61 protein-coding genes (1 of these 61 running past the window's edge) are annotated in these 57,671 nt (G+C 39.9%); 44 read left to right on the top strand and 17 right to left on the bottom strand.

Annotated elements, in window-relative coordinates:
- The 5 genes from PGP85_RS20345 to PGP85_RS20325 form a co-directional block, all read left to right on the top strand.
- A protein-coding gene (locus PGP85_RS20345; RefSeq protein WP_270329066.1) for a hypothetical protein crosses the window boundary here: on the top strand, positions 1 to 63 show its final stretch. Its footprint begins 411 nt before the window's first position; 63 of the gene's 474 nt are visible here — the last part of the coding sequence; the start codon falls outside the window, past its left edge; the stop codon is at positions 61 to 63.
- A 23-nt stretch (positions 64 to 86) separates the two neighbouring features.
- Positions 87 to 3,446 (top strand): WxL domain-containing protein, encoded by a 3,360-nt coding sequence (locus tag PGP85_RS20340; RefSeq protein ID WP_270329065.1) that lies wholly within the window; start codon positions 87 to 89, stop codon positions 3,444 to 3,446.
- 27 nt (positions 3,447 to 3,473) lie between these two features.
- The gene (locus PGP85_RS20335; RefSeq protein ID WP_143068166.1) at positions 3,474 to 3,704 is read left to right on the top strand and encodes a hypothetical protein; all 231 of its coding nucleotides are present in this window, start codon (positions 3,474 to 3,476) and stop codon (positions 3,702 to 3,704) included.
- Positions 3,705 to 3,816: 112 nt separating this feature from the next.
- Positions 3,817 to 4,503: a winged helix-turn-helix domain-containing protein gene (locus PGP85_RS20330; protein WP_270329064.1), complete on the top strand. Its 687-nt coding sequence runs from the start codon at positions 3,817 to 3,819 to the stop codon at positions 4,501 to 4,503.
- 151 nt (positions 4,504 to 4,654) lie between these two features.
- Positions 4,655 to 5,632 carry a D-2-hydroxyacid dehydrogenase gene (locus PGP85_RS20325; protein ID WP_270329063.1) on the top strand — a complete coding sequence of 326 codons (978 nt, stop codon included), beginning with the start codon at positions 4,655 to 4,657 and terminating at the stop codon, positions 5,630 to 5,632.
- Positions 5,633 to 5,649: 17 nt separating this feature from the next.
- Here PGP85_RS20325 and PGP85_RS20320 read toward each other — a convergent pair whose 3' ends face one another.
- On the bottom strand, positions 5,650 to 6,585 hold the full coding sequence (locus PGP85_RS20320; protein ID WP_251866346.1) for an aldo/keto reductase: 936 nt from the start codon (positions 6,583 to 6,585) through the stop codon (positions 5,650 to 5,652).
- 146 nt (positions 6,586 to 6,731) lie between these two features.
- Positions 6,732 to 7,667 (bottom strand): aldo/keto reductase, encoded by a 936-nt coding sequence (locus PGP85_RS20315; RefSeq protein ID WP_270329062.1) that lies wholly within the window; start codon positions 7,665 to 7,667, stop codon positions 6,732 to 6,734.
- A 633-nt stretch (positions 7,668 to 8,300) separates the two neighbouring features.
- On the opposite strand from PGP85_RS20315, the gene hisS reads away from it, so the two are divergent.
- From hisS to PGP85_RS20295, 4 genes are all read left to right on the top strand, one after another.
- Positions 8,301 to 9,599 carry a histidine--tRNA ligase gene (gene hisS / locus PGP85_RS20310; RefSeq protein WP_010739866.1) on the top strand — a complete coding sequence of 433 codons (1,299 nt, stop codon included), beginning with the start codon at positions 8,301 to 8,303 and terminating at the stop codon, positions 9,597 to 9,599.
- A gap of 59 nt (positions 9,600 to 9,658) precedes the next feature.
- Complete coding sequence (gene aspS / locus PGP85_RS20305) at positions 9,659 to 11,431, top strand: aspartate--tRNA ligase (RefSeq protein ID WP_270329061.1); 1,773 nt, start codon at positions 9,659 to 9,661, stop codon at positions 11,429 to 11,431.
- Positions 11,432 to 11,565: 134 nt separating this feature from the next.
- The gene (locus PGP85_RS20300) at positions 11,566 to 12,444 is read left to right on the top strand and encodes a YitT family protein (RefSeq protein WP_034708657.1); all 879 of its coding nucleotides are present in this window, start codon (positions 11,566 to 11,568) and stop codon (positions 12,442 to 12,444) included.
- A gap of 173 nt (positions 12,445 to 12,617) precedes the next feature.
- Entirely contained in the window at positions 12,618 to 14,498 is a 1,881-nt protein-coding gene (locus tag PGP85_RS20295; protein ID WP_010739863.1) for an acyltransferase family protein, read from the top strand.
- A 26-nt stretch (positions 14,499 to 14,524) separates the two neighbouring features.
- On the opposite strand, the gene PGP85_RS20290 is transcribed toward PGP85_RS20295, so the two are convergent.
- Complete coding sequence (locus PGP85_RS20290; protein ID WP_010739862.1) at positions 14,525 to 14,800, bottom strand: GIY-YIG nuclease family protein; 276 nt, start codon at positions 14,798 to 14,800, stop codon at positions 14,525 to 14,527.
- Positions 14,790 to 15,524, bottom strand: a complete 735-nt coding sequence (locus PGP85_RS20285; RefSeq protein WP_010739861.1) for a tRNA1(Val) (adenine(37)-N6)-methyltransferase — start codon at positions 15,522 to 15,524, stop codon at positions 14,790 to 14,792. The genes PGP85_RS20290 and PGP85_RS20285 overlap by 11 nt, the downstream gene beginning before the upstream one ends.
- Before the next feature lie 75 nt (positions 15,525 to 15,599).
- On the opposite strand from PGP85_RS20285, the gene PGP85_RS20280 reads away from it, so the two are divergent.
- On the top strand, positions 15,600 to 16,229 hold the full coding sequence (locus PGP85_RS20280) for a lysophospholipid acyltransferase family protein (RefSeq protein ID WP_270329060.1): 630 nt from the start codon (positions 15,600 to 15,602) through the stop codon (positions 16,227 to 16,229).
- Between the two features lie 14 nt (positions 16,230 to 16,243).
- Here PGP85_RS20280 and PGP85_RS20275 read toward each other — a convergent pair whose 3' ends face one another.
- Entirely contained in the window at positions 16,244 to 16,972 is a 729-nt protein-coding gene (locus PGP85_RS20275; RefSeq protein ID WP_270329059.1) for a DUF554 domain-containing protein, read from the bottom strand.
- A 156-nt stretch (positions 16,973 to 17,128) separates the two neighbouring features.
- Here PGP85_RS20275 and PGP85_RS20270 point away from each other — a divergent pair, with 156 nt between their 5' ends.
- The 3 genes from PGP85_RS20270 to PGP85_RS20260 are packed head-to-tail and all read left to right on the top strand — an operon-like array spanning position 17,129 to position 24,564.
- A complete protein-coding gene (locus PGP85_RS20270; protein ID WP_270329058.1) occupies positions 17,129 to 18,262 on the top strand; it encodes an exonuclease SbcCD subunit D in 1,134 nt (377 codons plus the stop codon).
- Positions 18,262 to 21,384 carry an SbcC/MukB-like Walker B domain-containing protein gene (locus tag PGP85_RS20265; RefSeq protein ID WP_270329057.1) on the top strand — a complete coding sequence of 1,041 codons (3,123 nt, stop codon included), beginning with the start codon at positions 18,262 to 18,264 and terminating at the stop codon, positions 21,382 to 21,384. Before PGP85_RS20270 ends, PGP85_RS20265 begins: the two co-directional genes overlap by 1 nt.
- Entirely contained in the window at positions 21,385 to 24,564 is a 3,180-nt protein-coding gene (locus PGP85_RS20260) for a DEAD/DEAH box helicase (RefSeq protein WP_010739856.1), read from the top strand. It abuts the gene before it with no gap.
- Between the two features lie 15 nt (positions 24,565 to 24,579).
- Here PGP85_RS20260 and PGP85_RS20255 read toward each other — a convergent pair whose 3' ends face one another.
- Positions 24,580 to 25,299 carry an HAD family hydrolase gene (locus PGP85_RS20255; RefSeq protein ID WP_270329056.1) on the bottom strand — a complete coding sequence of 240 codons (720 nt, stop codon included), beginning with the start codon at positions 25,297 to 25,299 and terminating at the stop codon, positions 24,580 to 24,582.
- A gap of 780 nt (positions 25,300 to 26,079) precedes the next feature.
- Between PGP85_RS20255 and spxA the strand changes: the two genes are divergently transcribed.
- The gene (gene spxA, locus PGP85_RS20250) at positions 26,080 to 26,478 is read left to right on the top strand and encodes a transcriptional regulator SpxA (protein ID WP_270329055.1); all 399 of its coding nucleotides are present in this window, start codon (positions 26,080 to 26,082) and stop codon (positions 26,476 to 26,478) included.
- A gap of 54 nt (positions 26,479 to 26,532) precedes the next feature.
- On the opposite strand, the gene PGP85_RS20245 is transcribed toward spxA, so the two are convergent.
- On the bottom strand, positions 26,533 to 27,135 hold the full coding sequence (locus PGP85_RS20245) for an HAD family hydrolase (RefSeq protein WP_270329054.1): 603 nt from the start codon (positions 27,133 to 27,135) through the stop codon (positions 26,533 to 26,535).
- Positions 27,136 to 27,488: 353 nt separating this feature from the next.
- Between PGP85_RS20245 and PGP85_RS20240 the strand changes: the two genes are divergently transcribed.
- From PGP85_RS20240 to PGP85_RS20220, 5 genes are all read left to right on the top strand, one after another.
- The gene (locus PGP85_RS20240; protein ID WP_010739852.1) at positions 27,489 to 28,133 is read left to right on the top strand and encodes an adaptor protein MecA; all 645 of its coding nucleotides are present in this window, start codon (positions 27,489 to 27,491) and stop codon (positions 28,131 to 28,133) included.
- Between the two features lie 98 nt (positions 28,134 to 28,231).
- A complete protein-coding gene (locus PGP85_RS20235; protein WP_270329053.1) occupies positions 28,232 to 29,230 on the top strand; it encodes a competence protein CoiA in 999 nt (332 codons plus the stop codon).
- A gap of 166 nt (positions 29,231 to 29,396) precedes the next feature.
- Positions 29,397 to 31,214 carry an oligoendopeptidase F gene (pepF, locus tag PGP85_RS20230; RefSeq protein ID WP_270329052.1) on the top strand — a complete coding sequence of 606 codons (1,818 nt, stop codon included), beginning with the start codon at positions 29,397 to 29,399 and terminating at the stop codon, positions 31,212 to 31,214.
- A gap of 324 nt (positions 31,215 to 31,538) precedes the next feature.
- Positions 31,539 to 32,717 carry a class C sortase gene (locus PGP85_RS20225; protein ID WP_270329051.1) on the top strand — a complete coding sequence of 393 codons (1,179 nt, stop codon included), beginning with the start codon at positions 31,539 to 31,541 and terminating at the stop codon, positions 32,715 to 32,717.
- A gap of 1 nt (position 32,718) precedes the next feature.
- Positions 32,719 to 33,894: a class C sortase gene (locus tag PGP85_RS20220; protein ID WP_010739847.1), complete on the top strand. Its 1,176-nt coding sequence runs from the start codon at positions 32,719 to 32,721 to the stop codon at positions 33,892 to 33,894.
- Positions 33,895 to 33,928: 34 nt separating this feature from the next.
- Here the strand turns inward: PGP85_RS20220 and PGP85_RS20215 are convergent, their stop codons facing one another.
- The gene (locus PGP85_RS20215; RefSeq protein WP_090408588.1) at positions 33,929 to 34,576 is read right to left on the bottom strand and encodes a DsbA family protein; all 648 of its coding nucleotides are present in this window, start codon (positions 34,574 to 34,576) and stop codon (positions 33,929 to 33,931) included.
- Positions 34,573 to 35,181: a CYTH domain-containing protein gene (locus tag PGP85_RS20210; protein ID WP_090408591.1), complete on the bottom strand. Its 609-nt coding sequence runs from the start codon at positions 35,179 to 35,181 to the stop codon at positions 34,573 to 34,575. Before PGP85_RS20210 ends, PGP85_RS20215 begins: the two co-directional genes overlap by 4 nt.
- A 205-nt stretch (positions 35,182 to 35,386) precedes the next feature.
- Here PGP85_RS20210 and PGP85_RS20205 point away from each other — a divergent pair, with 205 nt between their 5' ends.
- The 5 genes from PGP85_RS20205 (at position 35,387) to PGP85_RS20185 (ending at position 39,845) form a co-directional block, all read left to right on the top strand.
- Positions 35,387 to 36,052 carry a GTP pyrophosphokinase gene (locus tag PGP85_RS20205; protein WP_010739844.1) on the top strand — a complete coding sequence of 222 codons (666 nt, stop codon included), beginning with the start codon at positions 35,387 to 35,389 and terminating at the stop codon, positions 36,050 to 36,052.
- Positions 36,024 to 36,827, top strand: a complete 804-nt coding sequence (locus tag PGP85_RS20200) for an NAD kinase (RefSeq protein ID WP_010739843.1) — start codon at positions 36,024 to 36,026, stop codon at positions 36,825 to 36,827. The genes PGP85_RS20205 and PGP85_RS20200 overlap by 29 nt, the downstream gene beginning before the upstream one ends.
- A 4-nt stretch (positions 36,828 to 36,831) precedes the next feature.
- Entirely contained in the window at positions 36,832 to 37,725 is an 894-nt protein-coding gene (locus tag PGP85_RS20195) for an RluA family pseudouridine synthase (RefSeq protein WP_287035459.1), read from the top strand.
- Positions 37,726 to 37,985: 260 nt separating this feature from the next.
- Positions 37,986 to 39,356: a magnesium transporter gene (gene mgtE / locus PGP85_RS20190; protein ID WP_090408597.1), complete on the top strand. Its 1,371-nt coding sequence runs from the start codon at positions 37,986 to 37,988 to the stop codon at positions 39,354 to 39,356.
- A 3-nt stretch (positions 39,357 to 39,359) separates the two neighbouring features.
- On the top strand, positions 39,360 to 39,845 hold the full coding sequence (locus PGP85_RS20185) for an NUDIX hydrolase (RefSeq protein ID WP_270329048.1): 486 nt from the start codon (positions 39,360 to 39,362) through the stop codon (positions 39,843 to 39,845).
- A 21-nt stretch (positions 39,846 to 39,866) separates the two neighbouring features.
- Here PGP85_RS20185 and PGP85_RS20180 read toward each other — a convergent pair whose 3' ends face one another.
- Positions 39,867 to 40,502 (bottom strand): copper homeostasis protein CutC, encoded by a 636-nt coding sequence (locus PGP85_RS20180; protein ID WP_010739839.1) that lies wholly within the window; start codon positions 40,500 to 40,502, stop codon positions 39,867 to 39,869.
- Between the two features lie 187 nt (positions 40,503 to 40,689).
- On the opposite strand from PGP85_RS20180, the gene PGP85_RS20175 reads away from it, so the two are divergent.
- The 4 genes from PGP85_RS20175 (at position 40,690) to recD2 (ending at position 45,495) form a co-directional block, all read left to right on the top strand.
- A complete protein-coding gene (locus PGP85_RS20175) occupies positions 40,690 to 41,517 on the top strand; it encodes a methyltransferase domain-containing protein (RefSeq protein ID WP_270329047.1) in 828 nt (275 codons plus the stop codon).
- A gap of 350 nt (positions 41,518 to 41,867) precedes the next feature.
- Positions 41,868 to 42,371, top strand: coding sequence for a tRNA (uridine(34)/cytosine(34)/5-carboxymethylaminomethyluridine(34)-2'-O)-methyltransferase TrmL (gene trmL / locus PGP85_RS20170; protein ID WP_010739837.1), 504 nt, complete (start codon positions 41,868 to 41,870; stop codon positions 42,369 to 42,371).
- Between the two features lie 27 nt (positions 42,372 to 42,398).
- The gene (locus PGP85_RS20165; RefSeq protein WP_090408604.1) at positions 42,399 to 43,055 is read left to right on the top strand and encodes a histidine phosphatase family protein; all 657 of its coding nucleotides are present in this window, start codon (positions 42,399 to 42,401) and stop codon (positions 43,053 to 43,055) included.
- Positions 43,056 to 43,092: 37 nt separating this feature from the next.
- Positions 43,093 to 45,495, top strand: a complete 2,403-nt coding sequence (gene recD2 / locus PGP85_RS20160) for an SF1B family DNA helicase RecD2 (RefSeq protein WP_270329046.1) — start codon at positions 43,093 to 43,095, stop codon at positions 45,493 to 45,495.
- A 28-nt stretch (positions 45,496 to 45,523) separates the two neighbouring features.
- Here the strand turns inward: recD2 and PGP85_RS20155 are convergent, their stop codons facing one another.
- From PGP85_RS20155 to PGP85_RS20130, 6 genes are all read right to left on the bottom strand, one after another.
- Complete coding sequence (locus PGP85_RS20155; RefSeq protein WP_010739834.1) at positions 45,524 to 46,513, bottom strand: diacylglycerol/lipid kinase family protein; 990 nt, start codon at positions 46,511 to 46,513, stop codon at positions 45,524 to 45,526.
- 141 nt (positions 46,514 to 46,654) lie between these two features.
- Complete coding sequence (locus PGP85_RS20150; protein ID WP_270329045.1) at positions 46,655 to 46,951, bottom strand: hypothetical protein; 297 nt, start codon at positions 46,949 to 46,951, stop codon at positions 46,655 to 46,657.
- Positions 46,952 to 47,198: 247 nt separating this feature from the next.
- A complete protein-coding gene (locus PGP85_RS20145; RefSeq protein WP_270329044.1) occupies positions 47,199 to 48,326 on the bottom strand; it encodes a site-specific integrase in 1,128 nt (375 codons plus the stop codon).
- A gap of 16 nt (positions 48,327 to 48,342) precedes the next feature.
- Positions 48,343 to 48,657, bottom strand: coding sequence for a hypothetical protein (locus tag PGP85_RS20140; protein ID WP_270329043.1), 315 nt, complete (start codon positions 48,655 to 48,657; stop codon positions 48,343 to 48,345).
- Between the two features lie 66 nt (positions 48,658 to 48,723).
- Positions 48,724 to 49,299, bottom strand: coding sequence for a DUF4352 domain-containing protein (locus PGP85_RS20135; protein ID WP_270329042.1), 576 nt, complete (start codon positions 49,297 to 49,299; stop codon positions 48,724 to 48,726).
- 81 nt (positions 49,300 to 49,380) lie between these two features.
- The gene (locus PGP85_RS20130) at positions 49,381 to 50,115 is read right to left on the bottom strand and encodes a LexA family transcriptional regulator (RefSeq protein WP_270329041.1); all 735 of its coding nucleotides are present in this window, start codon (positions 50,113 to 50,115) and stop codon (positions 49,381 to 49,383) included.
- A 160-nt stretch (positions 50,116 to 50,275) separates the two neighbouring features.
- Here PGP85_RS20130 and PGP85_RS20125 point away from each other — a divergent pair, with 160 nt between their 5' ends.
- From PGP85_RS20125 to PGP85_RS20105, 5 genes are read left to right on the top strand one after another with little or no spacing between them, the layout of a single operon-like run.
- Positions 50,276 to 50,512: a helix-turn-helix domain-containing protein gene (locus tag PGP85_RS20125; RefSeq protein ID WP_270329040.1), complete on the top strand. Its 237-nt coding sequence runs from the start codon at positions 50,276 to 50,278 to the stop codon at positions 50,510 to 50,512.
- Positions 50,513 to 50,523: 11 nt separating this feature from the next.
- Complete coding sequence (locus PGP85_RS20120) at positions 50,524 to 50,832, top strand: DUF771 domain-containing protein (protein WP_270329039.1); 309 nt, start codon at positions 50,524 to 50,526, stop codon at positions 50,830 to 50,832.
- A gap of 22 nt (positions 50,833 to 50,854) precedes the next feature.
- The gene (locus PGP85_RS20115; protein ID WP_270329038.1) at positions 50,855 to 51,601 is read left to right on the top strand and encodes a Rha family transcriptional regulator; all 747 of its coding nucleotides are present in this window, start codon (positions 50,855 to 50,857) and stop codon (positions 51,599 to 51,601) included.
- Positions 51,602 to 51,612: 11 nt separating this feature from the next.
- Positions 51,613 to 51,954, top strand: coding sequence for a hypothetical protein (locus tag PGP85_RS20110; RefSeq protein ID WP_270329037.1), 342 nt, complete (start codon positions 51,613 to 51,615; stop codon positions 51,952 to 51,954).
- Positions 51,955 to 51,967: 13 nt separating this feature from the next.
- On the top strand, positions 51,968 to 52,255 hold the full coding sequence (locus PGP85_RS20105; RefSeq protein WP_270329036.1) for a hypothetical protein: 288 nt from the start codon (positions 51,968 to 51,970) through the stop codon (positions 52,253 to 52,255).
- Here the strand turns inward: PGP85_RS20105 and PGP85_RS20100 are convergent.
- The gene (locus tag PGP85_RS20100; protein WP_270329035.1) at positions 52,226 to 52,441 is read right to left on the bottom strand and encodes a hypothetical protein; all 216 of its coding nucleotides are present in this window, start codon (positions 52,439 to 52,441) and stop codon (positions 52,226 to 52,228) included. The genes PGP85_RS20105 and PGP85_RS20100 overlap by 30 nt on opposite strands.
- Before the next feature lie 81 nt (positions 52,442 to 52,522).
- On the opposite strand from PGP85_RS20100, the gene PGP85_RS20095 reads away from it, so the two are divergent.
- The 11 genes from PGP85_RS20095 to PGP85_RS21370 form a co-directional block, all read left to right on the top strand.
- Entirely contained in the window at positions 52,523 to 52,984 is a 462-nt protein-coding gene (locus PGP85_RS20095) for a hypothetical protein (protein ID WP_270329034.1), read from the top strand.
- 11 nt (positions 52,985 to 52,995) lie between these two features.
- Entirely contained in the window at positions 52,996 to 53,196 is a 201-nt protein-coding gene (locus PGP85_RS20090; protein WP_270329033.1) for a hypothetical protein, read from the top strand.
- 53 nt (positions 53,197 to 53,249) lie between these two features.
- Positions 53,250 to 53,588, top strand: coding sequence for a hypothetical protein (locus PGP85_RS20085; RefSeq protein WP_270329032.1), 339 nt, complete (start codon positions 53,250 to 53,252; stop codon positions 53,586 to 53,588).
- On the top strand, positions 53,581 to 53,697 hold the full coding sequence (locus PGP85_RS21375) for a zinc ribbon domain-containing protein (RefSeq protein ID WP_408639911.1): 117 nt from the start codon (positions 53,581 to 53,583) through the stop codon (positions 53,695 to 53,697). The genes PGP85_RS20085 and PGP85_RS21375 overlap by 8 nt, the downstream gene beginning before the upstream one ends.
- A complete protein-coding gene (locus PGP85_RS20080) occupies positions 53,672 to 54,211 on the top strand; it encodes a host-nuclease inhibitor Gam family protein (protein WP_270329031.1) in 540 nt (179 codons plus the stop codon). The genes PGP85_RS21375 and PGP85_RS20080 overlap by 26 nt, the downstream gene beginning before the upstream one ends.
- A 1-nt stretch (position 54,212) precedes the next feature.
- Positions 54,213 to 55,211: an AAA family ATPase gene (locus PGP85_RS20075; protein ID WP_270329030.1), complete on the top strand. Its 999-nt coding sequence runs from the start codon at positions 54,213 to 54,215 to the stop codon at positions 55,209 to 55,211.
- 5 nt (positions 55,212 to 55,216) lie between these two features.
- A complete protein-coding gene (locus tag PGP85_RS20070; protein ID WP_270329029.1) occupies positions 55,217 to 55,885 on the top strand; it encodes a putative HNHc nuclease in 669 nt (222 codons plus the stop codon).
- A 12-nt stretch (positions 55,886 to 55,897) separates the two neighbouring features.
- Entirely contained in the window at positions 55,898 to 56,074 is a 177-nt protein-coding gene (locus PGP85_RS20065; RefSeq protein ID WP_270329028.1) for a beta clamp domain-containing protein, read from the top strand.
- A gap of 21 nt (positions 56,075 to 56,095) precedes the next feature.
- Entirely contained in the window at positions 56,096 to 56,518 is a 423-nt protein-coding gene (locus PGP85_RS20060; protein ID WP_270329027.1) for a hypothetical protein, read from the top strand.
- Positions 56,519 to 56,533: 15 nt separating this feature from the next.
- Positions 56,534 to 57,397 carry a replisome organizer gene (locus PGP85_RS20055; RefSeq protein WP_270329026.1) on the top strand — a complete coding sequence of 288 codons (864 nt, stop codon included), beginning with the start codon at positions 56,534 to 56,536 and terminating at the stop codon, positions 57,395 to 57,397.
- Between the two features lie 57 nt (positions 57,398 to 57,454).
- The coding region (locus PGP85_RS21370) for a RusA family crossover junction endodeoxyribonuclease (RefSeq protein ID WP_408639912.1) at positions 57,455 to 57,671 on the top strand (217 nt) is incomplete at its 3' end.

Raw genomic sequence — 57,671 nt, 5'->3', positions numbered from 1 at the left:
ATCTATATTGCTTTAGTTTTGATCATCATTTGGCTGCAACGGAAACTCTTAACGCCTCTATAGAGACAGGAAGAAGGTGCGCCCCGTTGAATAAACCTTTAACAAAAATATTCAGTTTTTCAGTGATCGTTTTATTAGCGTTGGGCGAGGGTGTTCAGTTGGCAAATGCAGTCACTGAAGAAACCAATTCTTCAACTACAACGAGCGGGGAAGTTGCACTGGCACTGGAAACAGCAGATTCATCCGAGAAAACGGTCATCTCCTCATCTGAAGCAGCAAAGGAAGAAGCCACTTCAAGCAGTGCCGAAGTAACCGATGAATCTACCACAGAAACAAGTGAAGAAAAAGAGACAAAAAAAGAAAAAGCGATTAAACCTAAAGCCGCAAATGATCCGGTTACTATTCCTGATCCAGTATTGTATCAAGTGATTAGAGAAACCTTGAATAAGTCTTGGGGTCCTAACCTAGGTATTGCTGATGGTACATCTATTACTGAAGCACAAATGGAGATGTTGACAACTCTTTCTAGAAGCTCAACATCATTTGAAAGAGACCCGATCGGTAATTTAGAGGGGATACAGTATGCTACCAATCTTAAAGAACTGGATCTCTTTGGTAAAACTGATGATACATTCAGTTCCTTGCCGACAGGTTTTAGTAAACTTAATAAATTGGAAAAACTAAAGTTTTCACCTGGTGCTCTAAGAGATATAGACGAGCTAGAAAATCATCCGACATTAAAAGTTTTTTCTGCTGTTGAGAACAATTTAAATTCTTTAGAAGGACTCTCTGGATGTAAAGAATTAGAAGTAGTGAATGTTAGTGGTTCACAAAACTCCGGATATGCTCAAAATAGAGATCTCCAAAATTTTAAAGGACTTGAAAAATCAACGAAGTTAAGAGAAATCTATTTCAATAAGTATGATGAACAAAGATCAGCGACGAAAGTAGGAAATCCAGAACCCTCTTATGTAGGTTATGGACTTCAGTCATTAGAAGGGTTGAACTGTGCCGGTTCTTTAGAAACGCTAGAATTGACGGGACATCCCGGACTTCATACGTTAGATGGTTTGGAGAACTACACACAATTAAAAACATTAAAAGCGACAGGTTCAACGAATTTTAACGGTCGTGATACGTATTATGAAGAACCAGGTGGGGTTAGCGAAAAGTATTTTGATCCAGCAGTTCATACACCAACATATCACCAACGAGGACTAAGGGGATCAGGGGCCATTGATGCCTTAAGTACGTGTACTGCTTTAGAGACTGTCGATATATCAAGACAGGCGATTGTAGATCTAACGCCGTTGGCCGGTAAAACATCAATCAAAACGTTAAATATATCTTACAACTTGATTGAAACACTGCAACCTTTAGTAACGACCAATAAATTGGTTAAACTATTGGCCGCACATAATCTGCTGACAAATCTTTCTGGACTTGAAAACACGAGTACTTTAGAAGAGTTAGATGTCGCTTCGCAGTGTGCGGGAGCGAGACAATTCAAGCCAGCTTCATCAGCAGGTATAAATGAAGTAGTAATAAGAGGTATACTAGACGATATTTCACAGCTCAACGTTACAAGTTTGGTCACTTTTTATTGTTCTGACAATCGTTTAGAAGATTTGGGTAGCTTAAAAACCGCCTCTAAACTAATTAAATTAATTGCGTTAAATAATCGTCTTTCTGACATAAAAGGTGATTTATCAGGATGTTCCAGTTTAGAATTTGCCAATTTTAATAACAATCATTTTGTCAATTTTAAAGATATTGGCTTGGAAGGTGCAAAAGATTCGTTAACGGAGTTATACATGAATGAACAGGGGCTCCATGCGTGGAACTTTGCAACTTATCAGAATGATACGACTCTTTTAGTAGATCTGGATGGCTTGAAAAACTTTACTATTATTAAATTGATTTCTATGGAAACTAATAAAATCAAAGATAGTGAAATGAAACATATTCCAGAATGTATAGCCGATTTACGGATTGGTTATAATGAGTTGCAAGATAAGGCCTTTTCTACCTTTACACAGGCTGCCTATCCGCGATTAACGAAGATTTATGCTAGTAACAACCACATTAGTGATATCACTCCTTTAGAGAAATTCACGACATTAACTAAAATAGAATTGCCTAGTCAGCTAATTAGCGTTCCCGAGCAGGGTGGGAAAGTAACGAAAAAAACATCTCCGGTCGGTTTTGAAGTTGACGTCTTAAAGAGTGATTGCGGAATTGGTTTATCTTTTGATAGACATTCTGGGTGGAGTACTACAACGCCAACTGTAAAACCAGGAACAAATATTTTGGATGTAGATGATCCAAACTATGACTTGGAGGGTCGTAGTCCGAGTTCCAATTTTACTTATACAGGAAATAGCGCATTAAGTAATCTAAATTTTTACGGAAAAATTTTCTTCGATGCGGATTATGACATTGCTACTGAAGCTAAAGTTGAGTTAGTTCCTACTGATATTAGTGGGAATGAAATCACTGAAATTGCTCAAGGCGGAATAATCTATTGGCGCGCTAAGGTTAAGAGTAAAGATGCAAAATATTTGATGAAACCAGATTTCAAACATCATTTGCAGTATTCACCACACGCGCTATTGGACCCATATGTGGAATCATTTGATTCCAAAGCAAGCGAATATGTAAAAGGTGCTCGTGTTGAAGTTGATGGCACATATGTAGCTACACCATCAGGAATATGGTCACAAGTCGATGCTTTACACAATCTGATAAATGATAGCAAAGTTGCCAATATAACGGTCGTAACAAAAGTCAATGATACTGCGACACCAGGCGAAACAGCTAACTTGTATTTTAATGTTCAAGGGAAAAACTTTAAGCTAGTCGGAGATACAAAAAAAGTAACCATTAAGGCTAGTATCCCTGAAGAATTGAACCTTTCTGCACCTGAACGGTTTGATTTTGGTAAGAAAAATGAAGCTAGCAAGAAAGCCCAAAACTATGGACTGGATACAAAGAGCCATACGGCAACTGAGCAAACAGATGGGTTCAAAGTCAGAGTAACGGACACTATGCAAGCGACAAATCGTGTGGATTGGAAAGTTGTTGGTCAGTTAAGTGACTTAACAAATTCTAAGGGAAATGTTTTGAAAAATGCTTCTGCTTCACCTAAATTATCAACCAGTGATATTTCCTTAGCGAAAATTACGATCGGTGCGGGCGGCGTTGAGACACCTCAAACAATCACTCACGGTGCAGCAGGCGCTCCTACTTGGCAGCAAGCAATTGACCTGACAGCGGGCGGTTCTTCTGTAACCTTATCAGAGGCACCGAAAGCTGATGGCGCAGGTATTTGGGATTATCAGATTCCATTTGATAAGGTAAAACTGAATGTACCAAGCAATGTGAATGATCAGGCGGGCTATACCTTCAATGGCAAGCTTACTTGGACATTAGATGATACGTTGTAGTAAATAATTATGAATTAGGATGTGCAAATGATGAAACCAATGTATTGGGTATTTATACTCGGAGCTATCGGAGTTTTGTCTTTGATTGCTTTTGTAACGTGCTATATAAAAGACAAAGAATTGAAGAAAGAACGAGGGTTGAAAGAGAATTTTCTAATTCTCGACTGGACACTGCTGTTAGTGACAGTCGCTTCATTTGCCTGTGCAATCTTTGTCTACTTGGATATCCAAAATCAAATTAGCAGTTTTACGTTGTAATTGAATATTGAGGTGCTTTTTAAGTACCTCAATTATTTTTATCAAAAATGAGCTTTACATACTCGAAATATAACTATAGCTATTTAATTAATTTAAAGAAGGTGATTCCCATATGGGACACGTATTAATATTAACTCGCAATATCTTATCCGATGGAGAATTACAAGAAAGGCTGCAGTATTTGAATTATGAAGTATTCTGTTCGTCAAGTTTGTTTGAATACTTGATTCAAAATCAAACCTATCCTGAACTGATGAATCATTTTCAAATTATTATTTTTAGTGAGACGGTTTCAAATGCAGAGATCAATTTTTTATTGCCGCGTTTTGAAAATAAAAAAAATCTGCTTTTTCGTAAAGTCGGCGAAGTCTCAGATTCTGAGGAATTGTTGACGGTCAAAGAAGTAACTACGATTAATCTGACCATGGACTCCTTACGAGAAAAACTAATGAGTTCAAAATTTCTTCGTTCCGAACAAGCAGGCTTTAGAAAGGCAGGAATTGATTCTAGTTTTGGTCAAAAGATCAAGATTCCAGAACAGATGGATCAACTAAACCTTTCTAAACTGGAGGAAAAAGTATTTAATGAATTGTATTATTCGAATGGCGAAGTGATCACGAGAGAGGCTCTTTGCGATAAAATTTGGGGCACCGGAGTCACAAACTCACACTTGTCTCATCTATCATCAATCGTAAAAAAATTGAGAAAGAAAATTGAAAAAATGAATTTGACGGAAGAGGCAATCAAAACGGTTTGGGGAGAAGGTTATCAATTATCACCGGATTTCTATACTGAATAAAATATTCGATAAGTGATTAATAGATGGAGCGACCTGTCTTTTAATCACTTTTTTTGGTCATGGTGGGCCTAACCAAATGAGGGAATCTCCTTTACAGCGAATAAGCAGCAATGCTATTGTTTAATGGAATGATTTACCAAGGAGGCTAATTATGAAAATCGTTGTACTAGATGGCTATGCGCTGAATCCAGGAGATTTAAGCTGGCAAGGTTTTGAAGCATTCGGTGAAGTGACTGTTTATGACCGGACTTCTTTTACGGATAAAGAGGAAATAATCGAACGCATTGGTGAGGCCGAGGCGATCCTTACGAATAAGACGCCGATTGATGAAGAGGTTTTGGCGGCGGTTCCGCAGCTGAAATACATCGGAGTGATCGCCACTGGCTACAATGTAGTCGATCTTGAAGCAGCCAGAAAGCGGAAAATTCCGGTAACGAATATCCCAGCCTATGGAACTGATGCAGTGGCGCAATTTACTTTCGCCCTTTTATTGGAGATCGCTAACCAAGTTGGGGTGCATAATGATTCCGTTCAACAAGGGGAGTGGCAGCGAAGTATTGATTTTACGTATCAAAAGACGCCGCTGATGGAGTTGCAAGGCAAGACGATCGGCTTAGTCGGTTATGGCGAAATTGCTCAGGCAACGGCGATGATCGCCCATGCTTTTAACATGAAGGTCATTTACTGGAACCATCGGCCAAAAGCACCGCAAGCCGAATGGGCTCAACAGGTTTCAATCAATGAACTGTATCAACAATCCGATATCATCAGCCTGCATGTTCCGCAAACGGCGGAAACTCAAGCGATGATCAATCAGGAGTCAATTGCCAAAATGAAAGACGGCGTCATTCTATTGAACACTGCTCGGGGTGGGTTGATCGATGAAGCGGCGGTTGCAGATGCTTTAAATGCCGGAAAGATTTTCGCGGCAGGAGTCGACGTTATTTCCAAAGAACCGATGGCAGAGAACAGTCCGCTATTGAATGCTAAAAATTGTATTATCACACCTCATATTGCGTGGCGTCCGTTAGAAACACGCGAACGTTTGATGGGGATCGCGGTCGATAATTTCGCGGCTTTCTTAGATGGTAAAGAAAAAAATGTCGTAAATAAAGAGCATGACGAATGATGTCATGCTCTTTTCTTCTATTTAAATAGTTGATCAATCTTGTTAAAGTCTTCCGCGGATAATCGAATATCAACAGCTTTTGCATTGGTTTCGACTTGTTTGGGCTGTTTAGCGCCAGGAATGACTACATCAATTTGTGGATGCTTCATGTACCAAGCCAGTACCAATTGAGCCACAGTCGCATCGTAACTATTAGCGATGGGTTTTAATTGATCGACTTTGCCGATGATCTCAGTGAAGCGTTCGCCATTGAAATCTGGCCGTTTGCTTCGCGGATCGGAGTCGTCAAATTGATCCTCTTTGCTATATTTGCCAGTAAGCAAGCCGGAAGCTAAAGGAAAGTAAGGAACAAAGCTGATCCCATGGTCTTTGAAATAAGGAAAGAGATCTTGTTCGTGTTCGCGATGGATCAAACTGTAACGTTCTTCAACGATATCGACATAGCCGTCCTGATTGGCTTCTTTTAGTTGTTCCAATGAAAAGTTCGAGACGCCGATTGCACGGATTTTTCCTTCTTCTTTCAATCGATGCAGCTCAGCGACCGCCTCATTTTTTGGTGTTGTTTCATCTGGAAAATGAATATAAAAAATATCGATATAATCGGTTTGAAGTCTCTGCAGAGCTGCTTCAACAGAGTGGCGCAAAAACTCTGGAGAGTTATTAAATTTATAATTGTTCTCTGGGTCGTGTGCAGCTTTCGTCGCAATAATGATCCGTGAACGATCAAACTCAGGTTCTTGCAGCACCTCGCCGATCAATTCTTCTGAACGGCCATACCCATAGGCAAAGGCTGTGTCTAATAAAGTGATCCCATTTTTGATGGCTGTACGGATCACGTCTTTTCCGGTTTCATCATTCAAGTTTGGGAAAAGGTTGTGCCCGCCGACAGCGTTTGTTCCTAACCCTAGATCACTAGCGTAAACCCGTGATTTTCCGATTCGTACATCTGTCATAAAACATTCACTCCTTTTATTTGCCGGGTTAGAATCAACTCGGCGATTATTTTTCAAGTGTAGTTTAAAGTCTAAAAAAAAGCGACTATTCTAGTTTATAAGAAAAAAACAGACCATGACAGCAAGTCGTCATAGTCTGTTTTCTTCTATTTAAATAGTTGGTCGATCGTATCAAAGTCTTCGGTTGATAAATGAATATCAACTGCTTTCGCATTTGCTTCGACTTGATCCGGACGTTTCGCGCCAGGAATGACCACATCGATTTGCGGACGCTTCATATACCAAGCCAATACTAATTGGGTAACTGAGGCGTCATACTTATTTGCGATCGGTTTTAATTGATCGACCTTTTGGATGATCTCAGCAAAGCGTTCACCCTTGAAGTCAGGATTTTTACTGCGAAGATCACTGTCCTCAAATTGAGTTTCTTCACTATATTTTCCGGTCAACAAGCCGGAATCCAATGGATAGTAGGGGACAAAACTGATATTGTTTGCTTTTAGATATGGAAACAGTTCTTTTTCATGCTCGCGGTGGATCAGGCTGAAGCGCTCTTCAACGATATCGACGTAGCCGTCTTGGTTGGCTTCCTTCAGTTGTTCCAGTGAGAAGTTCGAGACACCGATTGCTCGGATTTTTCCTTCCTCCTTCAACTGATGTAAAGCAGCGACTGCTTCATTTTTTGGTGTCGCTTCATCAGGAAAATGGATGTAAAAAATATCAAGATAATCTGTTTGAAGTCTTTGCAAGGCTGCCTCAACCGCATCACGCAGAAATTCTGGCGAGTTGTTGAATTTGCCATCCTGCTGCATATCATGGGCGGCTTTGGTCGCGACTATCACACGAGAGCGGTCAAATTCAGGCTCTTGCAGGACTTCACCGATCAATTCTTCTGAACGGCCGCGACCGTAAGAAAAAGCCGTATCCAATAAAGTGATGCCGTTATTGATGGCGGTACGAACAACCTCTTTTCCAATGTCATCGGTCAAGTTCGGGTAAAGGTTGTGCCCACCAACTGCGTTTGTTCCTAATCCTAAAGCGCTAGCATAGACTTGTGACTTTCCAATTCGTACATCTGTCATAAAACATTCGCTCCTTGTTTTTTCTTTTCATTTAAAGAAATAGTCATTCTTTTTCAAGTTTAAAATAAAGTGTGAAAAAAAGCGACCACTCTTTTTTATTCTTCATGGATAATCGGGAAATCACTTGACTTTCGAGCTTATTTTTAGTAGCTTAGGAAGAGATAAAAACATCAATGAAATATCTATGAAGGAACCAGTAAATTACGAAAAAACGTACAGAAAAAATTGCCTTGGCTGAAAGCAATTTCGTGAAAAGTAATTGAAAGACAGTCTGGAGATGAGTGCGTGCAAAGCCGCTCCGTTACGCAAGCGTTAATTGCTAGAGAAAAAGAGGATAACTCTTTAAAAAAATAGGTGGTACCGCGACGACTTTCGCCCTTGTTCAATTTGAACAAGGGCTTTTTGCGAGTTCTGCTTTTAGCAGTTTGTTGAGTTTGAAGGGTATTTTTAAGTTTGTAACAATATAGTGAACAAGCTGTTTAGCAGAATCGTATGCGTACGAAGATAGAATTATTTTTCCGTTTTTTTAGAAAAATGATTTCATTAAATCTGAGCTAGCGGTCACTTTACTTCCTGTTTTAGCAAGTTCGAAAAATAGACAAATTAAATACATCAATATGAAGGAGATTAACCATGAGTTATCAGCGACCAAAAGGGACCAATGATATTTTACCGGGAGAAAGCGAAAAATGGCAGTTTGTTGAAGAAACAGCACGCCTAGTATTCAATGACTACCAATATCAAGAGATCCGCACACCGATTTTTGAACACTACGAGGTAATTGCCCGCAGCGTGGGTGATACTACGGACATCGTCTCAAAAGAAATGTACGACTTTTACGACAAAGGCGAGCGCCACGTGACGCTTCGACCTGAAGGCACTGCGCCAATTGTCCGCGCCTATGTTGAAAATAAATTGTTTGGACCAGAATTCAAGAAGCCTTACAAGGTTTACTATACCGGACCGATGTTTCGTTATGAACGTCCGCAAAAAGGCCGTTTGCGTCAATTCCACCAAATCGGTGTGGAGGCCTTTGGCAGCGAAAACCCAAGTCTTGATGTAGAAGTTATGGCGATGGCGATGGATTTCTTTAAACAATTAGGAATCAGTCAATTGCGTTTGGTCATTAATACTTTAGGAGACAAGGAAACGCGGGCAAATTATCGCCAAGCGCTGATTACGTATCTTGAGGCTCATGAGGAAGAATTAAGCGAAGACTCACGGCGTCGTTTACATGAAAATCCTTTACGTGTATTAGATAGTAAAGACCGCAAAGATCAGCCAATCGTTGCTGACGCACCAAGCATTTTGGACTATTTGAGTGATTATGCTAAAGAATACTTCGAAGGTGTTACTAAGACGTTAGAATACCTAGATATCTCTTATGAAATCGATCACCGGATGGTACGCGGATTGGATTATTACAATCACACGATCTTTGAAATCATGAGCGATGCTCCGGGAATGGGTGCTCAAACAACTATTTGCGGCGGCGGACGTTATGATGGTTTGGTCGAAGAACTTGGCGGGCCGGAAACACCAGGAATCGGATTTGCGATGGGGATCGAACGGATTTTATTAACTCTAGAACAAGAGGACGTAATGATTCCAAATGCGGCAAGTTTGGATGCTTATGTAGTTGGTCTTGGCGATGCGACGAATCTGGAAGCATTGAAGGTCGTTCAAGCGATTCGCGGGTTTGGTTTTTCCGCTGACCGTGACTTTATGGGCCGAAAAGCCAAAGCACAGTTCAAAACGGCTGACAAGGAAGGCGCGAAATTAGTCCTTACTTTGGGAGAAGATGAATTGGCTAAAGGCGTGATCAACGTGAAGGATTCTGCAACGCGGGAAGAAAAAGCTTTCCCACTAACCGACGTGTATGAAGATTTTGCGGCAATCTATGATGAAATGACTATGCCGAAGCTTGACTAAACGAAATAAATCTTACTGATAACACGGTAGATTACTTAAATAAATGGAGGAATGAAAAAATGGCTAGACGTACTTTCTATTGCGGACGAGTGTCCGATGAGTATTTGGATCAAAAGGTAACATTAAAAGGGTGGGTGCAAAAACGCCGTGATTTAGGCGGATTGATTTTTATCGACCTGCGTGATCGTGAAGGTGTCGTTCAAGTAGTCTTCAATCCAGAAGAATCAAAAACAGCTTGGGAGATTGCCGATCAATGCCGTAGTGAATATGTTGTTGAAATCACAGGGACAGTGATTCGCCGCGACTCAGGTGCCGTGAATAATAAAATGGCGACAGGTGAGTTCGAAGTTAAAGGGGAAGACATCACTATTTTGAATAGTGCTAAAACACCGCCTTTCTCAATTGAAGATGAACAAAACATCAGCGATGAAGTACGTTTGAAGTATCGCTATATGGATTTGCGTCGTCCAAAAATGACTCAGAACCTGATGATGCGTCATCGTTTAACGCAATCCGTTCGTCGTTACTTAGACAACAATGATTTCTTAGATATTGAAACACCTTACTTGGCAAAATCAACACCAGAAGGAGCGCGGGATTATTTGGTGCCTTCACGTGTCCATGCCGGACATTTCTATGCATTGCCGCAATCACCGCAAATTTTAAAACAATTATTGATGACTGCTGGTTTTGACCGCTATTATCAAATCGTTCGCTGTTTCCGTGATGAAGATTTACGTGGCGACCGTCAACCAGAATTTACTCAAATCGATATTGAAACCAGCTTTTTAACGGCCGAAGAAATTCAAGAATATACCGAAGAACTGATTGCTCAAGTAATGAAGGATGTTCGCGGCGTTGAAGTAACGTTGCCATTCCCACGTATTACATGGGACGAAGCAATGGAACGTTATGGTTCAGACAAACCAGACACACGTTTTGATATGGAATTGATCGATATTACTGAGATTGCTTCTGCGACTGATTTTAAAGTATTCCGGATGGCGTCAGACAACGGCGGCGTAGTCAAAGCATTGAACGCTAAAGGGGCCGCTGATAAATATTCACGTAAAGAATTGGATCGTTTAGGCCAATTCGTTGGACAATTTGGTGCGAAGGGCTTGGCCTGGATCAAAGTGGACGAAAACGGCGAACTAACTGGACCGATCGCGAAATTTATGGGCGGCGTCAGTGAAGAATTGAAGAAAGCAACGAATGCTGAAGCCGGCGATGTTTTGATGTTCGCGGCAGATCAATTCTTAACAGCGGTGACTGCTTTAGGAGCGGTTCGTTCAAAAGTTGGGAAAGAGCTTGGCTTGATCGATGAAGATCGCTTTGATTATCTATGGGTCGTTGACTGGCCGCAATTTGAGTTTGATCAAGAGTTGGGTCGTTATGTATCTGCTCACCATCCATTCACAATGCCGATGGAAAAAGATATTCCAAGCTTGAAGGATCATCCTGAAAAAGTCTATGCCCAGGCCTACGATATCGTCTTGAACGGGTATGAATTAGGCGGCGGTTCACTACGTATCAACACGCGTGAATTGCAAGAACAAGTCTTTGAAACATTAGGCTTTACTCGTGAAAGCGCCAATGAACAATTCGGTTTCTTATTAGAAGCCTTGGATTATGGGTTTCCTCCAATCGGCGGGATCGCTCTTGGGTTGGATCGTTTCGCAATGCTGTTGGCCGGCGAAGATAATATTCGTGAAGTCATTGCCTTTCCTAAGAACGGGAAAGCGGCAGATCCAATGTCTGATGCGCCAAGTACCGTTTCTCCATTGCAGCTTTATGAATTGAGTATTGATGTTACTAAAGTAGAAGAATAAAAAAATCCGCAAACTTTTCAGCAACTCTAAGAATATACTAAGAGAAGTACCTGCCTGCGTGGCAGGTGCTTTCTTTTTTTCATGAAAATACGTATAATGTGAGTGAAATTTTGAAATGAGGCGGACAGGACATGATGAAAAAGAAGATAGAGGAGTGGCCGCACCACGATTATGCCACCCGATTATCTGTCGCAGTAGTTTATGCATTTTTAGCGGCGATTGCCGTGAACTTTTTTTACCAGCCAGGACACATCTATTCTAGTGGGGCGACCGGTTTTGCACAGATTTTAACGACACTGTCGCATCGTGTAGTCGGCTTCACCGTACCAGTATCAATCACCTTGTTCTTGATCAACGTGCCGCTGTTTTTCTTGGCATGGTTCAAGATCGGTCATAAGTTTACGATTTTTACCTTTATCACGGTTTTCTTAACGTCGTTTTTCATCCACATAATTCCACAGACGACGTTAACGAAAGATCCAATCATCTGTGCGATCTTTGGCGGGGCGATCATGGGTGTCGGCATTGGTTTTGCCTTGAAAAATGGTTTATCTTCCGGCGGCTTGGATATTTTGAGTATTACCATCCGCAAAAGAACTGGGAGTTCAGTCGGCTCCATCTCGATCATCTTCAACGTGATGATTATGCTGATGGCCGGAATTTTATTTAGTTGGCAATACATGTTCTATTCTGCCTTGGCGATTTTCATGAGCGGAAAATTGACTGACGCGCTTTATACTAAACAACGGAAGATGCAGGTCATGATCGTAACCAAATGTCCTGATCGAGTAATTGCCGGAATCCAAGATCAAATGCGTCGCGGGATCACGATTATCAATGAAGCAGAAGGGGCCTATAAGCACGACAAACAAACCGTGCTGTTTACGGTTGTCACGCGTTTTGAACTGCCTCTGCTAGAATCAATCATGCGGGAAAATGATCCGGCTGCGTTTGTAAGTATCTCTGAGAATGTCCGGATCATGGGCCGGTTTTATGAAGAATCCATGGATTAAAGTTGGGACGAATGTCTCAACTTTTTTTGAATAAGAGCTTTTTCATCAAAATAACTAAAGATAAAAACTAAAATATTTAGGAAATGCTTTTTTTATTGAGAAAATGTTGCAGTTTGTCAGATTTATACGTATAGTTAATTTGATATTCTATAGTAAAGTTGGAAAGTAAAAATATGGGAAAAAGACTAAAACATAGTCGCTATATTACTGGTTTTGACGGAATTCGTTCCTTAGCAGTAATCGGCGTAATTTTATATCATTTAATGCCCACTCAAATGCGCGGCGGGTATTTAGGAGTTCCTGTTTTTTTTGTGGTCTCTGGTTATTTGATCACGGATCTGCTTTTGCAGGAATGGAAACAGACGGGGCGAATCGATATTAAGCAGTTTTATTATCGCCGGATGAAACGTTTGTATCCAGCATTGGTTACCATGCTAGTCGGAGCTTCGGCGTACATAACATTGTTTCAGCGAAATCTGCTGAATAATCTGCGAGGAAATGTCATCAGCAGTTTGTTCTACGTTAATAACTGGTGGCAGATCAATCACGGCATGTCCTATTTCGACCGCTTTTCTGGTGAGTCGCCATTTACACATATTTGGTCACTTGCAGTAGAAACACAGAATTATATCCTGTGGCCGATCGTTTTTGTTTTATTGATGAAGCTGGTGAAAAATAAAGGCAAAGTATTTTTGGGCATCCTGGGTGCGGCGCTTTTCTCTGCGATTTTAATGGCGGTGCTGTTCAAGCCGGGACAAGATCCGACGCGTGTCTATTACGGTACTGATACTCGGTTATTCTCCATTCTACTAGGTGGTGCTTTAGCATTTATTTGGCCAAGTACACGTTTGAAAGCGCAGATTCCAAAGCAGGCCAAGCGGATCTTGAACGGAATTGGCTTAGGCTCGCTGCTGCTATTGATAGTCGCGTTCTTGTTCCTGCGAGATGATTTATCCTTTGTTTATTATGGCGGAATGTTTTTAGTGACGCTTTTAAGTGTCATCTTGGTGGCTATTACGGCCCATCCAGGTGCTAGTTGGAATAAGTGGTTGACGAATCCAGTCTTTACTTGGATCGGCAAGCGCAGCTACGGCATTTATTTATATCAATTTCCGGTGATGATTTTTTATGAAGCCAAGGTAAATGTTGCGAACCATACCTTCCTTCATACGATCATGGAAGTGATCTTGATCCTTTTCGTGACAGAGCTTTCCTATCGTTACGTGGAAAAACCATTGCGTTCGTTCAATTATCGTAAAACCTTTGCTTCATTGAAGAAATCCTTCTGGGCACCAATCAAGAGCCGCAGAAAGATCGGTTTTATCTTATCGAGCGTTATTACTTTAGTGGCCGTTGTTGGTGTGATCATTGCTCCGACAAACAAAGTCGATGCGAATCAGCAAGCTTTGCAAAAGCAGATCGAACAAAATAAGCAGGCTGCAAATAAAACAGAAGAAACACCTGCTTCAAGTGCTTCGAACGATTCGGCTCAATCGGAAGGATCGACCAGCAGCAGTGAAGTACCGACGAGTTTAGCGGATAAATATGATCTTAGCCGTCGTGAAGTAACTAAGGCTAAAAATCTGAAAGTTACCGCTTTTGGGGATTCCGTGTTGTTAGCGGGTTCTAAAGGGCTGACAGAAATTTTCCCTAAAATGGTCGTTGATGGAGAAGTAGGCAGACAGTTGAAAGATAGTCCGCCATTACTTCAGGCGTTGAAGGATAAGGGCGAGTTGAATGATACGATTCTGTTGAGCCTAGGAACGAATGGTGCCTTCAATAAAGATGACTTCGCTCAGATCATGAATGTGCTGGGTGACAAGCATCAGATCTTTATTATCAATACACATGTTCCGACCCGTCGTTGGCAAAATGATGTGAACGCCACGCTGGAAGCCGCATCAAAAGAGTATAAGAATGTTCATTTGATTGACTGGTACAATTTCAGTAAAGATCATACGGATTGGTTCTATGATGACCAAGTTCATCCTAATGATGTAGGGTCGATTCATTATTGTCATTTAATCGCTAAAGAGCTATTAAAAGGCGAATAATCAATAAAAAAGCGTTTTGTGAGAGATCACAAAACGTTTTTTGCTTGATTTTCTGCTAAGTAGCGTTCTTTTTGTTTGCGCGGTAATTTCTTAAATGCCGATTCGGCTTTAGTCGCTTCACTGCGAGTAGAAAACTTCTCGGCGTGAATCATCTGAACCGGACGCCGGCTTTGCGGATGGGTATATTTTGCTCCGGTTCCTTCATTATGTTCAGTTAAACGACGAGCTAAGTCAGTTGTATATCCGCCGTAAAAAGAGTGATCCTTGCATAATAAAACGTAAAAAAATTGCTCAGTTGCCATAAAGCATCTCCTGTAGGTCGGCAGAGTAGCTGCCAGATTGATCATAAGTATATAATGGAGGAAGGAAGCGCAGCCCTTCACTCTTGCCGTCTTTGATTCCTTCGATCAAAAGCGTGTTGGCTTCTTTTCCTGGTTTAGGATAAACAAATTGGATACGTTTTGGTGCGATCCGATTGGCACGCAGGCAATCAACGATCTCTAAGAAACGATCAGGTCGATGGACCATGGTAAAGCGGCCGTTCATTTTTAATAATTTGGCCGAAACACTGACAACATCTTCGAGTGTTGCATGAATCTCATGTCGTGCGATGGCCAAGTGAGGATTGGGATTTTTTATACTAGTAGGCAATTCTTTAAAATAAGGCGGATTGCAAACGACTAGATCGGCCGAATCAGCTCTGAAAACATCGAAGGTATTTTTTAAATCCAGCTCATGCATCGTCATTTGCTGTTCTAAATGATTTAACAGGATGCTGCGTTCACCCATATCGGCTAAACGAGGCTGCAACTCAATTTGATCGATCGCGGCTGAAGTTTTTCGGCTTAGAAAAAGGCCGACAGCACCATTGCCGGCACAAAGATCAATGATTTTTCCGCGTTTCGGAACCCGAGCGAAATTTGCTAATAGAACCGCATCAATGGAAAAAGAAAAAACTTCGGAGCTTTGGATAATTTGGATGTCTTCGGCGTAAAGTTGATCAATTCGTTCGCCTTTTCTTAACAATTTCGATTGCCCCCTTAAAAAAATCATACCGTTGTATTATACTACGTTTAGTTAGTTAACTGAAAGGAAGAAAAAATGTTTTTTAAATTTATTCGCGTTATCGCTCGAGGGATCTTAGCTGTCGTCAACGGCAATGCTCAATATCAAAATAAAGAGAAAATCCCTGAAGGAAATTATATCTTAGTTGCTCCGCATCGAACTTGGTGGGATCCGGTTTATATGGCTTTAGGAGCATCGCCAAAGCAATTTAGTTTTTTGGCAAAAGCAGAACTATTCAAAAATCCAATTCTGCGTTTTATCTTGGTCCACTTGAACGCCTTTCCTGTTGACCGTGACAAGCCGGGACCAAGCGTGGTGAAACGTCCAGTTAGAATGTTAAAAGAATCTGACAAAAGTTTGATCATGTTTCCAAGCGGAACTCGTCACTCATCAGAATTAAAGGGCGGGATGGCTTTGATTTCTCGTTTATCGAAGAAGCCAATCGTACCCTCTGTTTATCAGGGGCCAATAAAATTTTCACAATTGTTTAAGCGGACACCGGTAATTATTCGTTTTGGTGATCCAATCGATGTTTCAGACATCAAAAAGATGGATAAGGCTGGTTTAGCCGAAGTAGAACGCCGAGTGCAAGGTGCTTTTGATCAATTAGATCGTGAGATTAACCCGAATTTTAAATATGTTGCCAAAGAAAAAAACGCTGAGTAATTCAGCGTTTTTTTTTAGCCTAATAACGGTACGATCCAAGTGGTCCAGATCCAACTGACCGGCATGACTAAAAGCATTGCTGGGATCATGTCAGCAGTAGGAAACATTTTGACTTTGATCATTCGAAACCCTGTCGCCAGCATTAAAAAACCGCCACAGGCTTTAAAGTCTAAAATCATCGAAGGAGTAGTCAAAGGGAAAATGACTGCAGCGATCAAGAATAGACAGAAGAAAACAATGAACTGCGGTATCGCAATGACCGCCACGACATAACCAATATTGCAGGCAAAGATGGCAGCGGTGAAAAAATCTAAGATCGACTTTGCGATCAGAATCGTATGGTCGCCTGTCATGCCCTCGGTTAACCTGCCGAAAATTCCCGTTCCGCTGGCACAAAAAAGAACGATGATCGTGACTAAAGTACTCATGAACTCTTCATGGGAAAGCGTCAGTTCTTGCTGAGGAAACTTCGCAATAGGTCGCTGCATCAAGGTTGCTGCAAAATTAATTTTTTCATTGAAGTGGAAAATCAGTCCTAAAGAGGTTCCTAAAATAATTGCCAAAATCACCGCAGGCATATTCGCCATCTGACTGATGCTGGGAATCCCCATCGCCATTGAGCAAACCCCAAAGATCAAGGTGATCTGCTTTTTGAAATCTTCCGACAGCAGGTGACCAAGAAACCCGCCTAAGATGCCGCCTAAAATAATCGAAAATGAATTAATGATAATACCAATTGGCACAGCCTTCACTCCTTTTTTATGACACTCTGTTTATCCTAGCCTAAAATCCTTTGGAGAGAAAGAGTTTTCTCATGCGACATTCACTTGCTAAGCAGAAAAATATGGCAAATCGTGTTATACTTTTGGGAAGGACTTAATTAGGAAAAGGGTGGATCAATGAAAGTTTTACACACTGCTGACTGGCATATCGGGAAAAAACTTCACGGCTATGACTTGTTGCCAGATCAAGCATACATTCTTGATCAGATACTAAAAATTGCAAAAGCCGAAGCGGTTGATGCCATTATGATAGCGGGGGACTTGTACGATCGTTCGGTGCCGTCAGAGGACAGTGTCCGGTTATTAAATCAAACGATCGCAGAATGGAATTTGACGGAAGAGTTTCCGTTATTGGCGATTTCCGGAAATCATGACAGCGCTACGCGTTTAGCAACGGGGGCGCCTTGGTTCAATCAATCAAATTTTCATCTTCACACACGGTTGGCTGAAGCGTTTAATCCTATAGAAATGAGCGATACACAATTCTATTTGCTGCCATACTTTGAACCTGTCGATGCCCGGATCTATTTTGAAGATCCCGAGCTGCGCACGATTCAAGCGGCAATGCCTAAGGTGATCGAAAAAATTAAAGCGAGTTTTGATCCAGCCAAAAAGCATATTTTAGTCAGTCATTTTTTTGTCTCAGGCAGCAGCAAGACTGATTCTGAAACAAAAATTGAAGTTGGCGGACTTGATGGGATCAATGGTAATTTATTAACTGATTTTGATTATGTGGCGTTAGGCCATCTGCATGGAAAAGACGCACTAAAGATGGACAATGCCCGTTACAGCGGTTCGCCGTTAAAATATTCTTTGTCGGAGAAGAATCAAGCAAAAGGGGTTTGGATCTTGGAGACGGATACTGGGGAATTCTCTTTTCGTGAATTGACACCTCTTCATGAAATTGAGGAGCTGCAGGCCAGCTTCGCAGAACTGCTGGACCCAGAATTTTATGCAACAGTTGATCGTGAGAATTACTTATCGATTCTGTTAGAGGATCGAGCGGTTATCCCTAATTTAATGAATCAATTGCGTCAGGTATATCCTCGAATCATTCAAGTTGAACGTGCGAATGGCTTTGAAACAGCCATCGAAACACGCTTGAAGACTGAAAATATCAAAGAGAAATCGCCGATCGCATTAACAGAAGATTTTTTTACTGAGGTTTCGCAGGATGACTTAACAGCATTACAAAAAAAATGGATCGAAGACGGATTGCACTCGATTCTTAAAAAAGGAGGCGCAAGTTAATGCTTCCTAAAAAGATTATCATGGAAAATTTTGGTCCGTTTCTACATGAAGAAGTGGACTTTGAAGAAATGTCAGAGGCTCCGCTATTTCTGATCAGCGGCAAAACCGGAGCAGGAAAAACCACAATTTTTGATGCGATCACCTTTGCATTGTATGGCGATGCGTCAGGCGGTGTGCGTTCCTCAAATGAAATTCGTTCCTCTTTCGCCGAGCCGACGGAAGAAACCAGAGTTCAATTTATTTTTGAACATCAAGGCCGAAATTATTCAATTGAACGCTGGCCCAAGCAGACTTTGGCGAAGAAAAACGGCAAAGGCGAGACAACTAAAAATCAAAAAGTTCAATTAAGTGTTTTTGACGATGCGGGACAGGAGGCAGAGGCCTACACCAAGGTGGATGCCGTCAACGAAGTGATTTATCAAATCCTGCATCTGCAAAAGGATCAGTTTCGGCAAATTGTGATGTTGCCGCAAGGAGAGTTTCGAACATTTTTAAATGCCAACAGTACTGAAAAAGAGACCGTTCTGCGCAGTTTATTCGGAACTAGTTTCTATCGTAATTTTACTGACAATTTGAAGCTTCAAAAGACGGAGCTGGAAAAGGCCGTTGGTGAGTTGACGACACGAATCGATCAACTATTTCAGCAGGTGGTTGCTGATAAAGGTGCGACCTACGCTGAGTCGTTAAATCTGGCTCGAAACTATCTAGCAGCAGAAGAACAAGAACTGATAAAAAGTCGGGCTGAGCTTACAGAAAAACAAACTAAGCAAAAAGAACTTCAACAACAATACCAAAAGGCTCAGGAGCTGTCTGAAAGTTTCCGCCAAGCCGAGGAAACTCGCGGCCAGCTTGAGGCATTAGAAGAACAGCTGCCGGAACATGAAGAAAAGAAAAAGCAGTTAAGCCGAGCAAAAGAAATCGAAAAAATCCGGCCTACCTATGACCGAACGAGAGAATTAGAAAAGCTTCAAGATCAGCAAAGACAAGAGGTTCAAGCGAATCAGCGCCATTCCGAAGAGCTGGAACAGCAATACAGCGATGCTCAGAAAGAAACAGCCGAGTTTGAACAACAGAGTGACGTTTGGCAATCAAAGGAAAAAGAGCTGCAAAATTTGGAATTGATTTTACCGTTAGTCAAACAAAAGAATCAATTGACCGAACAAAAAGCTGAATTGACAGTTAAACAAGCACAGCAGCAAAGGCAATTAGCTCAAATCAATGAGCAGTTGAAAAATCATGAAGATAAGAAGAAAATTCTAGAAGCTAAACAAAGCACTGAAAAGGTTTGGCAGGATCGATGTTATGAAGAGCTGCAATTTCAGCAACAAGTAACGAAGCTGCAAGAACTGGCGAAGCAGATTTTTGATCAGCAGGAAGAGGAAGAAGATCAGCAGATCAAATTGGCTCAATTAGTTGAGAAAACCAGTCGAACCAGCAATCAATTAACTAGTGAAACGGCTGATTATAAGAAGTTGAAAAGCCAGTGGGCATCCGCGGAGATTGCCCGTTTAAGTATGGATTTACTACCGGGCGAACCGTGTCCCGTTTGCGGATCAAAAGAACATCCGAATCCAGCGCAGCACAGTGAACTGACCACCGATAATCTGGGACAGTTACAAGTAGCGCTTGAAAGCCAAGAAGCTCGTATCAAGCAATTAGAACTGATCAGAGAACAGTCGGAAGCTCGTTATGAAGTAGCGAAGCAGACGTTTGATAAGCTGCAGGAGGAACGTCTGACCGGACAAAAAACACTAGAACTGCAAATCGAGCAGCTTCAAAGCAGCTTTGATGATTTTTATCAGACGGCGGTTACAGATGAGGTAGAGAAAATTGTCGAATTTCTCGAGGATCGGAAAAAAGAGACGGAAGCCGCGCTATCCGAGATCGTGGAAACCAAGCAGGCTCTGCAAGAGCTAACGAGTGAAACCTCAGATGATCAGGCGAAGAAACAGGAAATCGAGGAAACACTGAATGCTGTGAACGGTGATTTGCGTACCTTAGATGGCCGACTTGCTAGTTTAGAAGAGCAGACAGCGGATTGGCAATTAGCAACAGTAGAGGCTCGCATCGCGGAACTGACTCAAGCTTTAGAAGAGCACCGGATTCTTCTGCAAGCCCATCAAACAGCGATCAAAGAAATTGAACAGCAGCGGATTCGCCTGCAAGAGAATAGCCGACTTTTGGCGAAACAGCAGCAAGAGACTGCTGAAAATCTGCAAAACTATCAACAACAGTTGCAAAAGCAATTGACGGAAGCAGGTTTGGAAATCGAGATGCTGGCAGAACCGCTTGTGGATCTTTCATTGTTAGAAAATGCCATTGCAGAGTACGAGCAGCAACTTTTAGTTTTAAAAGATCGCCAAAAACGGCTGAAAGAAACGATTAAGGATCAACAAAAGCCGGAATTGGATCAATTACAAAAGTTGCTGACTGAAAGTGAAGCAGAAGTTCAAGACTATCAGCAGCAATATTATGCAAACGAGAACCATTTGCAGCAGCAACGTGAACTGGTTGAGAAAATCGAGAGTCTTCAAGAGCAAAGTAAAGAGCAGCTGGCTGAACTAAGTCAGATGATTCAGCTTTATCAGACGATGAATGGCGACAATCCGCAAAAAATCAGTTTGGAGCGCTACGTATTGCAGTGGTATTTGGCAGAAGTCTTGCAGAGCGCCAATCAGCAGCTGAACCAGTTGACGAAAGGCCGCTATCGTTTTGAATTGAAGCAGGAAAGCGGACGTTCAAAAGGCAATACAGGGTTAGAAATCAATGTTTATGATGATAATGCTGGAGCGACTCGCAGTTCCCATACTTTGTCGGGCGGCGAAAGCTTTATCGCTGCACTGTCACTGGCACTAGGATTAGCAGAAGTGATTCAGAATCAGGCTGGCGGAGTGGCGATCGAAGCGCTATTTATCGATGAGGGCTTTGGTTCATTGGATGAAGAAGCGTTGGAGATGGCGATGGAAGCGTTAGAAGGTATTGAAAACGCGGGACGAATGATTGGTATCATCAGTCACGTAAGAGAGTTGAAAGAACGTATCCCACAACAAATTATTGTGGAAACTAGCGGGACGGGACGCAGCAGTATTCGTTACCAGCTAGAAGGATGGAGTGAAACGTAAATGAGATGGAGTATTCCAGAAAAAGTGATTGAACGCGGCAGAACTTATTTAAAAGAGGGACGGGTCTTATCCGTTGAGGCGGACCCAGCTAGACGTGTTTGGCATGGTGAAGTATTAGGCAGCGAACTTTATCTGGTTGATTTAGATGGCAGTGGAAAAGAAAATGATATTTGCGCTTGTCCTTACTGGGAAGAGCACGGATATTGCAAACATACTGTAGCAGTGGAGTTGTACCTGCGGGAAAAAGGTCTTTCTCGAGTGATCAAACCCGAGACTGTTTTGCCGAAAAAGATGGAGAGCAGCGTGTCTTTTGCTGATCTGTTGAACCAAGGATTTTCACGCTTGGAAAAAGAAGCAGAACCGTTGCAATCGCTATTTGTTGATTTTATAGTCGAGGCGATCCCAACGAATCCTTATCATCCTGAGTTGGATGTTTTGACGTTGTCATTAAGAATCGGCAGTAATTTGAACAAGCGGAGTTATATCGTAAAAAACCTGTATGACTTCCTGCATGCGTATCAAACAGATTCAGCCTATACGGTCAATAAACAATACCGCTTCCAGATTGAGGCCGGGGCCTTTGATCCTAAATGCCGAGACTTGATTGAAGATTTAGTTGGAATCAGCGAAACGTATCAGCTATTGGGTAAAACAGGTCTGCAAGTCAAAGGCAAATTAGACAAGCGCTATCTCTTGCTCCCGGTTCATCGGATGCAGGAATTATTGAGAGCGATGGAAAAAACAGGCCACTTAAGTATCAAATTAGGTGAAAAAACGTATTCTGAAGTTCACGAAGGACAAGAATTACCGTTATCCTTCACTTTGGAAAAACGTGGTGAAGATGATTTTGGTTTAACGATTGAGGATGGATTTACGAACTATTATAGTAACTATTTCCTAGGCTTTGTTGAAAATTCTTACTATTTGATGACTCACGAACAGCAAGATACCTATATTACAATGAAGCAATTGATGAAACGTTTGAAAGAACCGGTTATTGCTTATGAGCAGCGCCAGCTTTCGCAATTGTTCACAGATGTTTTTCCTTACTTACGAAAAATCGGGCGAGTAATCGTAACCGATGATGTCGCGGAGATCATGAAAGAAGAACCTTTGCGGGCGGTCGTGATTTTCCGCAAGATCAAAGGGATGGTCAAAGCAGAAGCCGAATTCCATTATGGCAACGCCTACTTCTCTACTAATGAGGCTCATCAGCCAAAACTTCCGAACAACGTGGAGATTTTACGGGATCGAAAAAAAGAGAAACAAATTTTAGCACTCTTTGATACGTATCGTTACCAAAAAATCGATACGGGTTTTGAGAAGAAATTGCCGGTCAAAGATAATCTATATTACTTCTTCACAGTCGAGGTAGAGGAGTTCCGCCGCTTCGCCGAAGTGCGTATGGGTAAAAAACTGCGTCAACTATTTTTAGACGGTGAAGAATTCCAGCCAACACTTGAAGTTGGACAAGAGGGCTCTTGGCTGGATATCAAATTTGATGTTACGGGCATTAATGACAATGAGATTGATCATGTACTTAATAGTTTGTTGCGGAAGGACCGCTTTTATACATTGGATAATGGAGAAGTCTTGTCCTTTGATTCAGAGGCTTTCCAGCAAACCAGCGAGCTGATCGGTCAATTACGGGAAAAAATCAGTGCCAAAGACGGATTGATTCGTTTACCGAAGAGTCAAGGAATCATGCTGGAGCAGCGTTTGAAGGATAACCCGCAGGCGCAATTTAGTGAAAGCTTTACTGCGATGGTACAGGATCTGACTCATTCAGAAGATTATCCGGTGGAGCTGCCAGACAATTTGCAGGCTACTTTGCGGCCGTATCAGGAAGCTGGCTTCCGCTGGCTGAAAATGCTGAGCGACTATGGTTTCGGGGGAATCCTGGCCGATGAAATGGGGCTAGGTAAAACAATCCAAGTTATCACCTTTTTGTTGGCAGAGAAGAGACAACAGCCGATCAAAGCATTGATCGTAACACCAGCAAGTTTAGTTTATAACTGGCAGGCAGAAATCAAGAAATTCGCGCCTAGTCTAGAATCAATGGTTATCTCGGGAAATCGCGGAGAGCGGGAACAGTTGCTTGAGAACGCTGACGAAATCGTTATTACTTCGTATGCAAGTTTGCGGCAAGATATAGACCTGCATGAAAAGCAAGGTTATCAGTATATGATCCTTGATGAAGCGCAGATGGTGAAAAATGCCTCAACGAAAACGTCCAGTGCTCTGCGTAATTTATCGATCCCGCATCGCTTCGCGTTAAGCGGTACGCCGATTGAGAATAATCTGGAAGAGCTGTGGTCGTTATTCCAAACCGTCATGCCGGGATTCTTCCCGACGATCGGTCGTTTCCGTCAAATGGCTGTCTCAGAGATTGCCAAGATGATCCAGCCGTTTGTTTTACGACGTGATAAGGATACCGTCTTGCAAGAGCTGCCAGAAAGAATCGAATCCAACGTTTTAAGCAGCTTAACGGAAGAACAGAAGACCGTTTATCTGGCGTATCTAAAACGCATGCGTCAAGAAGTCGATCAAATGGACTCTGCAACGTTCCGTAAGCAGCGTGTAAGCATTCTGGCAGGTCTGACCCGTTTACGCCAAATCTGCGATGATCCGCGTCTATTTATGGAAGGCTACGAAGGCGGGTCAGGGAAGCTGGATCAGGTTAAAGACTTGATTCATGCAGCGAAGGAAAATGGCCGACGTGTCTTATTATTCTCGCAATTCACTAGTATGCTTTCAATTATAGAGAAAGAATTCGCGGATGAAGGCATTTCAAGCTTCTATTTACGTGGAAGTACCAAAGTCGCGGATCGGTTGAAGATGGTAGATGATTTCAACGGCGGTGAAAAAGATGTCTTCTTGATTTCTTTAAAGGCCGGGGGAACCGGATTGAACCTAACCGGTGCTGACACAGTCATTTTATATGACCTATGGTGGAATCCGGCAGTAGAAGAACAGGCTGCTGGACGCGCACATCGAATCGGACAAAAGAAAGTCGTCGAAGTTTGGCGCATGATTGCAGAAGGAACAATTGAGGAACGAATGAACCTATTGCAGCAAGAAAAACGGGAATTGTTCCAAAAGGTTATCCAAGGCAATGAAGAACAAACCAACAAGCTTACTGAAGAAGATATTCGCTTGATCCTAAGTTTAGGTGAATAAAAAAGTTTGCAGCGCTTAGCGTTGCAAACTTTTTTTGTTCATCAGAGCGTTATTCAGATCTTTAAAACTCGTACATTCTTTTTCAAAAATTGCTTGTTGGCCATTTGGGATTTTTCGACCTTGGTGATTGAACCACCAGACGGACCAACCGGCCGCTTTAGCGCCAATGACGTCATTATCAAAGCTGTCTCCGATATATAAAAGCGACTCCGCAGACAAGTTTAATTGTTTTTCCATCAGATGAAAAATTTCCGGATCGGGTTTTTGAATTTGAACACCATCAGAGATCAAGGTATTTTCTGAATCAATCCAGCGCGTCAGCTGCAAGGCGTTAAGCTTGTCTTTTTGACGATCCACTGGCCCATTAGTGATAATTCCAAGTGGAGTTTTCTGTTGTGTTAAGAAGTCCAGCGAAGCGACTATTTCTGAAGGCAGAGAGATTGACTGCAATGCCTGATCGTAGGCAGCTTGAAATTTTTCTAAATTAAAATCTGTCGAAACGAAATCAAAATCCGCCAACGCAAGCCGAATTCGCTCGTAACGCATCTTTTCTAACGACCACTCCCCAGTGATCGATTTCATATAATGTAAATCACTATAATGACGAAAACGAATAAATAAAGCATTCATCTTTTCTGTTGGAAAAGCCGGAAAAATGGTATGAACGGCCTCTGCAAAGGGAGCTTGCTGCTCGTATAAGGTATCGTCGAGATCAAATACTATTCCTTGGATCATTGGATCACTCCTTAGTTTTGAATGATCTCATTATATCAAAAAACAGTTGTTTTTATTTATCCTAAGCAAAAAAATAGATATTTCAGATAATTCTTGTTATGTTATCACTGCGGTAAAATATTGAAAAAAACATTGATCGCAATCAATCAAAAATATTCTCGAAGAAAAAAATAATGATTGGAACGATGAATGAGCGCGGAAATTTAGGCTTCACCTTTTTTTGAAAAGTCTATAAAAATTTTGATATTTTTTGAATTTTTGAAAGCTGTATCTATTCTAACAGAGTTTTTGTTAGGAAAAATTTGATACAGAGAAAAGGTTAAGAGCGTAGCATAAAATAACTATAAAATAATAACCGCTGTATTTTAAAGAATAAACTATTTTAAAATAATTCTAAAAAAGACTTGTAATATACAGTATTATAAATTTTTTTGTGGGTTTGTAAAACTTGGTTTCAAGTTTTTTGTAAGATAAAAAAATATTTTTTTTGAAATTAATCGAGCAATTTATAAAAAAATTCATTTGTTTTAATACAGTTATCGAACCTGTTACACTACTGTTGCAAATGAGAGGTACGCCACTATTTTCTCATCTTGACAAATTGAAAGTGCCGTGACTGCTTCTATCGCGTCGGTTTAGATTAAATAACGTTAATATTTGTAAAAAAAAAGCGATCCACCTCTTTTTTTTGTTACCTTTTTTTTGTATAATAGAAACAGATAGCAGGAAGTGAGTTTTACCTGTTACAAAATTTGAGAGTCAAGAAAAGGAGTGATATGTATGTTAACGCTATATACTTCCCCTAGTTGTACATCATGTCGGAAAGCACGTGCTTGGCTACAGGAACATGAGATTCCTTATGTTGAACGAAATATCTTTTCTGAGCCATTGAACATCGATGAGTTGAAGGCCATTTTACAAATGACTGAGGATGGGACCGAAGAAATTATTTCGACTCGTTCAAAAGTTTTCCAAAAGTTGAACATGGATTTAGATGAATTGTCATTGAAAGAATTGCTAGATTTGGTCAAGGAAAATCCTGGATTGTTGCGTCGTCCGATTATGATCGACGACAAACGTTTACAAGTTGGATTTAACGAAGATGAAATTCGCCGTTTCTTACCTCGTGACGTTCGCCAATACGAATTACGTCAAGCCCAATTAATGGCTGGATTATAGAATAAGTGCCTCGCGGATGCGAGGCATTTTTTGTATAGAAATGAATTTAGCTTGTTACAAGCCAAATCGAGTCAACTCTTCTTTTAAGGACGAAAAGTTCTTTTTGAAATGAAAGCCACTCATGCCGGTTTCTTCTGCTGCTAAGATATTAGCGGCCATATCATCAATAAAGTAGCACTCAGCGGGATTCAAGCGAAAATGGCTGTAGAAAGTTTGAAAAATCTCGTGTTCAGGCTTAGACAATTTCCAATCCGAAGAAATAAAGATACCGTCAAAAGAATTGTGATTAGGGACCTTTTCTTCATAAAGATAGTAATCCTGCGGCGCATTGGAAAGCAGATAAACACCAAAGCCCTTTTCTTTCAACTGCAAGGGAAGATCCTTCATCTGCGGCAACGGGTGCAGGCCGTTATGCCAAGTAGCTAACAGCTCTTCAGCGATTGCATGCAATTCTTCCGGCAATCGTGTTTTTACTGATGACAATAGTTCCTGCTTTGTCATCGTTCCCTTATCAAAACGCAGCCAGTCCACCGAACCAAAAATTTCTGACATCAGCAGCTTTTGCTGTTTTTCATCTGCGGTTTTTTCACGAACAAAGCGCAAGGGATCAAAATCGACTAAAACGTTTCCTAAATCAAACACAATATTCTTGATCATCTAAAAACCTCCTTAGGGAAAGTATACGCCAGCCTGTTGATTAAACAAAAGGGATAAGTGTTTAATTTTTTATTTATTCAATTACAGAGAGCAGTAATCTGTACACAGATAGGGTAACTTATAGGCAGAAGAATTACTTTGGGAATCGGTGGTTTAGATATTTCAAAATGGATCATAGAAATTTGAAGTTAAAGGTATTCTGACGGAGTGTGTGCAGTCTAGTTTCTAGGATAGAAGAGCAGGCTTTTTCTTTTGTTTATAGGAATTTAATAAAATTCGCCGGCTTTCTTTACTTTTAACCGGAATCAGTTACAATGAACATATAATCTATCTTTAAAGTGAGGTGTGCCAAGATGGAGATGGAACACATCAATGAGAATACGATCCGAGTGATTATCGAGAATGAAGATTTAGCCGAACGAGGGATTACCTTTTTGGATCTGCTGGGAAATCATCGCGAAATCGAATCTTTCTTCTATAGTATTTTAGAGGAAGTCGACATTGAAGATGAGTTCAAGAGCAGTGAGGCGGTTACTTTCCAAGTTCTTCCGAAAAATGACGGATTGGAACTATTTATTAGTAAAAATCTGACACCTGAAGATATCAACAAAATGAATAATTCAACAGAGTTTGAATCAAATGATTTTGATCAATTGATTCGTCAACAAATTCTAGCTAATTCTGAAGGCCTTGAAGAAGATGAAAAAACTAGTCGTTTACGAGTTTTTCAATTGAATAGCTTTGAGGACATGATTGAATTAGCAAGCTATCACTTTTTAGATGAAGCTTGGTGTGATTTATATCTATTGGATGAGACGTATTATTTACAGGTCTATTTTGATCCTAATATTTTCGGTGAGTTTGGGTTAACTGATGTTATTGCTGAAATATTGGAGTATGTTCAAAATTCTGCTGTCTCTACAGAAATGTTGGAAGAGTATGGGAAATTACTGATGCATCGTGATGCAATCGAAATTACGCGTGCTCATTTTAATTAAGTAGTTCAAAGACCATCGTTCGATCGAACGATGGTCTTTTTTGTCATTCTTACATAAAAATTGAAGCACCTGCGTATCTTTCTTTTGAGGTGAGGAAAATGTTGTTTGCTTACACAGAGGGAAAAGAAATGATTGGGGCTTCAGAAATTAATGATAAACGGACTTGTTATTGTCCGGATTGTGGAGAGCGTTTGATTCGAAAAGCCGGAAAAGTAAAGATTCCCCACTTTGCTCATAATCAGAATGCAGAGTGTCATGGGCTTAGTGAGGGTGAAACACCGGAGCATTTGCGGTTGAAGCAACTTTTTTATACTTGGGGAAATCGTTTTGAAGAAGGGTGGCGGATGGAGGAACCGTTACTGGATTTATCGCAGCGACCCGATTTACTACATGAACGGTTAGCTGTAGAAATTCAGTGTTCGCCATTGAAAAGTATCCGCTTAGAAGAGCGAATCACTGGTTATCAGCAAAAAGAATATCAAGATTGGTGGCTGCTGGGAAAAATGCTCTGGCCCAATGGGAAATTCACTCAACTGCAAAGACAATTTTGTTCATTCGATAAGGATCGAGGAGTACATCTATGGTTGCTGGAAAAAAATCAAATTCGCCTGCTGTACCATATCCACGAAGTAGATCAACTAATTTATTGTGAGGAATGCTGGCCCAGCTTCTCGCAACCACTAAGAGAGATTTTTCATTCGCCGGTTTCTAAGCATCCGCCGCACCTTTTTCCTACTATAGAAGGTGTGATTAAATGTAAGGAGACTTTGAGTCTAAAATTGGTTCAAAGTAATCCTAAGATTCGCGCGTTGCAGCAGTATTTTTATCTAGAGCGGAGGCATCTGCTGTATTTGCCGAATTGGATGTATTTTCCAAGCCGCTATTTCTTCTTTTATCAGGAAGATCTTTTAGTGTTTCGCTATCTATTTCAAAAGGAAGCAAAAAATGCTTCGCAGATTTTTCAAAAATTCCTAAAGTACCGCGAGGAAAATCAAAAGGAATGGTCCTTTTATCGTATTGATCAGCGTGAAATATTGGAGCGGCTGTATCTTGAAGCAATTTTTTGTCAAAGAAAGGCTAAAGTTTCATCCGTCTAACAGCTTTTGAAAATACTTTTTTCTAAATTGTGGTAAGATTGAGGATGATTAATAAATCGAATACCACTTATTTTCCGCATTTTAGGCTGAGCAGGTAAAGATGTACGTTGAGAATCCTGTTTTTCCTAAAGAAAAAGTATCTTAGAAACGAGTTAGGAGTGTTTTTATGAGTGAAGCAAAACAATTGCCAAAACGTCAGGAAGTACCTGTCGAGTTAACTTGGGACTTAACCAAAATTTTTGCGGATGACGCGGCTTTTGAAACGAAATTCCAAGCCTTATCGAATGAATTAACGGAAGTGGATAAGATAAAAGGAAGTTTGAATCAAGGCGCAGCAGAATTTTTAGCAGCGATTGAATATGTTTTAGACATTTATCGCAAAGCGGAAGTCATTTACGTCTACGCCCATTTAAAAAATGATGAAGATACCGCGAATACGACGAATCAAGCGCTTTATGCACGGGCATCTAGTTTGATTGCACAAGTCAGCGAAGCAGTCAGCTGGTTTGAACCGGAAATGCTGCAGCTTTCTGATCAAGAAATCTGGGCATTTTTCGAAGCTGAACCAAAACTTGATTTGTATCGTCATTTTGTTGAGCAGATTATTTCAGAAAGAGCCCATGTTTTGCCGGCGGAACAAGAAGCTTTGCTGGCAGGAGCTAGTGAGATTTTTGGTAGTTCGGCGGATACATTCTCAGTAATGAACAATGCTGATTTGAAATTCCCGATAGTAAAAAATGAAGCGGGCGAGGATGTTCAGTTAACACATGGTGTCTATGGTCAACTATTAGAGAGTACCGATCGAAATATTCGTGAAAAAGCGTTTAAAGCTTTGTATTCTGTTTACCATCAATTCCGTAATACTTTCGCTTCAACGTTGAGTACTCATATTAAGTCCCATAATTACAAAGCAAAAGTACGCGGCTATACTTCAGCACGTGCGGCTGCATTAAGCGGAAATCATATTCCCGAAGACGTGTATGAAACTTTGACGTTAGTGGTCAATCAATACTTGCCACTGCTGCATCGATATGTAGAATTGCGTAAGGAGTTATTAGGCTTAAACGAGCTGCATATGTATGATTTGTACACACCGCTATTAGCGGAAGCGCCAATCAAATTTACTTACGAAGAAGCACAGGCAAAGGCGCTTGAAGCGTTGAAACCATTAGGCGAAGAATATTTGGAAGTAGTAAAACAAGCATTCGCTGAACGCTGGATTGATGTCGTCGAGAATCAAGGGAAACGCAGCGGCGCCTACTCTTCTGGGGCTTACGATACACAGCCATATATTTTATTAAATTGGCATGATCGCTTAGACGAGCTTTATACACTGGTGCACGAGATGGGACATAGTGTTCACAGCTATTTCACTCGTCATACACAGCCGTATGTTTATGGGGATTATTCGATCTTCTTAGCAGAAATTGCATCAACAACGAACGAAAATCTTTTGACCAGCTATTTATTAGAAACGGAAAAAGATCCTAAAATTCGTGCTTATATCATTAACCATTTTCTAGATGGTTTCAAAGGAACTATTTTCCGTCAAACGCAATTTGCCGAGTTCGAACACTTTATTCATACGGAAGATGCAGCAGGCAATCCGCTAACTAGCGAATACCTAAGCAAGTTCTATGGTGAATTGAATACGAAATATTATGGACCGATCATAGTAAATGATGAAGAAATCAAAGATGAATGGTCAAGAATTCCGCATTTCTACTATAATTACTACGTGTATCAATATGCGACAGGCTTTTCGGCTGCGAGCGCATTAGCGAAACGGATAGTAGAAGGCGAGCCGGAAGCATTGGAAAAATATTTGGCTTACTTGAAATCCGGCAGCAGCGATTATCCAATCGAAGTCATGAAAAAAGCTGGAGTGGATATGACACGACCAACTTACATTGAAGACGCGATGGAGATATTTGCTCAACGATTAGATGAATTAGAACAATTAGTTGAAGAACTGAAGGATTAGTAAATGATGAAGCAGGAGTCTAAGACTCCTGCTTTTTTTACGGCAATTTTTAAACAAGTTGAAGAAATATAGTTTATGAATGATTATAAAAGGATAGAAAATATTTATTTTTGTTAAAGATTGATGTTCAGGGCCATTTTCAAAGAAGCAGAGCAGGGAGAAAAAGCGATCCCTAAGAATTGTATACAATGCTTGGTTTTATGCGGAAAAGCCTACGTAACTAAAGGCTTTATATTCAAATAGTTGAAAGAATTTTTACAATTGGAGTTTCTCTTTTGAGAATTATTATGCGAAAATTAGCATAAGTAGAGGGGGTGATTCACAATGAGTAAACCGAATAAAAGAGACAAAATTGACTTATTTTTAAAGCTGTCAATTGCGATCATGTTTATTGCAGGTTTTCTGATTTTTATGTATCCCTTCGTTGTGGATTCGATCAACAATTATGTGGATCAGCAACGCCTTGAAGAAGTTCAAGAGAAGATGGAAGCTCGTTCAGAGGCCGATAAGAAAAAGCGCCTCGAAAAGCTTGAAAAAGAAAATAAGAAATTAAAAACAATTATTCCGGGTGCCGGAAGCTTTGATGATCCTTTTGAAACCTCTTTGCGTGGAACAAAAAGTCCTAAAAAAGAATATTATGAAAAACATATGATTGGAGCAGTCTTTATACCTAAAATAAAAGTAAGTCTTCCAGTTTATGACAAGACGGATGATTTTTTATTAGACAAAGGTGCCACGGTACTGCAGGGAACTTCCTTCCCAGTGGGTGGTAAAGGGACGCATTCCGTCATCACGGGGCATACAGGATTGCCGGAAAAGAAATTATTTACGGACTTAGAACTATTAAAGAAGAAAGACAAATTTTTCTTACATATTGAGGGAAAAAAATTGGCTTATCAGGTGGATCGAATCAAAGTCGTAAAACCTGATAATTTTGATTCGCTCAAAATTGAACTGAATCGTGACTTAGTGACCTTACTGACCTGCACACCATATGGGGTGAATAGTCATCGTTTGCTAGTGACTGGACATCGAGTGGCCTATCCGGTTGAGGCCGCGAAGAAAATTAAGGAGACCGAAAAGTGTCATCGTCGCCGGGTCTTCTATTTAGCCGCGGGCTGCTTATTCTTCGCAGTTATTTTTGGCTACTTTGTCTGGCGCAAGATTATTCTTTATCAATCGAAGAAACGCGATTACAACTTTGTGTTCTACCTGTATGAGAATGGCGAACCTTATCCAGGTGTTCGTGCACTGCTTACACAAAAAGGAGATGTTGTTCGAGTTGACGGTAAGCTTGTCCATACCGTCAGTGATGCATACGGGAAGATAGAGTTTCCGCAGATTCCTGGCGGTGTCTATCGAGTAGAAACTGAGAATGGGTTAAGTGTAAAAGGGAAAATCTGGCGATTGAAGGATCAGAAATTTAAGATTCTTAAACGCAGAGGGTATAAAAATATTAAACAAAAGATCAAGCATTATATTATTGAAAGCAAGGTGAACTAGCGTGAAAAAGTCACCTAAGAATAGTGCCAAAAGACAAATGATCAGCAAAATTTTCATGATCCTTGTTTTCTTAACGGGAATACTAGTCATGACGTATCCATTTTATATCAACGCGGTCAACGATTTCATTGATCAAAAACGGATGGAAGAGGTTCAGCTGCAAAATAAAGAACAAAATAAGGAACAGGTTCGTAAAGCTAAAGAACGAATGAAGAAACGCAATGAAGAGCTGAAGAAAAATGGATTGGTTCCTAAAGCTCCTCAATTCACTAATAGCAATGAGCGCAAAATCGTCAGTGATGAATACATTCGTAAGCATTTGATTGGGGCTATTAGTGTTCCAACTATCGAGATCACCTTGCCTTTATTCGATACAACGAATGAAAAACTGCTGCAAGAAGGAGCGACAGTGCTGCAAGGAACATCATATCCAACAGGTGGGATCGATACGCACTCAGTTATTTCTGCTCATAGCGGCTTGCCTGAGAAAAAACTTTTTACGGATTTGGAAGAAGTGAAAAAGGGTGAGATTTTTGTGATCACTCTATTTGAAGAAAAATTGGCCTATGAAGTAGATAAAATTGAAGTAGTGGAACCATCGGACACGTCCGTTATCGACATTGAACCTGGGCGTGATATCGTCACCTTACTGACTTGTACGCCTTATATGATTAATAGTCATCGCCTATTGGTGACAGGCCATCGTGTTCCTTACACAGAGAAAATGGCTAAGGCAATCAAACAGGCCGATGATTCGCGGAAACTAAAAGAAATTTTGATCTTAGTAGGGGTTGGACTTTCTATCCTGATTTTACTCTTTGGTATTTATCGAGCGATCCATGCGTATCTTCTGCGGAAACGGCGATTCAATTTGACTATTGTCCGCACGGATCAGGCAGGTAATTTACTGGCTGGAAAAGAATTTGCGATGTACACGAAAAATGGAAAACGTCCCGTTCAAAGAAAAGGTATCCCGTTTATGACGGTGACGGATGAAGCAGGACGTGCTCGTTTTGAAAATATTCCTGGCGGTGTTTATTGTATCAAAGACAATGAGGGCAACGGATTTAAAGTTGGAATCAAAAAATTGCGCCAAGAAAAAGTAAATCTCTATTTAACGAAACAGCAGAAGGGACATATCTTTACGAAAGACAATGCCATTCAAATCAAAAAATAAAAATGTCATTGCCAAAACGGCAATGACATTTTTTTTAGATAAGTGATAAATGATTGTCAGGTGCTGACTGTCTGATTGGTGCGTTTTTACTTTGTGCTTCTAAAAATGCAATTAATGATTCCTTAGTATTATATGTATCTAAAATATGATGGATTGTGTCACAGCCTTCGATACGGACTCCCGCGTCGCAATCTCCGCCATAATTATAAATGACAGCTGAAGGGTGGGAAGTGATCTCCATCTCATGAGCGATCTGCTGATCTGTTAAAAAAGCTTCTTGGACAAAATCAGAATGCCGATCCTCTAAAAACATTTCTAAGTCGCCGCCAACTTTAGTAAACAGTTGAATGGCCAATTTTTTTGAATAAGGTTGTTTTTGCTCACCGATTGTTTTTTGTAATTCGACTAAAAAGTCGCGTCCGCGTTTTTTTCCTTGAAGATGCGCAGCTTTGACATCCAAAGCTGCAGAATGAATCTCTTGTGATAATTCAGTCCGCAATTGAAGATCCTTATCAGAAGCGCCAATGCGCTGCATAAATTCAGAGATTGTTTTTAAATTCATGATGGGAATCAAACGTAATTGAATTTTCATGTCGTATTCATTGATCAAATCAATGATTCGTCGTTCAATGGATAAACACTTTTTCCCAATCGGATTAACAAACAAATAAATTTCAATCACTGGAGTCCCTCCATCTCTTTGTCCTGTTCGCGCTGTGCGGTTACGGCTCGAACAATTTTATTTTGTGTTTTTCGAAAAGGTAAATCAAATTTTTTTAGCAGTTTTTCAAAATCAGCTTCGGCATATTCAGGATCAAGGACTTCTAGTTCAAACTCAAAGTCATGCTGATCACTGTACCAGCTTTCATCTAACGCAAGTTTTCCTTCAGGAATCGTGAACTCAGCACGTTTTGTGATTAATTTCCCAATTAGGTGCAGATGGGAGAACGAAATATTCAGACTTTGTAATCGCGCTAAGATTTCCGTGGCTTCAGAGGTGAACTGGTTCTTTTGTAAAGCCTGATCTACCTCGGTAAGTGTAAGTTTGTCAGTAACTTCTAGAAGCCCAACCGGTTGCGGAACTTTTAAGGTGGCCTCTGCTGTATCAGCAAAACGCCGAATCCTCAAGCCCATACCTTGTTGTTTTAATTGGAAATCAGCCGTATCAAAGTAAAGATTCGTCTGTATTACAAATTGATCATCCGTAATATTGTAGTAACGTAACAGTTTTTCGTATTCAATTTGTGACAACATACTCTTGAATTCGATTTCAATTTCTTCACTCACTATTATTTTACCTCTGATTCTAGAAAATTCCTAATATAAGACATCCTCACATAGAATAACCTAGCTAGTCAAACGATTAGAACGAATTCCATGAAAATGTTAGTATTTTGTAATATTTGTTAAGAGACAAAAATGTGATAATTTTTTCTAGCGAGGGTTTATGATAAGATAAGTAAGGAATGGAAAAAGAAGCGGAGGACTTGTGATGGAGAGAGACTGGGATACATTTCTTGCTCCTTATGAATTGGCAGTAGCTGAATTAAAAATAAAACTGCGCGGCTTACGAAAACAGTATCGTACCAGTGGAGGGCATGTACCAATCGAATTTGTAACTGGGCGTGTCAAGCCGTTAGAGAGCATCTTGAATAAGGCGGAACTGCGGGGAATCTCATTGGATCGTTTAGAAGATGAGATGTCTGATATGGCCGGAATGCGCATCATGTGCCAGTTTGTAGAAGATATTCCGTTAGTTGTAGAAATTTTACGGAGACGTAATGATATGAAGATTATTCAAGAGCGGGATTATATTACGAATCGAAAAGCCAGCGGGTATCGTTCCTATCATTTGGTGATTGAATATCCAGTGCAAATGTTAGAAGGAGAGAAAAAACTTCTAGCTGAAATTCAAATCAGAACGTTATCGATGAATTTTTGGGCAACCATCGAGCATTCAATGAATTATAAATATAAGGGTCAAATTCCGGAAGATATACAGAGACGATTGTTCCGTGCAGCCGAAGCAGCGTATCAATTAGACGAAGAAATGTCTAGTATTCGTGATGAGATTCAAGAAGCGCAACATTTATTCAATCGTAAGGAACAAAAGAAGGAAGTGGGAAAACATGGGACTACGGATCGGAATCATCCATAATAAAGAAGAAAAATCGATTCGAGTGTTACAACGTTTGCGTGTTTTATTAGCAGATAAGGATGATTTGGAGATTGTAGAGCACGATCCTGAACTAGTCATAACGATTGGCGGCGATGGAACGCTTTTATCTGCTTTTCACCGATATAGTCACCGTTTGGATGAGGTTCGTTTTTTGGGAGTTCATACGGGACACCTGGGTTTTTATACCGACTGGCGTGACTATGAATTACCCGAGCTGGTCAAAAGTTTGAGTAATGAGCCTGGGAAAAGCGTCAGCTATCCTCTTCTAGATGTTGTTTTAACTACAACAGATGGAGAGCCAAAGCACTTTTTAGCTTTAAATGAGTCCACGATCCGCAAAGGGAGCCGGACAATGGTGGCAGATGTTTTCATTAAAGAAGAGTTATTTGAGCGTTTCAGAGGAGACGGATTGGCGATTTCAACTCCTACCGGTTCGACCGCTTATAATAAAAGTGTCGGCGGAGCGGTAGTTCACCCCAGCATCAATGCGATGCAGCTATCTGAAATTGCTTCGCTGAACAATCGAGTTTTCAGAACGTTAGGTTCACCAAGTATTATCGGTTCTCATGAGTGGATCGATGTACGGCTAAAAAGCAACGAGCAGCATCTGATTACGATCGATCAGCTGGATATCAATCGCAAAGGTATCACATCGATAAAATATAAAATTGCCGATGAGCGGATTCATTTTGCATCTTATCGGCACATGCATTTTTGGCATCGCGTAAAGGATGCCTTTATTCGAGAGGATTAAGCTAGTGGAATTTAAATGGACTTATCAAGAACCCTTCAGTTCTTTAGTGCGAACTTTTTTAAAGCGTCAAGGAATCTCAAAAAAATTACTGGCTAAAATTAAGTTTCAGGGTGGAAAAATTTTAGTGAATGAGACTGAACAAAACGTCTTGTTTTCTTTAAAAGCCCATGATATTGTAACTGTTGTGATTCCGGACGAGGAGCCGCATGAAACTTTGTTAGCAGATGATGTTCCGATTGAAATTGTCTTTGAGGACGAACATTTATTGATCGTTAACAAACCAGCAGGGATCGCGTCAATCCCGGCCCAATATCACCCTCGAGGAACAATGGCAAATAGAGTCAAAGCCTACTATGTTAACAAAGAGTATGCCAATCAGGTCGTTCATGTCGTTACACGTTTGGATCGAGATACCTCAGGACTAATGTTGTTTGCGAAGCATGGATTTGCCCATGCGAAGCTAGATCAAGGGTTACAGCAAAATCAATTTGTTAAAAAATATCAGGCCTTAGTTTCAGGTGAAGTTGAATCATTGCAAGATCACGGAAACATTTCTTTGCCGATTGGGCGAGATTTGTCTTCTTTAGTAAAACGCCAAGTAATTGAAACCGGACAAAAAGCGGAGACCGAGTACTGGTTAAAAAAACGAAATCAAGCATGTGCTTTAGTTGATATTCAATTACATACTGGCCGTACCCATCAAATTCGAGTGCATCTTTCTGCGATCGGTTGTCCGTTGTTAGGAGACGATCTTTATGAAGGCGCGATGGATTTAGGAATTGAGCGGCAAGCACTGCACTGCTACTCCTTATCATTTCCTCACCCCTTCAGAGAGGAACGCATGTCCTTTGAATTGCCATTAGCAAACGACATGGCGAAAATAGCAGAACTTATTTAGAAAAAGTAACCGAAGAATCAAGCAGAATGATATCCGTGCTGAAGATCAGACTAAATTTTCTATTAGAAAATTTAATACATAAACTATGAGGTAGGTTGTCAGTTCTGCTATTCCCAGTTGTTCAATTGAATTCAAGTATTTAATGGATTTTTATAGGGAAAAACAAATAATGAGTAAAGCAGAATGATATCCGTGCTGAAGATCAGACTAAATTTTCTATTGGAAAATTTAATACATAAACTATGAGGTAGGTGAGATTGATGGATGAAAACCAAGAAGAGCTAGAAATACATTTCCAACAATTACGGGAGGAACTGGATCAGAATGATCTGCAGGCATTTCGTGATGATTTCTTGGATATGCATTTTTATGATCAGGGGCAATTTTATCAATCTTTGAATGAAGAAAAACGCCAACTCATGTATTCTTATTTATCACCAAAGGAATTGGCGGATATGTTTGACGTTATTGAAGAAGACGATGAACATGTCGATGAATATCTGAGCGAGATGCGCCCGCAGTATGCCGCCGATATGTTGTCTGAAATGTATACCGATAACGCGGTCGATTTACTGAATGAGTTAGATAAGAAGCCTGTGGCAAAGTATTTGAGTTTAATGGACTCGGAACATGCCAATGAAATTCGTGAGCTGCTTCATTATGAAGATGATACTGCCGGCTCTTTGATGACGACGGAATATGTTTCAATCGTGGCGAATCAAACAGTTCGCTCGGCGATGTATGTGCTAAAAAAAGAAGCTCAAATTGCCGAAACAATCTATTATACTTATGTAGTGAATGATGACAATCAATTAGTTGGCGTTATTTCGTTGCGTGATTTGATTATTAATGAGGACGATACGATGGTCTCTGATGTCATGAGCGAACGGACGATTTCTGTTCACGTTGGTGATGATCAGGAAGATGTGGCGCAGACATTTCGTGATTATGATTTCCTCGCTTTGCCGGTAACTGATTACGAGGATCATTTGTTGGGGATTGTGACGGTCGATGATATCATTGATGTAATCGATGACGAAGCGGCGAGTGACTACTCTGGTTTGGCAGGGGTCAATGTTGAGGAAGTTGATGAGAACCCCGTCAAAGCGGCTTCGAGACGACTGCCTTGGCTGATTACTTTATTATTTCTTGGTATGACAACCGCAACCTTGATCAATCATTATGAAGCGTTGGTTAGTAAAGCAAGTATCTTAGCTGTTTTCATCTCATTGATCACAGGGACTGCTGGAAATGCGGGAACCCAGTCGTTAGCGGTCGCTGTGCGACGTTTAGCGATTTCGGATGACAACGAAAAGAATTTTGGAAAGCTAGTGGTCGGTGAGATTTTGACCGGTTTAGTGACGGGCTTAGTAACAGGGATAACGATTTTTATTATCGTTGGTTTTTGGAAACATAATTTTATTTTGGGGTTTGTAATCGGAACTGCAATGATGGCGGCCATTACCGTGGCAACGTTAGCGGGCAGTTGGATTCCGATGATTATGGAACGATTGGGGTTTGATCCGGCTGTTGCCAGCGGGCCATTTATTACCACCTTGAGTGATTTGACCAGTGTGTTGATTTATTTCAATATTGCGAGTCTATTTATGGAACGATTTATCGGTCATTGATCGATGATTAAAAAGACATATGCTGAAAGTAGTGAGAAAATTTTGAAAAAAGCTTATGCCATTGTTATTCGTAACGGATTGATCCTATTGGTCCGTCGTCAGGGGATGCCTGTTTGGGATTTGCCTGGAGGCGAACTTTTGCCGAATGAGAACGAACGCGAAGGGATGCAGCGCCTAGTTAAGGAGCAGCTTTCTTTTGATAATACAGTTGAGGATCTAATCGGAATTTATACGAAAGAGTATCGCGAAGATATCACATATGTCTATAAGGTACAGGAAACGATTTCGCAAAGTAAGATGGAATCACATGATTATGTGGCCTTCAATTTCTTTGATATTCGTAATTTGCCGTTGAATATTTTCCCTGATCGAAATCGTCAGATCAAGGATTATTTATCAGGTCGTTATCCAGTGCGATTACGTTTCAAGCAAAATCGGTGGCTGATCCGTATAGAAAAATTTATTAAAGAACATAAAAAAGGGAAGTGACTCCAACGAGTCACTTCCCTTTTAAATTGTTACGATCTTTGTTCCATGTAGTTCGTTTACGCCTAGTGTTGAGGCAATTCTTTCAGCGTTGTCTGAGTTGATACCGCCGCCGGGTAAAATAATAATTCGTCCGGCTGCGTAATCGACTAATTCTTTTAGATGTGGCAGATTTTCTTCGATGGTAGTAGATAATGGACCGCCATGAGTTAAAATCCGGTCGATGCCCAACCGTGCAAACCAATCGATGGTCTTGAATTGCTCTTCTTTAGAAAGTTCATCGAAGGCCATATGGAATGTCGTTAGTAGGCCTGCGCTGTTTCCGACTAGCATTTCCAATGCTTCTTCATCGACTTCGTTTTCTTCTGTTAAACAGCCAAAAACCACACCGTCAGTACCAGCATTTTTAGCATGAATCAAATCATTCTCCATGATTTTTAATTCAATATCGTTGTAGACAAAATTTCCGCCGCGCGGACGAATCATCGTCATAATCGGAACGTGTTTTTCACTTGCATAAGCTAATGCTTCTTCGATGACTCCGATGCTTGGAGTAGTACCACCGACCGCTAAGTTGTCGCATAGTTCGATGCGTCCTGCACCAGCTTGGATAGCTTTGGGAATATCTGTATAGTTCTCTGCGCAAAATTCCTTAATCAAGATTATGTCCTCCAGTTTTGTTCAAATATTTCGAAATAATCAAAGTTAAGATGCTAATCACGAGCGCACTAAATCTAACAAAGCTCGTCCAAGTGATTCGACATCTCGCGTATAGTTTAGCATATCTCAGCGATAGTAGGAATAGAAGAACTATGCTATGATAGGATGGCAAAAAGGAAGTGAAAAGATGCTTAAAAAAATTGATCGAAGTGCGTTATTTCTGGCCGAACAGCAGGAGTTGTTTCGTTGCCCTAAATGCCGCCTTGAAATGAGTCAACAGGATAAAAGTTTAATCTGCGTGAATGGACATCGCTTTGATTTAGCGAAAAAGGGCACGCTTTACTTTTTGGATCATCAAATCAAAACAGAATACGATAATGAAATGTTCGCACCGCGAGGTCGAATGATTCGTTCAGGAATGTATCAACCTGTGATTGAAAAAATCGTTCAATTGATGCAAAGCGGCAACGTTTTGGATGTTGGTTGCGGCGAAGGCAGTTTCTTGCAGCAAATCAATCAGGTGAAAGAGAATCCAACCAATATTGGTTTTGATATTGCCAAAGAAGGAATCTATCTAGCTAGCAATCAACCAATCGAGGCATTTTGGTGTGTGGCTGATCTGACGAATTTGCCATTTGCTGACGCCTCTTTTGATACGATTCTGAATATTTTCTCCCCTTCACACTACCGGGAGTTTAAACGAGTACTAAAATCCGATGGTTGTGTGTTAAAGGTAGTACCTCAAACAGGTTATTTGCAAGAATTGCGCGCCATTTATCACCCGGATGGAGAAGCTTATTCAAATGAGGCGGTTATTCAGCGTTTCACAGAGGAACTCCAAATCGATCATCGTGAACGTATCACTTACGAGTTTGAAATACCAGAAGAAAACCGCTTAGATCTTTTAGAAATGTCGCCATTGGAATGGCAGGTTCCAGCGGATGTAAAAGCGCATTTGAAGCAGAATCCCTTGAAAAAAATAACCGTTGATATCGAAATATTAAAAGGACATTAGAGTAATCGCTTTCATTTGAATTACTGAAAATAGAAGGTTGCATTTGTGACTTCGTGATGTTATAGTACAAACAAGTTGTTTTTCATTGGTTTTTATCAGGTTCCTGTTCTGATAAAAGTTAGTGAAAAGTGCTTCACTAACGTAGCGACTCGCCGTGCTAGACACCGAGTTGGTACGTTTTTTTTTTGCGAATTTCACTCTATGTTTTTAGTGCACATAAAGTGTGAACCTATAATTGATTTTCTATCACGTAAATCGCGGATTATACTATGGGTAGATATCTTATAGTAATATAAAAATAAAGCTATTTTACAGTTATAAATACTTATTTAAGAACGAGGGATATTATCATGACAAACCATATCGTACTATTTGAACCGCAGATTCCTGCGAATACCGGAAACATCGCACGAACTTGTGCGGCAACGAATTCACCATTGCACTTGATTGAGCCTTTGGGCTTTTCTACCGATGATAAGCATTTGAAACGAGCAGGGCTTGATTACTGGAATGATGTGAATATTACTTATCATAAAGATTTAGCGGCATTTTTAGATTATCTTGATCAAAGACCACTCCATTTGATCACAAAATTTGCCAATGCCAGCTACTCTGAGATCGACTATACTAGCGACGATCATTTCTTTATGTTTGGAAAAGAAACAACGGGTTTACCGGAAGAATTTATGCGGGAAAATGCGGATAAATGTTTGCGCATCCCAATGAATGATGAACACGTTCGTTCCTTGAATCTTTCCAACACAGTCGCTTTAGTTGTTTATGAAGCATTGCGTCAGCAAAACTTTCCGAATTTGGAATTGACGCATCATTATGAACACGATAAGTTAGATTAGATAAAACGGATTAGGAAAGGGATTTAGATGAAACTTTATTTTACTCGTCACGGGAAAACCCGTTGGAATCAGGAGAAACGTTTCCAAGGTATGATGGGGGACTCGCCGTTATTGCCGGAAAGTTTGGAAGCAATCAAAGCATTAGGAAACGAACTAAAAGATATTCCTTTTGAAAAAATTTATACGAGCACATTAAAACGGGCGTATTTGACAGCAGAAGGTATTAATAAACAGTTAGCGCAGCCAACGGACATCGTTCGTTCGGAGGATTTACGGGAGCTTGGTCTGGGAACCTTGGAAGGACAATTAATTCCGGTGATTGAAGAACGCTATCCAAAAGATATGGTAAATTTACGCCATCATCTCGAGCTATACGATCCAGCCCCCTTTGATGGAGAGAAAATAGAAGGCATGTTGAAGCGAACCAATGATTTAGTAGAAAAAGCAGTGTCTGAAGCCGAAGAAGGACCGCTTCTTTTTGTTGGACATGGTGCCGCATTGACAGCCGCGATTCAAGCGTTAACTGGAAAATCATTGGCTGAATTACGCGACATGGGTGGTCTATTTAATAACAGTTTGACGATATTAGAAGCGGATAGTACGCAACCGCCATATCGCATGATCCAGTGGAATGATGTCAGCTTTTTAGAAGGAACGGGCTCGAAACCGGATTCTTTGCTTTAAAAGAAATCATTTCTGAGCTATAGAAAGGAGGGGCAAAATGTCGGAGGAGCAGTTATACATCGTGGGGACATTGAAAGTAATCTTTTTTCAAAATCCCAGCAATTTTTACAAAGTTTTGTTGATTAAGGTTAGCGACACCAATAGCGATTTTCTAGAACAAGAAATTGTCGTTACCGGCAGTTTTGGCGATATGCAAGAAGATGAAGATTATCGTTTCTTTGGGCATTTTGTAGACCATCCTCGTTACGGTAAGCAATTTCTAGTTGAAAGCTATGAACAAGCCCATCCGACCTCTGCTAATGGACTGATCAATTATCTTTCTAGTGAGAAGTTTCCTGGAATCGGAAAAAAGACGGCCGAGAAGATCATTGATGTGTTAGGGGAAAAGGCGATCGACGAGATTATGGAAAATCCGGCGGTGTTAGCCAAGATCCCTAATCTAAATGCAAAGAAGCAGAAAGTCATTGTAGAGATGATTCGGCAAAATCATGGTATGGAGCAAATCATCGTTGGTTTGAGCCGCTATGGTTTTGGAAGCCAGCTCTCTTTTGCAATCTTTCAAACCTATCGAAATGAAGCCTTGGAAGTAATTGCGGAAAATCCTTATCAATTGGTTGAAGACATTGAAGGAATCGGATTTAAAAAGGCGGATAACTTAGCGGAACAGCTTGGTATCGCAGCGGATAGTCCGCAACGAATTCGGGCAGCGATTTTTCATCAAGTAAATGAGGATGCGAATCAAAGCGGTGATACTTATGTTGAGGCTCAGCAATTATTAACAGAAGTTTTGCAGCTTTTGGAAACAACCCGGCCAGTCGAAATCGCCCCTGATCAAATCGCCAGTATGATTATTCAACTCGTGGAAGAGGAAAAGATTCAGCAAGAAGCTACGAAAATTTATGAGAATACATTATTCTATAGTGAATGGGGCATCGCTTCTTCGATTGAACGTTTGTTAGCTCGCAAGAAGGAGATCAACTATCCGCAACAGGCGATCGACAAGAAACTACGAATTATTGAGAAGCAGTTGAAAATCACTTATGGCGATTCGCAAGACGAGGCGATTAAAGGAGCCATTCGTTCACCATTATTCATTTTGACTGGTGGTCCGGGAACAGGGAAGACGACGGTTATTAACGGTATTGTGAAGTTATTTGCTGAGCTCAATGATCTATCGCTTGATCCCAAAGATTATACCCAAGCAGTCTTTCCTATTTTATTGGCGGCACCAACTGGGCGGGCGGCTAAACGAATGAATGAAACAACCGGATTGCCCGCAAGTACGATCCATCGTTTGTTAGGACTAAACGGTCATGATGACACTCCTGATATTGAAGCGAAAGAATTGGATGGCGGACTGTTGATTGTTGATGAGATGTCGATGGTGGATACTTGGTTAGCGAATACCTTGCTAAAGTCGATTCCTGATAATATGCAGGTCATTTTTGTAGGAGATAAAGATCAATTACCTTCGGTGGGGCCTGGGCAAGTTTTCCATGATTTGCTGCAGATTGAGGATATTCCAAAGATGGAGCTGACAGATATCTACCGTCAAGGCAATGGCTCGTCTATCATTCCGTTGGCACATGAGATCAAGGAAGGCAAATTGCCGCAGGACTTTAAAAAGAATCAAAAGGATCGTTCCTTTATTGGCTGTCATGCTTTTCAAATGGAAGAGGTCGTGAAGCAGATTGTCGAACGGGCGAAGAAAAAAGGCTATACTGCGCAGGATGTGCAAGTCTTGGCTCCTATGTACCGCGGACCGGCAGGAATCGATGCGATCAACAAGATGATGCAGGAAATATTTAATCCCAACGATGGACGCAAAAAGGAAGTTCAGTGGAACGATGTGGTTTATCGTATTGGAGATAAAGTGTTGCAGCTGGTCAATAATCCAGAACTGAATGTTTTTAATGGAGATGTGGGAATCGTTGCTGGGATTATTCCGGCAAAAGAGTCAGAAGATAAAGTTGATGAGTTGGTGATCCAATTCGACAATAATGAAGTCAGCTATAAGCGCTCAGAATGGAATAAGATTAAACTATCCTACTGTTGTTCGATTCATAAGGCGCAGGGTAGTGAATTTAAAATGGTGCTTTTGCCAATGGTCAAACAATATTCACGCATGCTGCAGCGGAATCTTTTGTATACGGCAGTTACACGAAGCAAGGATTTATTGATTTTGCTAGGTGAAGAAGAAGCCTTTCAAGTTTGTGTCAATCGCGAATCCGCTGTGCGGAAAACAACCTTGATTGAACGAATCATGAAGGGGACGGAAGTTGCTCCTACTCAACCGAAGCAAGAGCCATTCAAAGCGGTTGAAGAAAAGCAAAAGCCGAAAGTCAATGAACCAACTATTTTGACTCCGAAATTAATTACTGCACAAACCATTGATCCGATGATCGGGATGGAAAATGTGACTCCAGCAATGTTTATGTAAAAAAGGACTGAAAAATAAATCCGCGGATTTATTTTTCAGTCCTTTTATCTGCATACCAGATATATTGTGTTGCAGTAGTGAAGTTCAGATCAAAGGAGCGTTCTCCCATATTTTCGCCGTCTGCTTGTCCATGCTGCGGAACGACTGAAACGATTCGAATTCGACTGCTGGTGTAATGCTTATAGTGCTTGTTTTGCGTGTGTTTCTTGCGAACAAGTTGGAATAAGAAACGCAAAATTGCTGGCAGATTCGGTTTTTCTACGACAACAAGATCAATCGTCTCTTTTTTCGGATCAGCCATCGGTGCAATCGCTACACCGCCGCCAAAGTATGGAATGTTTGTCGTCGTGCATAGAAAAGTCCGTTCAAAGCTTAGCGACTGACCATTCAGTTCAACTAGAATAGGAAAAGTCTTTTGAGTGAAAATGGCTTTAACCAGATACAATGCGTAGGAAGCTGAGCCTAGATGATATTTATTCAACACTTTTTTTGACGTGGATGCATTCGTCGTTGCCACAATCAAGGCATCCAAACCAATTCCGACATTGTTCAAAATGACTCCTTGCTCTTCCCGAATTTTTTCTTCATAGTGAAAAACATTGATCGCCTGCGGTTTTAGTGCCGATGTAATTTGCTCAAAGGCTTTTTCCGGCTCACGAGACAGGCCGATGCCGCGGGCGAAGTCATTTCCTGACCCAGCGGGAATATAGCTGACAGGAAACTGCCGATCCAACGCAAAAAATTGATTAACGACCTGATGCAAGGTTCCGTCACCGCCAATGACCACGAGTAGATGGAAAGAATTATCAACATGATCCTTTTCGCAGGTTTCTGACCAAGGACTTAATAATTCGACCAGCCGTCCAACAATTTCTCGTTCGTCGCCGGGTTCTTCAGTGTAATAAGGGGTGTATGTATAGTTGCCGTCATCTAATAGCTGGATGATTTTTTCTGCTGTTTTTGCCGCGTTGCCGCTGCCGGCTGCGGGATTGATTAAAATATGATAATGAAAATTCATGTCCTCGATCCTTTCAAAAAATGATTATAACAGAGTAACGGAGTGAACTGTAGAAAATTGAATCATTTTTCATGAATCATGCTGTTAAAATCAAAAATACCCTCATTCAAGTGAAGGTATAGGATTATAGGGAATAGTCAATTATTTTTTTGCTCTCTGACTGAACCAATCGATAATTCTTTTATCATAATTTGAAGCGGGATAGTTTTCATTCACAATAGAAGTCTGATTTTTCAGATCAACCGTTACTGCTAATTTCCCCCAAATATGAAACTGCATCGTGTTGCCGATATGTTCAATTTTATATTTTTCGACTAACGGAGCCCGCGTACTGCAGCACCCGTAGTTTCCAGGAGTCCAACGATCCTTGATGACTGCAACGCCATCTTGTTGAGCTTTTGTGTACAGCGTTTCTAATTCACTATCAATTCCTAGCATGACGAATCACCTTTCTTTCAAACAAAGCAGGTCTGCAAAGTAATTGTATCATCAGAAGCTTAAAAAATTCAATTTTGATAAACTATCCTTATGCAGTTTCGGAGTTGACTTACATTCTGAAAAACCGTATGCTGTAAAAGGTTTACAGCGGTTCATCAACCAAATGGCGTATGTATTAATAATTGCTTTTATATCAATGTTTTTTATGTGCTGGAAGATGAACTTGCCACAAACTTGCCACAAATTTTTAAAAATAGTTTTCGTACATCGAAATTGCATCTCGTTCTATTTTTTTTGAAACATGTAAATAAACATTGGCAGTCATATTTATAGTTGCATGACCTAATCGTTCGGAAACATATTTCATGTTTGCTCCACTTTCTAAAAGATGCACCGCGTGGGAATGTCTTAATGAATGAGGAGACAGAATTGATACATTAGCTAGTTTGCATATCTTATAAAAGTAGGTACGATAACTTGATTGTTTTAAAGGTGATCCTGTATAGTCAGAAAAAACTAAATCCTTATTCAATAAATAATTTTTATTACTAAGGCTAAATTTCTTTTTTGCGATTTTCAGTGATTTTAGTAAATCAACTGTCTTATTATCTAAGGCGATAACACGATAACTTGATTCTGTTTTAGGTGAGGTAATAAAATCTTGACCGTTCTCTCGATATAAAGTTTTTGACACTGACAAACTATTTTTATTTATATCATTCCAATTTAAAGCAAGAGCCTCACCAAGTCTTAAACCCGTTCTAGCTAATAGTGTTGTTAGAACAAAATATTGATAATTAGAGTGATAAAAGTTTTCTTTTTGTTTCTCTGAAACATTTAGGAGTTTTTTTAGTTCATCCAGTTCAAAAAATTTAACGACGTTCTTTCTTTTATTGGAGCGTGGGTACTTAATATTTTTCATAGGATTAACATCAATAATCTTATATTCATTTACCGCATCCTCTAAAGCATTGTTTAGGGGTGCTACATATGATTTAACTGAATCAATGTTAAGCTTCTCGCACATTGCATTAATCCATTGAACACAATCCAGCCTTTTTATATCTGAAATTTTAGTAAGTCCAAATCTTGGTAATACATAAAGTCGAAAAGATCGATTAATTTTAAGCAAAGTAGATTGTTTTACTTGTTTTTTCTTAAGTTCTAGCCATATTTTTAAGTAATCTCTTAGAAGCATATTGCTGTCACAAATACTTAATCCGCCAGAAATTTTGGATTCAAGTTCATTCGCTGCAGTTTGTGCATCTTTTTTAGTTCTAAAACCACTCTTAGAAGCCTCCCGATATTTGCCATTATCTTTGTATCGAATACGGTAGCGCCACTTTCCATTTGGTTGTTGCTTTATACTTGCCATCTAAATTACTCCTTCCTTACGGGATTTCAAGTTCTGCCATAGAATCGTCGAATCCTTCTACAAAATTAATTTCCGCTAGAAAATCAAGCCATATCTGATAACCATTAAATCTAGGAACACCTTTATGGGATTTAATCTGCTCATAAGCGTTTTTAACGACGTCATTCCACATGCCCTCTACTTGGCGTTTCATCTGTCTGTCAGTCCATTTCTTTGTCTTGCCATTCCTCTTTTTATTTTTCTCCTTCCTTGACTCCATAGCTTTAGTAATAAAGATTTCGTAACCTCGAGTGTTTTGTTCAAGCCATTCTTTAAACTCTTGATGTTGCATTGTTGTCAATCTCCTTTCGAATGTATGTTCTTTTTACTTAGAAAAGAAAAGCCCTAGGGCTGATCTTTAAACTGTTGCTTTAAATTTTGCAGCTTTTTCAAATGATATTAATGGGGCAAAATGAATCTCAATTTCTCCTGGCTGATTTAAAGCAAAATGGGCTGTTACATCCATCTGTTTTCCTGAAGCAACGGATCCCATAGTATTTTCGTTTGCGTATGTTTCGGCTTTTTTATCATCAGATCCGTAAACTTCAACATCGGTACCCACGGGAATATCTTCAGTTCCATCATTTTTAACTGTATAGGTGATTTTGACAACTTGTGCAGGTTCCTTTTCTTCAAATTGATTTCTTTCATCGGTTAATTCAACACTATTTAAAGTATAAGTTGCATCTCCAACTTTAACAGTATCTCCAACATTGTAAAAAGTAGTTGCTTTTTCTTTTTCGGAAGATTTGGTGGTGCTTTCCACTTTTTTTCCACCATTATCACTGGCCTTTTTATCATTTGATTCTCCGCCTAGTGAACCACCGATAATCAAAATAATAATTAATGCCAGAACCCAAAACCAAACTCTCTTGTAAAACGGTTTTTTTACTTTATACATTTTTCCGTCTGTACCCATTACTTTTTTTACCATTCTTAATTCCCCATTTCTGATATAATATATTTGCAAACAACCTTACCCTAGCCGAAGCTGCAACTTCGACTGGGGTATTTTTTATATAATCACGCGCCCAATAATATATAGGTCGTCTAATTCGTCAGAATAAAAATCGGGATACAAACGATTCCCATCTTTATTGACATCTGTATTTAATGAAACTAATCTCAACCTATTACCCTCAAGATACATTTTCTTTATGAAGGCTTCACCATTAATTTCAACAGCCCCGATTTGTCCGTTAAACACATCGTTAGTTTCTTTCACGAAAACTATTTCGCCATCTTCAAAGGTAGGGTACATGCTGTCGCCTGCTACTTGGAAAGCCAGGTCATAATGAGAAGGTGTACTTCCGACTTCAACTGTCTCTACACAATTTTTATCATTGTATGTTCCTCCACCAGCAGAAAGTTTACCGGCTATTTCAACAGTAGTAGAACGTGTAGGCATCATAACCACAACTTTATTATTTGTTTGAAGTCGTATCTGTTCGTTTAGTTGATGTTGAGCGAAGTTATAGACTTTGGATTGTCGATCTGGAATTAGTTGATTGTAAATGGTCTCTATAGAAGAAATAGAATCTTCGACTAGATCTGATTTTGAGACACCAAAATAGTTTGCCAACATTTCAATTTTGTCAATTCTAGGATACGTCTTGCCTTTTATCCAATCGGTTACAGTTGTATAGCTTATGCCCAAATCTGAAGAGAGCTTTTTTCTATCAACGTCAAACTTTCGCATGTACTTGTTGATATTTTTTGCCATGATTTCTTTGTTCCCTAATCCACTCATTTTTTAAATCTCCCTTCTACTTTATAGCAACATTTTACGTTAAAACCGTAAAAAAGTAAATAGTTATTTTCAAAATTAGTTTAAAAAAATACGGTTTATCCGTTTGGCAATACGGTTTAACCGTAGTATTATACTCGTATACAGAAGGGAGGTACAACTTATGAGAGTTACTTTAAAAGCATTGAGAACAAATATGGGCTTAACTCAGAGAGAGATGTCTGAACTTATTGGCGTATCGAAAGAAACCTGGTCAAATTATGAGAATTATGAAACATTTCCAAATGTTCCGATTATAGAGAAAATCACGAAAAAAACTGGTGTCTCATACGATGACATTATTTTTTTACCTGTTGATTACGGTTATACCGTAAAAATGCAAAACAAACAACCTAGTTAGGAGGTAATCATATGATAAAGCAGCCTGAACTGCCACTCACAGTCAACGTTCAAGTTGATGATAGGTACATGGAAAAATATGCTCGAGAGTATTTAAATGAACTTTTTGATAAATATTTAAAACCTGAATGGTTGACAATCGCTGATATGGAAAAAATCACACGTCGTAAGAGAGCGTGGATAATGGATTACATTGTTTATGATCCATATGTAAGAAACAACAAATTGGCAAAAAGAGATACAGATGGCAAATGGATTTTTGATGCTGAAAAGATTCGGCCATTTCTAAATCGTCTATTTAATGATTTGCCTGATTACTAAAAAATAAGAAGGAGGCAACAAAATGAATCAGTTAACACAAACATTAACAAGTAATGAAGTAGCAGAAATGATCGGTACGACAAATGGCGAATTGATGAAAACTATACGAACTTACATTGGTTATTTAGCCGAAGGGGAAATTCCCTCGGGCGATTTCTTCATTGATTCAACATACAAAGATTCGAATAATCAAGAACGACCGAACTACTTGTTAACTAAACAAGGTTGTGAAATGGTCTCAAACAAACTGACAGGTCCTAAAGGCGTTCAATTCACTGCAAAATATGTGAATCGCTTCAACCAAATGGAGAATCACATCAAAGAACAACTAGACACATCAAACTTAAGCCCTGAGCTTCAATTTATGAATAGTGTCGTGCAGTCGTTGGCGAAACAAGAACAAGAAACGAAGCGTATCGAAAACAAAGTAGATAACATTACTGAAATTGTTGCTCTTAACTCGACAGATTGGCGGAAAGATTCACGCACACTTATCAGTAAGATGGCTAAGGCACAAGGTGGCTATGAAGCTTACCGGGAAGTCCAAGCGGATATTTACCAAGAACTAGACCGCAGAGCGGGATCGTCACTGAAGACACGTGTTACGAACAAGCGACGTCGAATGGCTGATGAAGGTGTTTCAAAATCCAAGCGCGACAAGTTGAGTAAATTGGATGTAATAGCTGAAGATAAGCGTTTACTAGAGATTTACCTAGCGATTGTCAAAGAGTTCGCGGTTAAGTACGGAGTATGGGACAACGAATTTTAGGAGGGAATAGCATGAATCAAACATTTTATGAAAAATTAGAAGAATTACTTAATGACCAAAATATCATTCCTGTTGAATGGAGTGGCGGGCCGTATGAAGAAGACGGTGAAACATTAATCAACGCAAACTTTGTATACAAAACGAAAAAACTCCCACTAAGTAAGCAGGAGTTAAAGGAAAAAGAACTATTAGAAATGTATAAATCTACCTTTTCAGGTCACGAGCAACAATTAGTTTTAACAGCCGCTGCAACGTATACTCGCTTGGCTAAGAGCTACGAAAAAGAGGAAATCCAAGCGATCGCAGAAATCCTCAAAGTTTTAGTTACAGTTCCAAATTATTTGAATGTGTAAAGGAGGTAACAGAATGAATGAAAAGGAAGTAAAAAAAGGAAGACTATTCTTTAGTAGAAGAAAAATGAATTGGGTGAAGATTCAAGTTGATTTGGATTTAGCAGAATTTCAAATTGCATGGCAGTTTAATAAATTATTCGTTTGGTGGAATGCCGAGGACATAACAGATTATGTAAAAGATGTGAAATTTATATGTGATGAAGAAGGGCAAAACAAATACGCAGAATTAACAGTTTTAGAGGAGCTGCTAATTCCACGTAATTATAAAATGTTAACCCCTATCGTTGAAAACGACAAATGAAGTCCCTTGCTTACTAACAGAAGCGACGATTTTATCCTCATCAACAAGCTTGTTGACAGTATCAATCACGTCTTGTTCTTTTTGTAATCGAGAATCAAAAGATACGCCAAATCTTTTGCCATTGTTCTCGTGATCGACATTGAAAGAATTAAGAATCGTGTTGGCAATGTATTCACTATACGCCATAAATTTTCACCTCACTTTCCAAAATAATTATAGCACCACACAAATAATAAAATCGCTTTTTTATAAGAAAGGAAGTACCACATGAAAAATAAAAAAATCGCACTAGGAGTTACCGCTGCATTGTTACTAGGATCAACTGTAGGATTCGCCGCAGGCGCTGGGTTCTTCGATAATGCAACGACTGTAGAACAGAACATCTACAAACTAGCTAACATTGCTACGCAGAACAAGCAGAAGGCTGCAGACGTTCAAAGCAAACTTGATCAAACGACTGGGCAACAAAAGAACCTTCAAGATCAACTAGACATCCTGAAACAGCAATTGGCAAACAAACAAAACGAGGTCAATGCGAAGCAGTCTGAAATCGAAGCCAAACAACGTGAAGTCGAGTCTAAGCAACAGGAAGTCACGCAGAAACAGCAAGAGGCGGATAAGCTGCGTAATGAACTATCTAATGCTCAAAATGATTCAGCACAAAAAGACGTACGCATGGCTGAGTTGGCAAATTTGAGCCAACAGAAAGTGAACGAGTTGGGCCAGTAGGAGGCGCAAGCATGAAGAAAATAAAAATTATTCGTGGATTTGGAATAGCCTTTGTTGCCGGACTAGTACTGATGCTGAAACTCAGCTCGATCCAATCGTTAAAAGTTTTAGTAATGATCATTTGCATAGCAGCAGCTAGCGTTTTAATCCCAACTACTATGATTTACGACGAGAAAGAATATGAAGAAAGAACAAAAAAAGAGACTTACTAGCCGGCAAGCAAAAGTAAGTCCCCATTGGAATAACATTATAGGAGGATTATATCATGTTTAATCGAGATGTAGCAATATCAGATCCTGATAACCGAGTATTCACGAATATCAATCCAAGGAGTGCGGAGGCTTCAGAAGTTGATTATGACTATAACTTGGATGATTTCGGTTCACAAGTATTACCCGATGATTTGGTAATGAAAGTAGTCTTTAAGAAACGAAAGATTAGCAAAGGCCGCTTAACCACGATTACGTTCGCAAAATACGTAACAATCGATAATTATGTTGAATTGATTGATGACGTTGGTATTGAGTACCAGGATTACAGCTTTGCTATTGAAGGCAGAGAATACCTTCAAAAGAAATTAGAAGGGGTGTTAGATCGTGAGTAGAGAATGCCCAAAATGTGGAAATGAACGTATCAAAGAGGATCATAAGTTTTGTTCGATTTGTGGAATGAAATTGGAGGGTAAGGATGATGAACACCTTAGAAAAATATGAATTAGAAGATTTGGAGCAAACTTCGGTAGAAGGATGGACCATCGATGATATCGGTGGCGCAGATTGGGCACTAAGAAAAATTTCAGCTCTTCAAAGTCAAAATGATGAAATTGAGAAGTTCGCTGATTTGGAACGAGAAAGAATCGTGAGTTGGGAGACAAAAGAAACAGAAAGTAATAATGACAGAATCAGCTTTTTTGAAATGAAACTAAGTGACTACTTAAATAAATTACGGAAAGATGATCCTAAAGCTCGAATCAAAACGCCACATGGAACAGTTGGGACAAGAAAGGTTCCTGATAAATGGGAATACTCTTCAGAGGCTGTTGCAGAGTTGAAAAAACTAGGGATGACCGAGTACGTGAGAATCAAAGAAGAAGTTGATAAAGCAGCATTTAAGAAATCTGTATCGGTTATTGAAGGCGGAAGAATTGTAAATAGTGATGGTGAAGTAGTCGAAGCGGTTAAGGTCATTCCACAAGGCGAAAAATTATCAGTAAAGGTGGAAAAATAATATGGAAGTAAAAAAGGCGAAGCGAGAAAAGCTAAAAGTTCCCATTATGATTACTGGAGCAAGCGGTAGCGGAAAAACAGTATCAGCTCTTTTAATTGCTAAAGGAATCGTTGAAAAAATGTATCCCGATTTATCAGACGAGGAACAGTGGTTGAAAATCGGGGTTATTGACACAGAACATAAGAGAGCGCTTTTGTATGCAGGGTCTACAGTGGCGGGTGTATACATTGGAGAATTCTTACACCTAGACTTTGAGCCTCCATACACAGTGAATAATTATATTCAGGCATTTCGGTTAATGAAAGCTGAAGGCATCGAAGTAGTGATAATTGATTCAATTTCTCACGCTTGGAGCGGTGAAGGCGGGATTTTGGAACAAGTAGAAAGTTTTACCAAAGGTAATTCAAGTAAAAATATGCAAGCTTGGGCGAAAGTAAAACCATTGGAAAAAGAATTTCTTAAACTAGTGACTGGCAACTCCGTTTATGTAGTTGCGACGTCTCGAAGTAAACAAGCCTATGATTTCGATAAAGATGAAAAAGGAAAAACTAAGATAGTGAAAATGGGGCTTAAGCCTGACCAAAAAGATGCCCTAGAATATGAATTTGCTATCGCATTGAGGATGGATCAAGACCATATTGCCGAAGCAACGAAAGATAATTCTAATATGTTTGATCTTCCGTTTAACGTGTCATTGGATACAGGCCGAAAAATTTTTGATTGGTCAGATCAAGGCATTGACCTTGAAAAACAGCGGCGTGAGTTAGTGATGGATATTATTGGCATGTCTGAGGAATCAACGGCTAAAAAGGCTTTATTTGACGAAATGATGGGGAAAGTGACCGGGAAAAAAATTGATGATTTACCAATCAAGAGTCTTAAAAATCTAAAGGGGATTCTCGAAAAGATTAATGAACCTGAAGTAAGCGAACCATCAAAGGTAGAAGAAGTTCAACAAGAAGAGCTGTTCGATAAAAACAAGCCACCTGTAAAAGAGTGATCTAAATGAATAATCTTGCTTATCTTGCAAAAATAACAAATATTTCTGGAAGAAAAATTATTTTAGAACTCAAAGAAGAACTGAACATCGAAAGATTGAAGACGATTTTCAACGGATTTGATGGCGAGAGACAGGCGGAGCTTTTCATCAAAGATCCACGAGGCTTTACTTCGCAGCAGAGACGCTTTGTATTCGCTCTAATGCAGGATATATACATTTATACTGGAGAACCGTTGGAAAGCCTTAAAGATGTGTTCTATTGGCAATTCAGATACTTCACAGGTAAGAACATTAGTTTATCTAATGAATCTGAAAACTCAGTGGATGAAATAGCGACGCTTGCGGAACTCATCTTAGACTTCATTTTCGAAAATGATATCCCATTCAGAGAAGGGTATGAAATAGCTCCTCAGAATCAGGAGTATTACTTCTACAAATGTGTAATGGCCCGTAAATGTTGCATCTGCGGTAAGCCTGCAGATATTTGCCATATAGAAACAGTCGGAGTCGGCCGGAATCGTAGGAAGATCGATCATACGAAACATACTTTTTACGCTGGGTGTCGAAAGCACCACAGTGAAGAGCATCAAATCGGGACGCAAAACTTTTTAAATAAGTATCAAATTATCCCAACCAAGTTAAACGCAGAATCAGTGAAGCAGTTGGGAATATAGGAGGAACTGCACATGCCAAAAAATAATAAAGAAATAAAGAATTTGCATCGTCACTTAAAAAGAGCAGCTTCGTCGTTTGATTCAAGACCCATACTAAAAGCCGTGCATTATGATGTTGACGGGAGCATTAGTGTTACTGATTCTCATAGATTATTAAGGATTTCGGATTTTCATAGTCATAAGGAATAATTCAATCAAGATTTGTCAACGATGATGCTATTAGACGGTAATTATCCAGATACAAGCCGACTAATTCCTAAAAAGTTTAGTACTGAAATTACCATCAGTTTGTCCGTTTTGATCAGAATCATGAAGGCTTTAGGAACTAGTTCAACGGAGTGTGTTCATTGGGAATTGCTAGAACATAAAATCGTCTTCAGTAATCAATCTGACAAAATCTACTACGGTGAACCAATAGAAATATCAGCAAATGCAAACATTGAAGGTGAGTTGTTTGATATTTCTTTCAACGCTAAATACATCAAAGAATGCTGCGAATTTTTCATGGATGCTAAAGAAAGATATGCAATTGATGACGTGACAATCAAAATGTTTAGTCCTATAAGACCAGTTATTTTCACCATTGATGAATCTAAATATATCTACTTAGTGACTCCAGTGAGGACTAGCTAAAAGAGGAGGGATAGAGTGGCTGAACGCAGAATGTTCGCAAAAACAATTATAGATAGCGACGCCTTTTTAGATATGCCGCTATCAAGTCAAGCGTTGTATTTTCATTTATCTATGCGTGCTGATGATGATGGATTTATTAATAATCCCAAAAAAATCCAACGAATGGTTGGGTCGAGTGAAGATGATTTGAAGTTACTTATTGCAAAAAGATTTATTATCGCTTTCGAGAGCGGTGTAATTGTGATAAAGCATTGGAAAATACACAACTATATACAGAAAGATCGCTACAAACCTACTCTTTATCAAGAAGAGAAGAGTATTCTGACAAATAAAAATAACAATTCCTATACAGTGGAGACAGAATGTATACATGATGGATACAGTTTGGAGACACAGGTTAGGTTAGGTAAGGATAGGTTAGAGCTAGGTAAGGATAGAAAAGATATAACTCCTTCTCAGCCGAAGGCTACACCAGCTCGTCATAAATATGGGGAATACAAAAATGTTTTATTAAGTGATCAAGAACTCGAAAAGCTGAAATCTGAGTTTCCTTCTGATTGGCAGAAACGGATTGAGAATGTTTCGGAGTATTGTGCTACTTCTGGACGAACTTATAAGAATTACTTAGCTGTAATTCGTAAGTGGGCAAAGAAAGACAATTCTAATCAAAACCAATCGTCTATCCCAAGAAAGCAGAACTACCAGAATAATCGACCACGATCAGAAAGTTACGTGGCCATGCAGTACGAAGTGTTTGTTCGCGAGAAGCAATTCGATTCTGGATTAACTTTAACTGAATATGCAAAACGAAAGAAATTGAAAACAGAAGAAGTCGAGGAACTGAAACAATACATTGCGAAACAAGGAGAACTGAATTGACATTTTACACTTTACATTTAGACCCAAAGCCACAATCAAGACCTCGATTTGGAAGAAATGGCACCTATGAAGACAAAAAAGCGTAACTGTGAGAGTCAACTTAGATTAATGCATCCTAGAATTATCGAGAAAGGCGCCATATTTGTTTCTATGACATTTTACATCTATCCACCTAAACGGATAGCCGAAGTGAAAAAGAAACGCTTGGAACTCGAATCAGAGGCGATTTATGTTGATAAGCGACCGGACATAGATAACTATATCAAAGCTATTT

The sequence above is a fragment of the Enterococcus malodoratus genome, assembly GCF_027659535.1.
In the GTDB taxonomy this organism is placed as follows: domain Bacteria; phylum Bacillota; class Bacilli; order Lactobacillales; family Enterococcaceae; genus Enterococcus_A; species Enterococcus_A malodoratus.
This window is presented reverse-complemented; position numbering and strand designations above follow the sequence as displayed.

Coding starts and splice junctions, on each gene's coding strand:
- recD2 (WP_270329046.1), top strand. CDS start 43,093: ATGTCGGAGGAGCAGTTATACATCGTGGGGACATTGAAAGTAATCTTT.
- PGP85_RS20140 (WP_270329043.1), bottom strand. CDS start 48,657: ATGCAACATCAAGAGTTTAAAGAATGGCTTGAACAAAACACTCGAGGT.
- PGP85_RS20150 (WP_270329045.1), bottom strand. CDS start 46,951: ATGCTAGGAATTGATAGTGAATTAGAAACGCTGTACACAAAAGCTCAA.
- PGP85_RS20260 (WP_010739856.1), top strand. CDS start 21,385: ATGAGATGGAGTATTCCAGAAAAAGTGATTGAACGCGGCAGAACTTAT.
- PGP85_RS20105 (WP_270329036.1), top strand. CDS start 51,968: ATGAATGAAAAGGAAGTAAAAAAAGGAAGACTATTCTTTAGTAGAAGA.
- PGP85_RS20080 (WP_270329031.1), top strand. CDS start 53,672: ATGATGAACACCTTAGAAAAATATGAATTAGAAGATTTGGAGCAAACT.
- mgtE (WP_090408597.1), top strand. CDS start 37,986: ATGGATGAAAACCAAGAAGAGCTAGAAATACATTTCCAACAATTACGG.
- PGP85_RS20115 (WP_270329038.1), top strand. CDS start 50,855: ATGAATCAGTTAACACAAACATTAACAAGTAATGAAGTAGCAGAAATG.
- spxA (WP_270329055.1), top strand. CDS start 26,080: ATGTTAACGCTATATACTTCCCCTAGTTGTACATCATGTCGGAAAGCA.
- PGP85_RS20290 (WP_010739862.1), bottom strand. CDS start 14,800: ATGGCAACTGAGCAATTTTTTTACGTTTTATTATGCAAGGATCACTCT.
- PGP85_RS20205 (WP_010739844.1), top strand. CDS start 35,387: ATGGAGAGAGACTGGGATACATTTCTTGCTCCTTATGAATTGGCAGTA.
- PGP85_RS20315 (WP_270329062.1), bottom strand. CDS start 7,667: ATGACAGATGTACGAATTGGAAAGTCACAAGTCTATGCTAGCGCTTTA.
- PGP85_RS20065 (WP_270329028.1), top strand. CDS start 55,898: ATGCCAAAAAATAATAAAGAAATAAAGAATTTGCATCGTCACTTAAAA.
- PGP85_RS20225 (WP_270329051.1), top strand. CDS start 31,539: ATGAGTAAACCGAATAAAAGAGACAAAATTGACTTATTTTTAAAGCTG.
- PGP85_RS20120 (WP_270329039.1), top strand. CDS start 50,524: ATGATAAAGCAGCCTGAACTGCCACTCACAGTCAACGTTCAAGTTGAT.
- PGP85_RS20130 (WP_270329041.1), bottom strand. CDS start 50,115: ATGAGTGGATTAGGGAACAAAGAAATCATGGCAAAAAATATCAACAAG.
- trmL (WP_010739837.1), top strand. CDS start 41,868: ATGACAAACCATATCGTACTATTTGAACCGCAGATTCCTGCGAATACC.
- PGP85_RS20135 (WP_270329042.1), bottom strand. CDS start 49,299: ATGGTAAAAAAAGTAATGGGTACAGACGGAAAAATGTATAAAGTAAAA.
- PGP85_RS20100 (WP_270329035.1), bottom strand. CDS start 52,441: ATGGCGTATAGTGAATACATTGCCAACACGATTCTTAATTCTTTCAAT.
- pepF (WP_270329052.1), top strand. CDS start 29,397: ATGAGTGAAGCAAAACAATTGCCAAAACGTCAGGAAGTACCTGTCGAG.
- PGP85_RS20265 (WP_270329057.1), top strand. CDS start 18,262: ATGCTTCCTAAAAAGATTATCATGGAAAATTTTGGTCCGTTTCTACAT.
- PGP85_RS20125 (WP_270329040.1), top strand. CDS start 50,276: ATGAGAGTTACTTTAAAAGCATTGAGAACAAATATGGGCTTAACTCAG.
- PGP85_RS20085 (WP_270329032.1), top strand. CDS start 53,250: ATGTTTAATCGAGATGTAGCAATATCAGATCCTGATAACCGAGTATTC.
- PGP85_RS20325 (WP_270329063.1), top strand. CDS start 4,655: ATGAAAATCGTTGTACTAGATGGCTATGCGCTGAATCCAGGAGATTTA.
- PGP85_RS20200 (WP_010739843.1), top strand. CDS start 36,024: ATGGGACTACGGATCGGAATCATCCATAATAAAGAAGAAAAATCGATT.
- PGP85_RS20255 (WP_270329056.1), bottom strand. CDS start 25,299: ATGATCCAAGGAATAGTATTTGATCTCGACGATACCTTATACGAGCAG.
- PGP85_RS20335 (WP_143068166.1), top strand. CDS start 3,474: ATGATGAAACCAATGTATTGGGTATTTATACTCGGAGCTATCGGAGTT.
- PGP85_RS20175 (WP_270329047.1), top strand. CDS start 40,690: ATGCTTAAAAAAATTGATCGAAGTGCGTTATTTCTGGCCGAACAGCAG.
- PGP85_RS20165 (WP_090408604.1), top strand. CDS start 42,399: ATGAAACTTTATTTTACTCGTCACGGGAAAACCCGTTGGAATCAGGAG.
- PGP85_RS20095 (WP_270329034.1), top strand. CDS start 52,523: ATGAAAAATAAAAAAATCGCACTAGGAGTTACCGCTGCATTGTTACTA.
- PGP85_RS20270 (WP_270329058.1), top strand. CDS start 17,129: ATGAAAGTTTTACACACTGCTGACTGGCATATCGGGAAAAAACTTCAC.
- PGP85_RS20110 (WP_270329037.1), top strand. CDS start 51,613: ATGAATCAAACATTTTATGAAAAATTAGAAGAATTACTTAATGACCAA.
- PGP85_RS20245 (WP_270329054.1), bottom strand. CDS start 27,135: ATGATCAAGAATATTGTGTTTGATTTAGGAAACGTTTTAGTCGATTTT.
- PGP85_RS20090 (WP_270329033.1), top strand. CDS start 52,996: ATGAAGAAAATAAAAATTATTCGTGGATTTGGAATAGCCTTTGTTGCC.
- PGP85_RS20330 (WP_270329064.1), top strand. CDS start 3,817: ATGGGACACGTATTAATATTAACTCGCAATATCTTATCCGATGGAGAA.
- PGP85_RS20060 (WP_270329027.1), top strand. CDS start 56,096: ATGATGCTATTAGACGGTAATTATCCAGATACAAGCCGACTAATTCCT.
- PGP85_RS20145 (WP_270329044.1), bottom strand. CDS start 48,326: ATGGCAAGTATAAAGCAACAACCAAATGGAAAGTGGCGCTACCGTATT.
- PGP85_RS20155 (WP_010739834.1), bottom strand. CDS start 46,513: ATGAATTTTCATTATCATATTTTAATCAATCCCGCAGCCGGCAGCGGC.
- PGP85_RS20295 (WP_010739863.1), top strand. CDS start 12,618: ATGGGAAAAAGACTAAAACATAGTCGCTATATTACTGGTTTTGACGGA.
- PGP85_RS20070 (WP_270329029.1), top strand. CDS start 55,217: ATGAATAATCTTGCTTATCTTGCAAAAATAACAAATATTTCTGGAAGA.
- PGP85_RS20185 (WP_270329048.1), top strand. CDS start 39,360: ATGATTAAAAAGACATATGCTGAAAGTAGTGAGAAAATTTTGAAAAAA.
- hisS (WP_010739866.1), top strand. CDS start 8,301: ATGAGTTATCAGCGACCAAAAGGGACCAATGATATTTTACCGGGAGAA.
- PGP85_RS20280 (WP_270329060.1), top strand. CDS start 15,600: ATGTTTTTTAAATTTATTCGCGTTATCGCTCGAGGGATCTTAGCTGTC.
- PGP85_RS20320 (WP_251866346.1), bottom strand. CDS start 6,585: ATGACAGATGTACGAATCGGAAAATCACGGGTTTACGCTAGTGATCTA.
- aspS (WP_270329061.1), top strand. CDS start 9,659: ATGGCTAGACGTACTTTCTATTGCGGACGAGTGTCCGATGAGTATTTG.
- PGP85_RS20235 (WP_270329053.1), top strand. CDS start 28,232: ATGTTGTTTGCTTACACAGAGGGAAAAGAAATGATTGGGGCTTCAGAA.
- PGP85_RS20300 (WP_034708657.1), top strand. CDS start 11,566: ATGAAAAAGAAGATAGAGGAGTGGCCGCACCACGATTATGCCACCCGA.
- PGP85_RS20075 (WP_270329030.1), top strand. CDS start 54,213: ATGGAAGTAAAAAAGGCGAAGCGAGAAAAGCTAAAAGTTCCCATTATG.
- PGP85_RS20240 (WP_010739852.1), top strand. CDS start 27,489: ATGGAGATGGAACACATCAATGAGAATACGATCCGAGTGATTATCGAG.